Below are 56,540 nucleotides of genomic sequence, written 5' to 3'. Positions count from 1 at the left end.
CGCAGGCACCCGTGAGAAGGTGCGGCTGGCCATCGGGCGGCGCCCCGCCGCGGACGTGCCCCTCGCCGACATCGTCGAGTGCGCGACGCAGCCGGCGGTGATCAAGCTGCTCGACGCCGGTGACATCGACGTCGCCATCCTGGACGGCGAAGCCGTCCCGGCAGGAGGCATGGGGATCAGCAGACAGGCCAAGGACGAGGTCCACAACTGCCCGCCGATCCTGCTGCTCATCGCGCGCCGCGACGACCGCTGGCTCGCCAACTGGTCCCGTGCCGACGCCGTGGTCGCCCAGCCGCTCGACCCGGTCGTCCTCGCCGAGGCGGTCGCCGACCTGATGCGCCGCCGCCTCAGCGTCTCCGGGACCGGTGTCCCAGCCCATGTACCACCCCAGAACCACTGACTCCGACCTCTGTAGCCGACACTCGACTCCACGTCCCTGACACCGCGGAGCCCACCATGGACACGCGCACGACCTGGCCCTCGCTGCTGAACGCACTGCTCTCCGGCGAACACCTGACGTCCGGCGAGGCGTCGTGGGCCATGGGCGAGATCATGTCCGGTGCGGCGACGCCGTCGCAGATCACGGCCTTCGTGGTCGCGCTGCGGGCGAAGGGCGAGACGGTGGCCGAGGTGACCGGCCTGGCCCGGACCATGCTCGACATCGCGACCCCGCTGTCGGTGGAGGGGCCGGTCGTCGACATCGTCGGCACGGGCGGAGACCGGGCGCACACCGTCAACGTGTCCACCATGGCCGCGATCGTCGCGGCGGCCGCCGGGGCCCGGGTGGTCAAGCACGGCAACCGGGCCGCCTCGTCCCTGTGCGGCGCGGCGGACGTGCTGGAGCACCTCGGCGTCGCCCTCGACCTGGCCCCGGAGGCGACGGCCCGGGTCGCGGTGGAGGCGGGCATCGCCTTCTGCTTCGCGCCGGTCTACCACCCCGCCCTGCGGTTCGCCGGCCCGACCCGCAAGGAGATCGGGGTTCCGACGATCTTCAACTTCCTCGGGCCGCTGACCAACCCGGCGCGGCCGTCCGCCCAGGCGATCGGCGTCTACGACGCGCGGATGCTGCCCGTGGTCGCCGGCGTCTTCGCCGAGCGCGGCGTGTCCGCTCTCGTGTTCCGGGGCGAGGACGGCCTCGACGAGCTGTCGACGGTGGCTCCCTCCACGGTTTTCGTCGTCCGCGAGGGCACCGCGACGCAGACGACGTTGGACCCGGCCGATATCGGGATCCCGCGCTCGCGGCCGGACGACCTGCGCGGCGGCGACGTGGTGTTCAACGCGGCAGCCGTACACGACCTGGTGCGGGGGAAGGCGGGCCCGGTGCGCGACGCGGTGCTGCTGAACGCCGCCGCCGCCCTGGTCGCCCTCGACGGCCCCGGCGACGATCTCGTCTCCGAGATCGGTACGGCCTTCGCCCGCGCGGTGGACGCCGTCGACTCCGGCAAGGCGGCCGAGACGCTCGACCGGTGGGTCGAGGTCAGCAGGTCCTACAAGTCATAGAAGGAAGCCGGGGAGAGCTCGGAATAACTGGGAGGACCGGTGAGGGCGGCGTCCGCGCAGCCCGGGGAGGCGGGCGTTCGCGCCCGCTGGGGAGGACATCGGTCCGCCCGTGGACGGATCCGGCGTCCTCCTGCGAGGGGACGCCTCGGGCGCGGCGGGAGACGTACCGTGCCCGCATGACAGCCCGCGTGACGCGCCTCTTGCTGCTCCTGGCCCGTTTTGTGACCGTCCGGCGCGCCCGTGTGCCGGATCGCCCCTCCCACGGTGATCCGGTGGCGACGGAACGGCTGCGCATCGCGTCTGAGCTGCATGACGTCGTGGCCCATGACCTGAGCGTGATGACCCTCGGCGTGGGGGCGGGCCGTGTGATCATGGACAAGGACCCGGAACGGGCCCGGCAGACGTTCCGCGAGGCGGAGGAGTCGGGCCGCCAGGTGCTCACAGACCTGAAGCGGATGGTGGCCCTGCTCCGCGTGGACGGCATGGCACGGGCGCCGCAGCCCCGCCTCGACGAGATGGACCGCCTCCTCGACGGCTTCAGGGCCGGCGGCCTTGTCGTCTCGTTCGCCGAGGAGGGGACCAGGGGCACGGGATCCACGCTTGAGCTGTCGGCCTACCGGATTGTCGAGGAGGCCCTCGGCAACGCCGTCCGGTACGGGAGGGCCCGCGAGGCGTCGGTCACGCTCCGGTGGTTCCCCGCCATCCTGGAGGTCGTCGTGCAGGACGACGGCCTGCCGCGCGACCGGCTGGTCGGCACATGGGAGCGGGCGGCGCTCTTCGGCGGGTCGGTGTCGGCGCACGCGCGGCCGGGAGGGTTCGAGGTGCGCGTCCGGCTCATCCGCCCGAGCTGACCGTGTGACGCCTGTGACGCCGAGCTCTCCTCTGTGACCGCTGTGACGCCGCACGACTGTGATCTCTTGTTTTGGTGCGTGTGACGCCTATGACTCACGTGGCGGCGTCGTTCCGGCCCGACGATGTGACTGGTGCTGGAGGTGTGGCTCCGGCCCGGCCGTACGGCACCCGCTTGCCCGCGCGATCGCCGACCCTCGCGGCCCGCTCAGTCGGACTCGTCGAGGCCGATCGAGAAGGCCGCCTCGAGATCGTGCCGCGAGTACGTCCGGAAGGCGATGTGCGTCTCCGTGTGGTTGACACCGGGCACCTTGTTGAGGCGGCCGGGGACGACCTCGGCGATCTCCTCGTAGCGCTGGACCCGCACCATGGCCAGCAGGTCGAACTCCCCGGTGATCGAGTAGACCTCGCTGACGCCGTCGAGCTCGGCGATCGTCTGCGCGACCTCGGGAATCCGATCGACATCCGCCTTGATGTGCACGATCGCGGTGACCATTCGCGTCCTCTCCTGCCCTGTCGCCACTACGCCTTCCGCCCTCTGACATTAGTGCCCTCCTGTCATTCTCTGTCCCGTCGCGTCGCCCGTCGGCACCTTCAGCGCGCCACCCCGGACACCGCTCCTCGCGGGCGGATCTCGCCGATCGGGGCGCCGTGTCATCGCAGCGGTCTTCCCTCACGGGGCTGGCGGGTCCGCAGGCCCTGGTAGGCCCGGTCGATCCGCTCTCGCAGGCGGCCCGCGCCGTACGCCGGGAGGCTCCACCCGCCGTGGGCCGCGCCCTCGATCTGGACCAGGCGGACGCCGGGGGACTCCAGCCAGCGCAGGACGCACTCGGTCTCCTCCGCGCTGGCGGCCGGGGTGGGGCCCGGGCCCGGCGTGACCGTCTCGGCCGTGGCCACCAGGGCATCCACGTAGGGCGTCGGGTGCGCGCCTCGCGGCATCACCCCGGCGGCGGCGAGCCTGCCGTACCGGATGACGTGGATGTCCCAGCCGCCGTCGAACGCGGGGCTCGCGGCCACCATGTGCGGGATGGCCGTGAGGGATCTCAGCCGCTGCATGCGGGCCGCCGCCCTGACGTAGGCCGCGAGCCGGTCCCGGTCGACGGCGGCCTCCTCGTACCGCTGCTCGGCCGACAGGCGCAGCATGCGCGCCTCCATCGCGGAGAAGACGACCTCGGCGTCGCGCTCCATGGCGTGCCTGGCACTGTGGACGTGCCGCGCGTAGCCCTCCTCGGTCTCCCTGCCCTCGCAGGGGGCCCCGCAGCGGCCCAGCTCGGCCAGCGTGCAGGCGCTCCGCCTGATCCTGGGGGAGAGGCGCTCGGTGCACTGCCGCAGCGGCAGCGCCTCGTGCATGGCCGTCCTGGCGTCGTCGGCCGTGCGGCTGCTGCCGAAAGGGCCGAGATAGGTCGCGCCGTCGTCCTTGACCTCCCGGACGACGCTGAGCCGGGGGAACGGCTCGTCGGTCAGCTTGAGCCAGACGGCCCGCTCGGGGAACCGCGACCGCTTGTTGTAGCGCGGTTTCGCCGAGCCGATCATCCGCAGCTCGCGGATCTCGGCCTCCAGGCCGGTGGCGCACACGATCGTGCGCACCCGCTCGGCGATGCCGACCATCTCGCGGATGCGGGAGCGGGTCTCGCTCGCCGTGAAGTAGCTCCGGACGCGGTTGCGCAGGTTGGAGCTCTTCCCGATGTAGAGCGCCTCGCCCTTGGCGTCCTCGAAGAGGTAGACCCCGGGCGCGCTGGGGACACCCTCGGCGAGGTGGCGCTTGCGCTGCTGCTCGGGCGTCGGCGCCCGGACGAAGCTCCGCAGCTCCTCAAGGGTCTGCACGCCGAGTGAGCCGACCCGTCCGATCAGGCCGTGCAGGACGTCGACGGTGGCCTTGGCGTCGGCCAGCGCCCGGTGGCAGGGCTCCGTGGCGCTGCGGAAGATCCTCGCCAGCGTGCCGAGCTTGCAGTTGGGCGTCTCGTCGCGGGTGAGCACCCGCCGGGCCAGGTCGGCGGTGTCGACCACGGGATTGGCGGGCGGAGGGTAGCCGTTCACCGCGCAGGCCGCCTTGATGAAGGCCAGGTCGAACGGCGCGTTGTGCGCGACCAGGGCCGCCCCCTGGATGAACTCCAGGAAGCTCGGAAGGACCTCGGGGAACCTCGGCGCGGCGACCACCATCGCGTCGGTGATGCCGGTGAGGACGGAGATGAACGGCGGGATCGGGCCGCCCGGATCGACCAAGGTCGCGAACTCGCCCAGGACCTCGCCCCCGCGCACCTTCACCGCGCCGATCTCGGTGATCGCGTGCTCGTGGGCCGATCCCCCCGTCGTCTCCAGGTCGAAGACCACGAACGTCACGTCCCGCAGGGGAGTGCCGAGCTCGTCCAGCGTGCCCTGTACCGCGTCCACGGCCAAGACCATAGAGATCCCGACCGACATTTGCGCCGCCGGGCTCTCCCGGGCCCCGCGCCGGCCGCCCTGACCCGCGCCCTCCGGCCGCCCTGACCCGCGCCGCGGGCGCGAGGCCCGTGCGCAGGCACGGGCGTCGCGCGCCGCCTGATTCATACAGGCCGATTCAGGCCGGGGGATCAGCGGGCGGTGCGGCGGGCGGCGATGGCGTCGAAGCCCGGGATGCGGCTCGAGATCGTGTCGCCCGTGAAGTCGCCCACCCAGCCGTCGTCGTCATGGAAGAAGCGGATGGCGGTGAAGTCCGGCTCGGTGCCCATGTCGAACCAGTGGGTGGTGTTCTTCGGAACGCTGAGCAGGTCTCCGGCCTCGCACAGCACCGCGTGGACCTTGCCCCCGGCGTGCAGGTAGAAGATCCCGGAGCCGTCGACGAAGAAGCGGACCTCGTCGTCGTCGTGCGTGTGCTCGTTCAGGAACTTCTGCCGGGCGGCCGCCGCCTTCTCGGGCCACTCGGGGCTGTCGTCGGGGTGAAGCTGGGCGACGTCGACGAAGGTGTAGCCCTCCTCAGCGACGACGCGGGCGACCTCATCGCGGTAGGCCTCCAGGATGCGCTCCTGGCCGGCTCCGGCCTCCAGGCCCTCCACGACATCCCAGTGCCGCAGCCGTACGTCGATCTCCTTCAGCGCGGCCGCGATCTCGTTCGCGTCCTCGGTCTCCAGGAGGGTCTGGGGAACCTCGCCATCGGTGTAGACGGTCAGAAAAGTCATGTCCTGATTGTGCGCCGTCCGCACTCTTATCGGCAATTCCGATCATACTAGTCTGAAAAGTGGACATTAATCCCTTAGGTGCCTATCATCCCCATGTGATCCACGCAAGACTCTTCGGTGCCGTCCTCGGCGCGCTGGTGCTCGCCGGCTGCTCCCAGGGAAGTCCTACAACCACCACCGGCGCTTCCAGCAGCAACGCCGCCACCACCGCTCCTTCTTCCGCTTCCGCGTCCAGCCCAGCGGCGGCCGTTCCGGCCAAGTTCGCCGGCGGCGGGGTCAAGATATCCCTCGTCAGGCAGCTCTCCTCGGGCGACTACTTCGAGCAGTGGCTCGCCGGGGCCCAGGCTGAGGCCAAGGCGCTGAACGTGACCCTCGACGTCTCCAGCGGCGACGGGAACAACGACAAGCAGGCGCTCAACCTGGAGCAGGCCATCGGCCAGAAGCCCGACGCGATCATCGTCGACCACGGGTTCGCCGAGACCGTGCAGCCCACGATCAAGAAGGCCGTGGCCGCGGGGATCCCGCTCGTCGCCTACGACGTCGACCCCGGCTCGCCGGAGGCCGTGGCGCTGACCCAGGACGACCACCAGATCGCCGGGCAGGCCCTGGACGCGCTCAAGGCCGACACCGGAGGCAAGGCGGACGTCGTCTACGTGTACGTCGCGGGCTTCGCCCCGCTGGACCGCCGCAACGAGACGTGGACGCAGTTCAAGAAGGACAACCCGGGCGTCAAGCAGGTGGCCCAGATCGGCGTCGTCAACAACTCCACCGCCGCCGCCGTGGCCGACCAGGCCAAGGCCGCGCTGACCGCGAACCCCGGCGTGAAGGCGGTCTTCGCGCCGTACGACGAGTTCGCCAAGGGCGCGACACTCGCGATCAAGGAGCTCGGCCTGCAGGACAAGGTCAAGGTCTACGGCGCGGACGTCTCCACCGCCGACATCGGCGTCATGACGGAGCCTCGCAGCCCCTGGGTCGCCACGTCCGCCGCCGACGCGTCGAACGTCGGGCGCATCGCGGTGCGCGCGGCCGCGCTCCTGGTCGCCGGTCAGCCGGTGGACCACGCGCTCAAGGTGCCCCCGGCGCTCATCACGCAGAAGCAGCTCCACGACGGCGGCATCGCCAGCGTCCAGCAGCTCACCCAGGCCGTCCCGGCCCTCCAGACCCCCGACGTGGCACGGGTGCCCTGGGTCGCTCCATGAGCGAGGCCGCCGAGCCGGTGGTGTCGGTCTCGGGGCTGTCCAAGAGGTACGGCGTGACCTGGGCGTTGCACGACGTGACGCTCGACATCCGTCCCGGCGAGATCGTCGGACTGATCGGGACCAACGGCGCGGGCAAGTCCACGCTGATCAAGGTGCTGTCCGGCGCGACCCCGGCCACCTCGGGCACGGTCACACTCGCCGGGCGGGCGTTCCAGCCGGGCGGGCCTCTCGACGCGATCGCGGCGGGCGTGCAGACCGTGCACCAGAACATCGACGACGGAGTGGTCTTCGGGACGACAGTGGCCGAGAACCTCACCCTCGACTCGCTGAGCCGCCGCGGCTCGGGCTGGTTCACCACCCGGGCGCGGACCAGAGCCGAGGCCCGGGAGATCGCCGCCACCGTACGGCTGGCCGCCCCGCTCGACGCCCCGGTGGAGACGCTGTCCGCCAGCGAGCGCCAGCGGATCGTCATCGCCCGCGCGGTGTCGAGGCGGCCCCGGCTGCTCATCCTCGACGAGCCGACCTCGACGCTCTCGTCCGTGGAGGCGGACCTGCTCCTGGACACGGTCAGGGAGATGGCCGCCGCCGGGGTGGCCGTGCTGTACGTCTCGCATCGGCTGGCCGAGATCGAGGACCTCTGCCGGCGGGTGGTCGTCCTCCGCGACGGCCGGGTGCGGCGGACGCTCGCCGCGCCCTTCGACCGCAGGGCCGTCGTCGAGGCGATGCTCGGAGACGCGTGGGAAGCCCTGGACCAAGGCGCGGACCAAGGCGCGGACCAAGCCCGGAACCAAGGCATGGACCAAAGCCTGGACCAAAGCCTGGACCAAGGCATGGACCAAAGCCTGGACCAGGGCCGGGGAGACGCCGCCGCGCCGAAGCGGGACCTGCCGCGGGTCCCCGCGGTTCCGGTGGCCCCCGTGGTTCCAGTAGCCCCGGTGCTCGCGGCGGCCGGGATTCGGACCAGGCCGGACGGCGAGCCGTTCGGCTTCGAGGTCCGCGCGGGCGAGATCGTCGGCGTGACCGGCCTCGTCGGCTCGGGCAAGACCGAGCTGCTCGAACAGCTCTACGGCGCCCGCCCGCTGTCGTCGGGCGAGCTGCGCCTGGGCGGCCTGCCGTACCGGCCGCGTGACCCGCACGCGGCGGTGGCGGCGGGGGTCGCGTTCGCCGCGGAGGAGCGCTCGGCCCAGGCGATCGTGCCCGGCTGGTCGGTCCGCGCGCACGTCACGCTCCCCAGGCTGCGGCACCACAACCGCGCGGGGCTGCTGTCCCGCCGTTCCGAGAGCGGCTCGGCCGCGACCGTGGTCGAGCGGTTCGGCGTGCGCGGGCCCGGCGGCCCGGCCCCGGTCGAGGCCCCGATGGAGACCCTTTCCGGCGGCAACCAGCAGAAGGTCGTCGTGGGCCGATGGCTGGAGGCGTCGCCCGCGCTGCTGCTCCTCGACGAGCCGTTCCGCGGCGTGGACGTGGGGGCGCGGGCCGACATCGGCCGCACACTCGCCGAGCACGCGGCGGAGGTCGCGGTGATCGTCGCGTCGTCGGACCCCCAGGAACTGCTCGGGCTGGCCGACCGGATCCTGGTCCTCCATGAGGGAGACCTGGCAGGGGCGATCCCCGCCGCCGACGCGACCGCCGCACGTCTGGCGGCCCTCATGTCGGGCGCGTCCGGAGCGCCGGGGGCGGCGGCATGACTGCCCGCACGGTAGCCCTCGTCCAGCGTTACGGGCTCGTCGTGGTCCTGGTCGCGATGCTCGCCGTCTTCTCCCTGGTCGCCCCGGCCTTCGGCACGTACGGCAACGCCCTCATCGTGCTCCAGTCGGTCGCCGTCGTCGGCGTGGTGGCGCTCGGCGTGACCGTCTCGATGACCACGGGCGGGTTCGACCTGTCGGCCGGGGCGTGCGTCGGCTTCGTCGTGATGGTGACGGCGCTCACCATGGTCAGGTTCAACCTGACCGGCGGCACGGCGATCGTCGCCGGCCTGATCGCCGGTCTGGTCGTGGCCGGGATCAACGTGCTGCTGACCGTGGTGGCGAAGGTCCCCGACCTGGTGGCCACCCTCGGGACCATGTTCCTGTTCCAGGGGCTCGCGCTCATCGTCACGTCCGGCCAGTCGGTGTCGGCCGGGATGACGATCGGCGGGTCGCCCGCCCCGGGCCGGTACACCGAGGGGTTCGTCTGGCTCGGCGGCGGCACGGTCGGGTCCGTGCCGGTGCCCGTCATCGTGTTCGCCGTGCTGGCCGCGGCCGTGTTCGTGTTCCTCAACCACACCCGCTGGGGCCGCGCGCTCTACGCCATCGGCGGGAACGCCGAGGCGGCCAGGCTGGCGGGCATCCGCGTCGGCCGCTACCGGGCCATGGCGTACGTGATCTCCGGGCTGTGCGCCTCCGTCGGCGGCATCCTGCTGTCCGCCAGGCTGGGCCGGGGCGACGTCGGCGCCGGTGATCCGTACCTGCTGCAGAGCGTCGCGGCGGCCCTCATCGGCTTCGCCGTGCTCGGGGCCAACCGGCCCAACGCGCTGGGCACCGTCGTGGGCGCCCTGTTCATCGGAGTGATGATCAACGGCCTCACGATGCTCAACGCGCCCTACTACACGCAGACCTTCGTCCAGGGAGCGCTGCTCGTGGGCTCCCTCGTGGTGAGCTACACCGGACGACGTGAAAGGAAGACGACGTGACGACCACGGTCGACGCCGGCCAGTCCTATGAGCTTCTCTCGGCCGAGACCGTCCCGGCCTACATCGCCGGACGGGCGGCGCTGCGCCGCCTGATCGACCCGGCCGCGATCACTCAGGTGCGCGAGGTCGGCGACGGGAACATGAACCTCGTGTTCGTCGTGGAGGCCGCGACGGGGCGGGGGCTGGTGCTCAAGCAGGCTCTGCCGTACGTGCGGGTCGATCCGACCTGGCCGATCACGCCCGAGCGGAACGGGTACGAGGCGCGGGCGCTGCGTGCGCACAACTCGGTGGCGCCCGGTCTGGTGCCCGCGTTCTACGACGCCGACGAGGCCCGGCACGTGGTGGCCATGGAGGACCTGTCGGACCATCGGGTGTGGCGCGGCGCGCTCAACGAGGGTCTGCGCCACGAGGGAGTGGCCGCCGGCCTGGGCAGATACGTCGCTCGTGTGGCGTTCGGCACGTCGGTCTTCGGGCTCGGGGCCAAGGCGCACAAGGCCGCGCTCGCCGCGTCGGTCAACCCGGAGCTCTGCGAGATCACCGAGGACCTCGTCTTCACCGAGCCGTACATCCGGCACGAGCACAACCGGATCCTCCCGGCCAACGAGGCCGACGTGGCGGCCTACGCCGGTGACCCCGAGGTCCGCACGGCCATCGGCGCGGCGAAGCTGGCCTTCATGACGCACGCCGAGGCGCTGATCCACGGGGACCTGCACACCGGATCCGTCCTCGTCCGCGCCGAGACGCCGGAGATCCCGGCCTCCACCAGGGCCTTCGACATCGAGTTCGCCTTCTACGGCCCCGTCGGCTTCGACATCGGCGCGCTGTGGGGCAACTACCTGCTCGCCGCCGCCCGTGGATTCGCGCTCGGCGACGAGGCCCACGCCGCATGGGTGCTCGGACGGGCGGAGGAGACCTGGCGGGCCTTCCGAGAGGAGTTCACGGCGCTGTGGCCGGATCGCGCCGACCCCCGCGTCTTCGGCGACGGCGTGCTGGAGGGCTACCTCGCCAAGGTGTACGGCGACGCCGTCGCGGCCGGCGCCGCCAAGGCGGCCCGCAGGGTGATCGGCTTCTCCCGGGTCGCCGACATCGAGACGCTGCCCGAGGAGGAGCGGGTCCGGGCGATCCGGGGCGTGCTCCGGGCCGCCCGGCTGCTCCTGGTTGAGGGGGTCAGCGTGGAGAGGGCCGCCGTCACGGACCCCGCCGCCCTGTTCGACCGCGCCGGCGAGATCCTCAGCGACGCCACCTGAAGAGCCGCGTCGCCGTGATCATGCAGGGTTTCCCGAGAAGCTCGGGGACGTGCTGTCCCGGATCGTGATCATGCACGGATTCCGCCGCATACGGTTTGATCAGCGCTGACACTGTTTTGATCATGCGATGTCCGTCCGGCGGGCGCGTCCTCGTCATGCATGATCACGCTGTGCGAAGCGCCAGGCAGGGCGGCGTGTGCGGGAACACGTGCATGATCACGCTGCGGGAAGCGGCAGGCGGGGGGTGCGTGCGGGAACCTGTGCATGATCACGCCGGGGGGGGGTCAGCCGATGGCGAGGGCGTAGGACAGGAGCCACTCGACGCACTCGGTGACGTGCCGCGCCCGCGTGAGGTCGGCCCCCCAGGCGTACATGCCGTGGGAGGCGACGATCACGGCGGGCGTGCGCGGGTCGTAGGCCGCCTCGAACCAGTCGCCCAGCTCGGCCATGTCCTGGCTGTTGCGGATCACCGGGATGACGACCTCGTCGTCGTGGGCCAGGCGGCCGATGCCCTTCAGCGTCTCGACGTCGCGCAGGCGCACTCCGCCGGGCCAGCGGTGGCCCGCCACCACGGCGCTCAGCGCGTGGACGTGGACGACCCCGCCGGCGCCGGTCAGCGCGGCCACGCGGGCGTGCAGCCCGGCCTCGGCGGAGGGGACCAGTGGGGGGACGCCCTCGACGGCCACCGGATCCCCCGTGGGGCCGACGACGGCGACGTCCGTGGCGGTCAGCTCGCCCTTGTCCAGGCCGCTGGCGGTCACGGCGAGCCGCAGCGGGTCGCGGGAGACCACCTCGGACAGGTTGCCGGACGTGCCGCGCATCCAGCCGAAGCCGGTGAACCGCGCCGACTCGACGGCCAGCCGTCCGCCGGCCTCGTAGACGCGCCCGGCGGTGAGCGCTTCCGTCATGCCGGTCATGAGACCTTGACCTCCTCGAACGACGCGACGACGGGATGGGAGCCGAAGCCGGCGTGCTCGCTCGGCTCCCCGGGGCGGCGCAGCCCCGTCGTGTGCCAGCCCGCCGCCGCGGCGGCGTCCAGCTCGGCGGGCACATCGGACAGGAAGAGCAGCCGGTCGCCCGGCTCGCCCAGGGCCTCCGCGATGCGGGCGTAGGACGCCGCCTCGCGCTTGGGGCCGGCGTTGACCGTGTCGAAGTGCTGCTCCACCAGGGCGGAGAGGTCTCCCGCGCCGGTGTGCCTGAACCAGGGGCGCTGGCTGGCGACCGACCCGGACGAGAACACGGCGAGCCGCCGCCCGGACTCGTGCCACTCCCGCAGGGCGGGCGGGACGTCGGGGAAGAAGTGCGCGGTGAGCTCGCCCGCCGCGAACCCGGCCGCCCAGATCTGGCCCTGCAGGGTCTTCAGTGGCGTCGCCTTGACGTCGCCGTCCATCCACTCGTGCAGGGCCTTCACGACGTCGGCGGTCGTGGCCCCCTCGGGCAGCCCGGCCTGCCGCCGCGTGTCCGCCACCGCGGCGCGGACCTCGGGGTCGTCCGGATGGCCGTCGATCCACGAGCCCAGCCGGGGCCGGGCGTAGGCGTAGAGCCCGACGTGGACCGACTCGGTGGAGCTGGTCGTGCCCTCGATGTCCAGCACGATCCAGGAAATCTGTGTCATCGGGTCAATACCTCCACGAAGTCGGCGACGAAGCGGCTGGCGTCCACGGCCGTGATCACCCGTGTGCCGGGCGCGGGCTCGTACGGGAAGGAGGGCGGCAGGCCGTCCACGGTCCGCATCAGGCGGGCCCGCGACAGGAAGCCGTCGCTGACCACGTTGACCGGCCCGTCCGTCCACGCGGTCGCGAAACCGGGATCGAGGAGGATCCCGGCCGCCAGCGGGTCGTGCAGCGGGATGATCCGGCGGCCCCACTCGTTCTGGTAGAAGTCCAGGTACGCCTCGAGGATCTCGCTCGCGAACCGCGCCCGCGGGGTGCCGGTCGCGCGGAGGGCCGCGATGGCCCGCTCGTCCAGGATCGTCCCGGCGGTGACGTTGACGCCGACCATGACCAGCTCCCGGCGCGGCGCGGAGAAGACGGCCCGCGCGGCCACCGGGTCGTTGTTGATGTTGGCGTCGATCATCAGCAGCGTGCCCGGCTCGGCGTACGGCCCGGAGCCGCCCATCAGCACGACGGAGCGGTATTTGGTGAACAGGTCCGGGTCGATGCGCAGCGCGAGCCCCAGGTTGGTCAGCGGGCCGAGCGCCAGCAGGTCGAGCTCTCCGGGCTGCTCGTTCGCCAGCCGTACGAGCAGCTCCGCCCCCGTCTCGCCGGTCACCTCGGGGAGCGGGCGGTCGTAGCCGCGGTCGCCCAGGCCGTCCTTGCCGTGGACGTAACCGGCGATGTGCGCGGCCCCGGCCAGCGGCTCGGCCGCGCCACGGGCGATCGGGACGTCCAGCTCCAGCAGCCGGGTGACGTAGCCGATGTTGCGCGTGGCGTCCTCCTCCACGCAGTTGCCGAACACCGAGGCGACGGCGACGATCTCGGCGTCGGGACGGCCCGCGAGATACAGCAGGGTGTGGGCGTCGTCGATGCCGGTGTCGGTGTCCACGACGACGCGGCGGACCTGGCTCATGAACTCTCCTCAACGAAATGCTGTGACACGTGCTCCGGCCGGAAGGCGCCGCGCTCGGTGACGATCCGGGTCACCAGCCCCGGTGGGGTGGCGTCGAAGGCGGGGTAGTAGCCGGTGGTTCCCTCGGCCGCGCTGCGGGTCCCGAGGACGTGCAGGACCTCGTCGCCGTCGCGGTGCTCGATCACCACGTCGCCGATGACCGGCGCGAGGGGGTCGGGCGCCTGGACCAGCGCGTAGAAGGGAAGGTCGAAGGCGCGGGCGGCCAGCGCGACGCCGAGCGTGCCCACCTTGTTGACGACGTGGCCGTCCATCGTCACCCGGTCGGCGGCGGTCAGCGCCACGTCGGCGAGCCCGTCGGCCATCGCCGCCGCCACCATGCCGTCGGTGATGACGGTCGGCCGGTAGCCCATCTCCACGAGCGTCGCGGCGGTCAGCCGCGCCCCCTGGAGATAGGGGCGGGTCTCGGTGCAGACGAACTCCAGCCGCTTGCCCGCCTCCTGGGCGGCCTCGACCGTCGCGATCAGGTAGGCGTCCGCCCAGCAGTGGGTGAGCACCTTGGCGCCGTCGTCCAGCAGCGCCGCGGCGTGCCGGCCGAGGGCGGCGCTGCGCGCCCAGTAGGCGGCGTCGTGCTCGGCCCCCGCCGCCGTGACGGCCTCGACCAGCTCGTCCCCGGACGCCTCCGGCAGCGGGCCGTCCACGGTGGCCGCCAGGATGGCCTGTACGGCGTCGCGGATGTGGTTGTTGGTCGGGCGGGTGGCGACCAGCCGCCTGCCGGACGCCCGCAGCCGCTCGGCGGCGCGGCCCGGGGGCTCGTTCCTGGCCTCCCGGGCGGCGAGCGTCATGCCGGCCGTCGTCGCGAACAGCGGGCCCGAGCTCTGGGTGACCATCTGCTCGATCGCCACGGCGACGTCCTCGCTCGTGGCGCAGTGCACCCACCGGCGCTCGAACGGGTAGACCCGCCGGTCGAGGATCTCCACGCCGCCGCCGGAGAGCCGGACGGAGTCGGCCAGCGCCGGGCGCCGGGTTCTCGTGCTCATGTGAACTCCAATCGGGCCGAGCGCCGCCTGCCCGCCGCGCCGGCGAGGACCAGGGCGAGCAGGGTGATCACGTAGGGCGCGGCGTCGGCGAGCTGCTGCGGCAGGCCCACGCCCTGGAGCCGGAAGCCGAGGGCCTCGGCCACGCCGAACAGGAGGCAGGCGCCGAGCACGCGGTACGGCCGGACGCCGCCCAGCATGACCGCCACCACGGCGACCCAGCCGCGGCCCGCGCTCATCCCCTCGCTGAACAATGTCACGTTCCCGAGTGCGAGCTGGGCCCCGGCCAGCCCGCACAGGGCGCCCGCCACGAGCACGACCCCGTGGCGGTACGGCCCGACCTTGAGGCCCAGCGACTCCGCCGCCTCGGGGTGCTGCCCGATCCCGCGCAGCCGCAGCCCGGAGCGGGTGCGCTTCAGCCACCAGGCCGCCGCGACGACCAGGACGAACGCCACCGGCACCAGTGGAGACTGCGGCCCCAGGGCCGGGCCGATGACGGGGATCCTCCCGAGGCCCAGGGCCGCGAGGGTCGGCAGGCCGCGCAGGTCCGGGGAGGTGTAGGTGCCGCCGCTGCCGAGGATCTGGCGCATCAGGAACGACGTCAGGCCGAGCGCCAGCAGGTTGAGGCCGACCGCCACCACGACCGGGTCGGCGCGGAAGGTCACCGCGGAGATCGACAGGACGGCCGAATACAGCGCCGTCGCCGCCACGCCTCCCGCGACGCCCCACCACGCGTTGCCCGTCAGGTGGCTGACGACTACGGCGTTGAAGGCGCCGAACAGGAGCTGGCCCTCCAGCGCCATGTTGAAGACGCCCGACACCGAGCAGAGCAGCCCGCCGAGGGCCGCCAGGACGACGGGCGCCGTGGCGGTCAGGACGGACGCGACGAAGGTCCATTCCAGGATGTTCACGACTCCGCCTCCGTAATCTGGGCCGCCCGCCTCACCTGGCTCATCTGGGCCGGCTCCGTGCCCGGCGCTCCGGCCTCCACCGGCTCCGAGGCGTGCGCCGTGGTCGCGGGCCGCCCCGCGACCCGTCGCCGGCGTTTTCCGGTGCGGTGCCGTACGGTCGCGAGGACCGCGACGATCACGATGATCAGCCCCTGCATGATCTGGGTGAGCTGGCTGGGCACGCCCGCGTCACGTTCCATGCCCTGCCCGCCCACCTGCAGGATCGTCATCAAGGCCACGGTGAACGGGACCACAATCGGCCGCCCGGTCGCCAGCAGCACCGCCGCGATGGCGGTGAAGGTGTATCCGGGGGCGGTCAGCGCGCCGTCGACGAAGCGGAACGGCGGGCCGAGCACGATCAGCCCGCCCACCAGGCCCGCGAACGCGCCGCCGCCCGCCAGCGTGGCGATCGCCAGCCGGTCCACCGGGACGCCGCCGTAGCGGGCGAACTCCCGGTTGGCGCCCGTCGCCCGGATCTCGTAGCCGAGAACCGTCCGTCCGTCGACGTACAGCCAGGCCGCCGTCAGCAGAAGGATCAGCGGCAGGCCGAGGGTGACGTAGCCGCTCTCCCCGGCCGACGGCAGGTGCGCGCCGTCCGGGATGAGGGGAGTCTGCGCGATGCCGGTGCCGGGTTCGGCGAGCGGGAAGCGGACGAGGTAGGACGCGAGCGCCACCGCCGGGGTGCTGATGAGCAGCGTGGTCACGATGGCCGGGAGCCCCAGCCGCGTCCGCAGCGGCGCGGAGACCCCCGCCACCAGCGCCCCGGTGAGCGTCGCGGCGGCGAGCGGCACGATCACCGCGATCCCGGCCGGGAGCGGCACGCGCAGCGCCAGCGCCGCCGCGACCACCCCGCCGAGCGCCATCTGACCGTCGCCGCCCAGGTTGAACTCTCCCGTGCGAAGGGGGATCGCGAACGCCAGCGCCATGCCCAGGGTCGGGACGAAGGAGGCGATCGTGTACTCCAGGTTGCCGTCGGCGACCGCGCCCCTGATCAGGGCCGGGTAAGCCCGCGCCGGATCGACCCCCACGAGCAGCATGACGAGCGTCGTCAGCGCCAGCGCCCCGGCGATCGCGAGCACGGCGGTGCCGCTCCTGTCCACGACGGCGCCCAGAAGGCGGTTTCCCGGGCGGCTCGCGTCCTGGTTCGCGTCCTGGTTCGTGTCCCGGCTCACGACCCGGCTCGTGTTCTGGCTCGTGTTCTGGTTCGTGTCCCGGGTCATGACTCGGCTCCCGTCATGGCGGCCCCGAGTCGCTCGTCGCCGGCCTCGTCGCCCGGGATCTCGGCGACCACCCGGCCCTCGTACATGACCAGGACGCGGTCGGCCAGCGCGCGCAGTTCACTGAGCTCGCTCGACTGGAGCAGCACGGCCTGTCCCCGGTCGCGCGCTTCGAGCAGCAGCGCGTGGATCTGCTCCTGCGCGCCGACGTCCACGCCCTGGGTCGGCTCCTCGACCACGATCACCGGCGTCCGCCGGGACAGCTCGCGGGCGAGCACCGCCTTCTGCGCGTTGCCTCCGGAGAGCGTCGAGATCGGCTCACCCACGGACGCGGCCCGGATGGAGAACCGCTCGACCAGCGCCTTCGCGCGATCCCGGACCGCGCGGCCGGACATGCCGATCCTGCCGCGCAGCTCCGGCGCCCGATGATCGCCCATGGCGAGGTTCTCCGCCAGCGACATCGCAGGAGCGGTTCCCCGGCCGTGCCGGTCTTCGGGGACGTAGGCGATCCCCGGCTCCCTGCCTCGCCGTACGGGCTCGCCGGACAGCAGCACCTCGCCCGAGTCGCCCGGCCCGAGCGGGCGCAGGCCCGTCACGGTGTCGGCGAGCTCCCGCTGGCCGCTGCCCGCGACGCCCGCGAAGCCGACGATCTCGCCGGGCCGCACGCCGAAGGAGACCCCGGAGAGCCGCGCTACGCCGTCACGGTCGCTGACCGTCAGGTCCCGCACCTCCAGCGCGTACGGCTCGGCCGCCGGATCCGAAGCGGGGTGCGACGAGGTTCGCGAAGGGGCGCCCGACGAGGAGCGGGGCGTGCCGAGGGAGCGGCCGATCATGGCGACGACCAGCTCGTCCGCCGTCGTCTCCGCGGTCGTGAACACGCCCGTGACCCGGCCGCGGCGCAGGACCGTCACCCGGTCGCTCGCCGACAGCACCTCGCTGAGCTTGTGCGTCACGAGCACGACCGACACCCCGGTCTCCGTGACCGTGCGGAGCACGTCGAACAGGCGGGCCGCCTCGCCCGGGGTCAGCACCGCCGTGGGCTCGTCGAGGATGAGGACCTCGGCCTCGCGGTAGAGCGCCTTGAGGATCTCCACCCGCTGGCGCACCCCGACGGGCAGCCGCCCGACCTGGGCCGAGGGGTCGGCCCGCAGGCCGTAGAGCTCCCCGAGCCGGTCGACCTCGCGCCGGGCGGCCGCCAGGTCGAGAACGCCGCGGCGGGCCGGCTCGGCGCCGATCACGACGTTCTCGGCCACCGTCAGCTCGGGGAACAGCCGGAAACGCTGGTGGACCATGCCGAGCCCGTGGGCGATGGCGTCGGCGGGGGAGCGCAGGCGGATCCGCGACCCGTTCCTGAGGACGTGACCGGCGTCCGGCCGGTGCATGCCGTACAGGATGGACATGAGCGTGGACTTGCCGGCCCCGTTCTCGCCGACCACCGCGTGGATCTCGCCTCGCGCGATCGCGAGGTCGATCCCGTCGTTCGCCACGACGGGACCGAACCTCTTGGTGACGCCGACGAGCTCGGCCGCCGGGGCGGCATCGCTGCCGGTCGGCATGCCTAGCCCGCCAGCGGGTCGGCGACGGCGACCTTGCCCGCGACGATGTCGTCGCGCACCTGCTTGACCTTGGCGATCACCTCGGGGCTGGAGGCCACGGTGCACTGCGAGGACGCCACGTCGCCGTCCAGCGCGTTGACGCCGACGCCGCCCTCGGCCAGGCCGTACACCTTGGTGCCTCCGGTCTTGCCCGCCGCGATGTCCTTGATCGCGGCCGACTCGGCAACGTCGACGTGCTTGATGACGTTGTCGATGATGTTCCCGGGGCTCTGGGCGCACTGGTTGACGTCGACGCCGAAGGACTTCGCCCCGGCCGCCGCCACGGCCTCGAACACGCCCTGGTTGCCGCCCGACGCGGACGCCGCGACGACGTCCGTGCCTCGCCCGATCAGCGTCTGGGTCTGCGACTTGGCCCGCGCGGGGTCGCTGAAGGGGTTGCTGCCACCCACGTACAGCGGGGTGCCGGCGGTCTTGGGGTTGACCGACTTGGCGCCGGCGAAGAACGGCTCGATCCACCGGTGCATGAAGGGCGTGTCGAGGGGGGCCACCACGCCGATCTGGCCGCTCTTGGAGAGCAGTCCGGCCTCGACCCCGGCGAGGTAGGCCGCCTCGTGCTCCTTGAAGGAGACGCAGGTCAGGTTGGGGGCCTGCGTCTTGGCGCAGGAGTCCACCTGGAGGAACTGCAGGTCAGGGTGCTGCTTCGGGACGGTGCTGAAGACGTCGTCGAACGAGAAGCTGATGCCCACGATGATCGTCGGCTTCGCGCGGACCGCCGCGTCGAGGTTCTGCGCGATGCTGTTCGGGTCCTTGCTCTCGTAGAGCTTGAACGAGGCGCCGATCTCCTTCGCCGCCGCCTCCGCGCCCTTGACGCCGAGTTGCAGGAAGCTGTTCGCGCCGACGGGGTTCGGGCTGATCAGGATGACCGACTTGCTGGGCGCGGACGACCCGGCCTCGGTGCTGGAACTCGTGCCGCATGCGGCGAGCACCAGGGCGAGCGCCGCGCCGGTAGAAGCGAAGAGGCCGGTTTTCAGGGTGGTTCGCATGTTATGTCGTCTTGTTCCTTCAGTGCCACCGTCCGGGGGGATATGCCCGGCTCAACACCGCGCAGCATATAGACATATTTCCTACCCGGACAACGTGGATTAGCCGGACGCCCTCTCCGACCACTCGCGGCGGAGCATCGCGTAGATCAGCTCATCGCCCCATTCGCCCTTGAACAGCTCGTTCTCCACCAGGTGGGCCTCGCGCCGCATGCCGAGGCGCTCCATGAGCCTGGCCGAGGCGGTGTTGCGCGCGTCGCAGCGGCCGAATATCCGGTGCAGCCCCAGGCCGTCGAACCCGAGCCTGAGGATCTCCCGCGCGGCCTCCGTGGCCAGCCCGCGGCCCTGGTGGCCGGGATGGAAGACGAACCCGATCTCCCCTTGGCGGTGCTCCCGGCTCCGCCAGAAAAGGCTCAGGTCCCCGATCAGGGCGCCGCTCTCCCGCAGTTCGGCGGCGACGCTCAGCGCCCGCCCCTCCTGCCGGAGCTCCGAGCCGCCGATCTTCTCCTCCAGCACGGCCCTCGTCTCCTCGCGGCTGTGCGGCTCCCAGTAGAGGTAGCGGGTCACCTCGGGGAGAGAGCGGAAGGAATGCAGGTCATCGAGGTCGCCGGGGGCGAAGGGTCGGAGCAGCAGCCGGGGGGTTTCGATGGGGTAAGGAGGCTTGAGCATCCGGAAAGCGTATGTTCGTGCCCGCGAGGGAGGCCAACGGTTATCGCGGAGCCCGCGGATGGGGAGATCGCGAAGGCGACTTTCCCAGGGGCGCGGCAGCCGTACCCTTAGATGAAGGACAAGTACAAGGAGCGACTGGATGAGTTCAGCCGGAGAGGGCCTGTCTCGTCCGTTGCCCGAGCAGGTCCGGTTACATGTCGTGGAGCTCGCGGCGCAGGTGCTGGGCTCGATGCCCGCGGCCACGGTTCCGCCGCCGCTGCGGGGAATCGCGAGGTTCGACCCGCGCAAGCGCGCCCGCCTCGGCAGCGCGCCGATCGCCGCCCAGCTGGAGAGCGACAAGGAGTTCCGCGAGCTGGTGGCCGAGGCGATCCAGACGGCCTGGCCCGAGCTGGTGGCCGGCCTCGCCGAGGGCACGGTGCCACCGGCGGCCGAGCCGGTGCTGGTCGCCGCCGCCGCCTACCTGACGCGCCCGCCGGGCTGGCCGGACCTGGTGGAGCAGGCGCGGGCGGACCTGGAGCAGGCGGCCTCCATCGGCACCCAGCGGGAGCAGGCGGAGACGCGGCTGCGCGAGCAGCTCGCGGCCCAGCGCGCCGCCGCGAAAGAAGAGGTGGACCGGGTCCGCGAGCAGCTGAGGGCCGCGCGCGCGGAGAACTCGGACCTGCGGCGGAAGCTGCACGACGCCCGCGAGCGGGTCAAGGCCGCCGAGGCGAGGGCGGCCGAGCTGGAGGCGGAGACCGCGGAGACCCGGGCCAAGGTCGCTGGCGCGAACGGCGCGGCCGAGACCGAGGTCCGCAGGCTCAAGGAGCGCCTCGCCGACGCCGAGCGCCAGCTGGAGGCGAGCCGCCGGGCGGCCCGCGAGGGGCGCAGCGTGGAGGACGCCCGCATCCGCGTCCTCATGGACGCCCTCCAGGACTCGGCGGCCGGGCTGCGCAAGGAGCTCGCCCTCCCCACGACGATCAGCAGGCCGGCCGACTACGTGACGGCGGTGACGCCGGGCGCCCCCAGCGTCGGCGCGGTCCCCGCGCGGGCGCTCGCCAACGACGATCCTCAACTGCTCGACCAGCTGCTCGCGATCCCGCATCTCCACTTGATCATCGACGGGTACAACGTCACCAAGACGGGCTATCCGTCGCTCACTCTGGCCGACCAGCGTGCCCGGCTCCTCACGGGCCTCGGCGGCCTCGCCGTACAGGCCCGGGTGGAGGTGACCTGCGTCTTCGACGGCGCCGAGCTGAACGGGCCGGTCCAGGTGTCGGCGCCGCGCGGGGTCCGGGTGATGTTCAGCGCGCCGGGGGAGATCGCCGACGACCTGATCCGGCAACTGGTGCGCGCCGAGCCCGCGGGGAGGCAGATCGCCGTCGTGTCCTCCGATCGGGAGGTCGCCGAGTCCGTGCGGAGGATGGGCGCCCGGCCGGTCCCCTCGACGCTGCTGCTCCGCCGCCTCGGCCGCAGCTGATTACGGTACGACTGATTACGGTACGGCCCGTACCCCTTGCGCTCAGTCATGAATGCCGTGAATACCTGCGAATAGGTTGAAGCTTCATGATCGCCTGAGTAGAGTCGCGCCGCGGGTTTCGGACTATTCCCAGGGGGCCTGAGTGCGAGGGCGTGTACCGGTGGCCGCTGGACTGGCCACCGCGTTTCTGTTGCTGCCGATCGCGGGCGCGCAGGCCGATCCCAAGCCCACAGTCGCACAGGTCAAGGCCAAGCTGCACAAGCTGAACACCCAGGCCGACCAGCTCGTCGACCGCTACAACGCGGCCAACGAGAAGTGGAAGAAGGCCAAGAAGCAGTACGGCGCGCTCAACGACGACTACAAGCAGCGGTACGGCAAGGTCGAAGCGCTCCGGGAGGGCCTCGTCTCGATCGCCGTGAACAGCTACCAGACCGGCGACTTCGGGTCGTGGGGCGGCGTGTTCTACAGCACGACCCCGGAGACGACGCTCAGCGGCCTCGCCGCGCTCGACCAGGTCTCCCTGGCGCGGACGACGCAGCTCCAGGAGTACGAGAACGCCATCAAGGGCCTCAAGCAGCGGCGGGACCAGAAGAAGACGGTGTTCGACCAGGCCGCGAAGGTCAAGGCCGACCTGGCGGAGCAGAAGGACCAGGTCGAGAAGCTCGTCAAGCAGCAGACGCGGCTGCTGCGCGATCTCGGGGTCTTCAACGCCGGCAATCCGAACAGCCCCGGCGTCGTCTACAACGGCCCGGCGTCGGGCAACGCGCGGGCGGCTCTGGAGTTCGCCTACAAGCAGGTCGGCAAGCCGTACCGGTACGGCGGGACCGGTCCGGGCTCGTGGGACTGCTCGGGGCTCGTCCAGGCTTCCTGGAACGCGGGCGGAGTCAGCCTGCCCCGGACGAGCTATGAGCAGTGGGCGTGGGGCGCGAGCCGCCGGGTGTCGCTCGACGAACTGCAGCCCGGTGATCTGCTCTGGCACGCCGGTTACGGACACGTGGGCCTGTACGCGGGTGACGGCAAGGTCGTCCACGCCCCTCAGACGGGGGACGTAGTGAAGATTGTCACACTCTCCGAGTACAACGCCGTGGGCGCCGTCCGCCCCTAAGATCATTAACTGCCGTGACTCATGTGACTAATGTGACGGCCTTCAGGTTGTGTTGCGCGAATTGTGAGCAGCATCACATTTTGGGAAATTCCGTATGGGTATGCTGCGGTTTTCTCTTTACCTCCGACCTCATTCGATCTTCATTCATGGTCCGCGCTTTGCCTGAAGCGGGAATCGCTAGGTAGCTTCTGGCCCGCGGCGAGCACGCCATGCCCGTCGGAAGTTCGGCCACCCGGCCGATTTCCCACCGAAAAATCCACGTGTCGCCGTCGTCGTCAACAGCCATCCCCCCGAGGGATCTCTGTGGCGGCGGTGACCTTGCCGAGTCCGTGCAGTCAGGAGGCACGGAGCCGGGGAACCATTCGACCTTCCATGAAGGTCCGGGGTGAATCGGCGCTCACAGCGCCGTAGGGCGACTTCCCCGCCCGAATCCGTCAGCTAACCCGGTAGGCGCAAGCGGAAGACCATAGGAGAGATCCTGTCTACCACCCCCGCACGTCTGTCCCGTATTGCCCGCCTCTCCCTGGGGGGCGTCGCGCTGACCGCTTCAGTCGGAGCCATCTCCGTACCTCCCGCGTCGGCCGACACGGTGGCAGTCACGGTCACCAAGGTGGCCACGGCGACGTCCGCGAAGACCGTCTCCACCCGGTCGACGTCGAAGAAGGCGTCGGCCAAGAGGTCCAAGAAGAAGATGAAGCTGAGCAAGGCCGCACGCCAGCAGGCCAGGGCTCGGCGGGCCGTCAGGGCCGCCAAAAGGCACATCGGCGACCCGTACCGGTGGGGAGCCACCGGCCCGCGGGCGTTCGACTGCTCGGGCCTCGTCCAGTTCGCCTGGCGCAAGGCCGGCGTCAGGCTGCCCCGTACGACATGGTCCATGCGGAGCGCCGTCCGGAAGAAGATCTCCTGGGGCCACCTCAAGCCTGGTGACCTCATCTTCACAAGCGGCGGTGGCCACGTCGGCATCTACGTGGGGCACGGCAAGATGATCCACTCGCCGCACACCGGCGCGCGGGTACGGATCGACAGGCTGGACTCCTACCGCAGGCGCACCTTCGCCGGAGCCGTTCGCCCCGGCACCTGACGGAGACCGGTTTCCCCCTCGGGGACGCCGGGCTGTGAAAGGGCCGCCCCACGATCGTTGATCGTGGGGCGGCCTCTTTCGTCGTTCCTACCTCCGCAGGCGGTCGGCGACGTGCTCGGCGGGCCTGCCGAGCACCCGCTCCAGGTCGTCGCTCTGACGTTCCAGCGCTCCCATGCGAACCTGCGTGTTGAGCCAGCTCATCGGCCCCGGCCCGGCGTCCGGCACCTCCCGGTAGGTCAGGCCGAGCGTGCGGGCAAGCTCCGGGTAGCTCCACAGCGGTCCGGTGAAGTCGTAGGCGCGGCCCAGGTGCCCGTCGCCGGTCAGCACGTTGGCGGCGGCCTCGGCCAGGTCGGAGCGGAAGGCGGTGTTGAGCCCCCGCCCGCCGGTGCTGCTGGTCAGCTCTCCGCCGGAGACACGCGGGAGGAACGCCTCGCTGTAGTAAGGGTGGCGCAGCATCGTGTACGGCAGGCCGCTGTCGAGGATGGCCTTCTCAGTGGCGTGGTGGGCCTCGGTGACGCCCGTCGGAGTGGTGTCGGCGCCCAGGAAGCTGGTGTAGGCGATGGCCCCGACCCGTACGTCCTTGGCGGCGGCGACGGCGGCCAGGTGCTGGGAGATCCTGCGCGCCGGGTCGAGCTCCGGGGAGGAGATGAGCAGGAGCCGGGCGGCCCCGTCGAACGCCTCCCGCAGGCTCGCCGGGTCGTCGTAGTCGCCCCGCCTCACCTGGACTCCTTCGGGGGCGCGGGCGGGGTCGCGGACGGCGGCGACCACGTCGCCCCTGGTGCGCAGGCGGTCGACGACCAGGCGGCCGAGCGCGCCGGACGCGGCCGAGATAACGATCATTAAGGCTCCTTTGAAGATCGCTCCTAGTCAACTCCCGGCGGAACGGCCGCCGCCACTGATTTTCCGCCGGGAGCCGAGCGGTGACGCGCGACCCGAGCCCCGCCTTCCGGCGGAGGCGGATGTCAATACGATGCTCGGCATGCGTGCTCTCGGCCGGGGGGCGGCGGCTGCGCCGCTGTGCGGGTTGTTGTGCGGGCTGCTGTGCGCGCTCACCGGGGCCGGGCCGCCCGATCGGCTGCTGCCGGAGGCGCGGGCGATCATCCGGGAGCACCCCGGGATGTGGGCCCAGGCGTCCGTCGCCAGGGGAGAGCACACGATCGTCGTGGGAGGACCCCGTCGCCTGGTCGCCGATCTGTCCGTGCTGGCCGACCGCGCGAGCCGTACGGTCGCCCGGGTCTGGGGCCCGGTGGACGCGGTGGTCCTCGTGCCCGGGACGGCGGAGCAGGCGGCGGCGCTGGCCGCGCCCGCGCGAGTGGAGGGCCTGGCGGCGCTCGCCGGGGTGGGCCGGGTCATCATCGAGCCGGACGGGTTCGCCCGGCTGACCCGGACCGGCCGCCAGGTCGTGCTCACCCACGAGCTGGTCCACGTCGCCACCGGAGCGGCGCTCACCGGCGACTTGCCCGCGTGGCTCGTGGAGGGCTTCGCCGACTACGTGGGCTACCTCGGCAGCGGGCTTCCGGCGCGGACCGTCGCCGCCGAGCTCGCCGCCGAGGTGCGGGCCGGCTCCGCGCCGCGCGAGCTGCCGGAGCGCGCGGATTTCCGGGCCGGGTCGGCACGGCTGGCACAGGCGTACGAGGAGGCGTGGCTGGCCTGCCGGTACATCGCCGGGCGCTTCGGCGAGCGGAAGCTGGTGGAGCTCTACCGCGCCGCCCTGCGCTACCAAGACACCCTGCGCTACCAAGACACCCTGCGCCACCACGACACGGGCCGGCAGGAAGACCGGGCGGGGATCGCCCCAGCCCTGCGGGAGACGCTGGGCATGACCCAGGCGGAGCTGACCCGGGACTGGCTGGCATCCCTTCCCGAGCAGCTGGGCATCCCCACCGCCCCCCTTCCCCGTGATCATGCACGGATTCCCGCATCCGGTCCGTGACCAGCCGATCCTTCATGCGTGATCATGCACGGACTCCCCGCTATCCCGCGAAAGCGGAACGGCCACCGCGTGGAGCTGCCACCATGCGGATTGCGACCTTGTCTTCGCATGATCACGCGAGCGAATGGCCCTGGTGGTGCGGGACGCCGGGGAATCCGTGCATGATCACGCGCGGGGGATGGGCCGGTCGCGGACCGGAAACGGGAATGCGTGCATGATCACGGGGAAGGGGTGCGGGGATGGGGAGGACGCTGATCGTCACCAATGACTTTCCGCCTCGGGCCGGGGGGATCCAGGCGTTCGTCCATGGGCTGGCCTCGCGGCGGCCGCCGGAGTCCGTGACGGTCTACGCCCCCCGGTGGGCGGGGTGCGACGCCTTCGACGCGCGGCAGCCGTACGAGGTGGTCAGGCATCCCGGCACGCTCATGCTGCCCACACGGCGGGTCGCCCGGACGGCGGCGGCGCTGGCGGGAAACTGCGACACCGTGGTCTTCGGCGCGGCGGCCCCGCTGGGCCTGCTCGCGCCGGCCGTACGGGCCGCCGGCCCCAGCCGCGTCGTGATGCTGACCCACGGGCACGAGGCGTCCTGGGCGCGGCTCCCGCTCGCCCGCGACCTGCTCCGCCGCATCGGCGAGGGGGCCGACGTGGTGACCTACCTCGGCGGCTACACGCGCCGCAGGCTCGCGCCGGTGATCCCCGAGTCCAAGCTCGTACGGCTGGCGCCCGGCGTGGACACCTCGGTCTTCCACCCGGGGGCGGGCGGTGACGGCATCCGCAAGTCGCTGGGCCTGGAGGGGCGGCCGGTCGTCGTCTGCGTCTCCCGGCTGGTGCCCCGCAAGGGCCAGGACATGCTGGTCCGCGCCTGGCCGGCGGTGCTCCGGCACGTCCCCGGCGCGGCGCTGCTGCTGGTCGGCGGCGGCCCGTCCCGCCAGGCGCTCGAACGGGCGGCCGCACGGCACGGCGTGAGGGAGTCGGTCGTGTTCACCGGCTCGGTGCCGTGGACCGCCCTGCCCGCCTACTACGACGCGGGGGACGTGTTCGCGATGCCGTGCCGCACCAGGCTGGCCGGGCTGGACGTCGAGGGGCTCGGCATCGTCTATCTGGAGGCGTCGGCCACCGGCCTGCCTGTCGTGGCGGGCTCCTCCGGGGGCGCCCCCGACGCCGTACGGCACGGGGAGACGGGCCTGGTGGTTGGCGGCACGTCGCCCGCCGAGATCGCCCGCGCGCTGGCCGAGTTGCTGGCCGATCCGGCCCGCGCCCGCGCGATGGGGGAGCGGGGCCGGGCCTGGATCGAGGAGGAGTGGGGCTGGGACCGGGTCGCCGCCCGGTTCGCCCGCCTCCTCACGGCAACGGGAACGACTGGGACTACGGGAACGACTGGGGCTACGGACACAACTGGGACTACGGGAACGGGGTCGGCGGCGGAACGTCGCTGAGCAGCCGTCGCGTGGTCTCCATGCCCCAGTCGTCGAGGGAGGCGATCCGGTCGGACGAGACCCGCAGGCCGCCGTAGCGCTCGATCACGTCGGCCCAGTCCTCCCGGCGCTCGACCTCCGGGCGCACGATCAGGCAGTCCGGGTCGTTGACCCAGAACCGGCCGTGCTGCCAGGCCCGGCCGATGGTGGACAGCGCCGCGCCGAGCTGGCCCGGCAGGGCGGGGTCGCCGTACCACGGCTCGTACTTCGGGGCGGTGTCGGCGGAGACCCGCATCGCGTCGAACAGGCCGACGCTGGGCAGGATGGGCGCGCCGCATCCCAGCAGGTACGACTCCGGCCCGATGGCCTCCCTGATCACCCGCAGCCCCTCGCGGTACGCGTCGAGCGGGCCGGCTCCCGAGTGCCGCGGCCCGTCAAGCGCCCCCGCGTAGAGAAAGTCGATCTTGAAGTAGTCGAAACCGGCCTCACGGAGCATGCCGAACGTGTCGCGCAGGTAGGCCGCGGCCCCCGGGTGGGTGGCGTCGAGTGCGGAGAGGTCCTGGTCCCAGTTGTGCCCCGCGTCGGCGGGCTCCCCGGCGGTGTGGCCGATCAGCCATTCGGGGTGGTCGCGGACGAGGGCGCTGTGCGACCCGGCGAGGAACGGCGCGACCCAGATCCCGGCGCGCAGGCCCGCCTCCTTGATCCGCTTGGTCAGCGCCTCCAGTGAGGCGAACCGGTCGGACAGGTCGAGCCAGTCGCCGATCTCGGCCTCCCAGCCGTCGTCGATCTGCAGCACGTCGACGGGCAGCTCCGCGTCGGTGATCGCCCGCAGGTTCTCGTCGATGTCGGCTTCGGTGACGTTCTCGAAGTAGTGGTACCAGGAGCACCACGCCGTGGGCCCGGGCCGGATCGGCCCGTTCCCCGCCCGTACGGCGAAGCCGTCCGCCCAGGCGGCCAGGGCCTGGTACATCGGCCCGGCGTGAGTCTGGACGTCCACCGGCCCGTCGGCGCTGACGGTCAGCCGGTCGCCGGACAGCTCCGCCCGGATGGAGGCGACGCTCGTGATGCCGTCGGCGCAGCCGTACACCACCGTGGAGCCGTCGCCGAGTTCGACGGCGAGCAGGCCCTCGCCCTGGAAGCCTCGCTCCGGGCCGGGCTTGCCGGGCCGGTAGCTCATGGTCTGCGTCACCGGCTTGACCGGGCGCAGGCCGGAGCCGGTCACGGGGTAGTCCGTCGAGGGGCCCCACGACTGCCAGCCGTGCTCGTAGACCCGAGCCCTGGCCGGGTCGACGGTGCGGACCTCGATCTGTTCGTACACGATCCCTCCTCAGGGAATCAGGCGCGGGTGATCAGGTGGGAAGGCCGACGGCGCGCTCTCCGCTCCGCCGCTGCTGGATGACGACCGCGATGACGAGCAGCGCCCCCTGGGCGACGTTCTGCCAGAAGGTGCTGATGTTGTTCAGGGTCAGGCCGTTCTCCAGGGCGCCGAGCAGGACCATCGCGAGCAGCGTGCCGCCGACGCCGCCCTTGCCTCCGGCGAGCGCGCAGCCGCCCAGCGCGGCGGCGGTGATGGCCTTCAGCTCCAGGCCCGAGCTGCCCGAGGTGGGGTGGCCGAAGCCGGTCCGCGCCGTGAGGATGATGCCCGCGATCGCGGACACGACCCCGGCCAGCGCGTAGACCGCGATGAGGTACTTGTTGATGTTGATTCCGGCGAGGCGGGCGGCGGTGTCGTTGCCGCCGATGGCGTAGATGTTCCGGCCGATGTCGGTGTACTTCAGCAGGAGGTGGATGGCGAGCGCCACGGCTGCGAGGATCCACATCAGCGTCGGCAGGCCGAGCAGGGAGCCTCGGGAGATGAAGATCCACAGGTCGTCGCCGAGTACGAAGCCCATGGCCGCCCCGTTGGACAGGAGCTGGGCGAACCCGCGGTAGGCCGCCAGCGTCGCCAGGGTCGCGATGACCGGGTTGACGCGGCCGTAGACGATGATGACGCCGTTGACGAGCCCGAGGACGAGCCCCACGACGATCGCCAGGCCCATGCTGGCCAGCGCGTTCTGCGTCGCGGTGAACGCCATCGCGCTCACGACCGACGCGACGCCGGTGGCCGAGCCGACCGAGATGTCCAGCGCCCCGCAGATGATGACCACGGTCTGGACGACGGCCAGCAGCCCGGCGATGGTGACGGCGTCGGCGATCACCCGGATGTTGGCCCAGGCCAGGTAGCCGGGGTTGATCACGCCGAAGACCACCACGACCAGCACGATCGCCAGCACGAGGATCAGGTTCTGCGCCCCGACGGCGCCGATCACGTCGCCCCAGCGGCGGCGGGCCTCCGGGGTCTGCTCGTCGGATCCCGCTTGCACGGAGGTGGTGGTCACTGCGCTCCTCCAGAATTCGTCAAACCTGTAGTCGTCCCAGTTGGAGAAATTGCCGCTTCGGGAACCGTCGCGAGGTCGTCGACCATGGCGAGGGCGAGGACCGCCTCCTCCGAGGCCGTCTCCCGCGTCAGCTCTCCGGTGACCCGCCCGTTCTGCATCACCACGATCCGGTCCGCGAGGCCCAGCACCTCGGGCAGCTCGGACGAGATGACGAGGATCGCCACGCCCGTGCGGGCCAGGTCGGCGATGATGTGGTAGATCTCGGCCTTGGCGCCGACGTCGATGCCGCGGGTCGGCTCGTCGAGGATCAGCACCTTGGGCCGCCGCGCCAGCCACCGGGCCAGCACGACCTTCTGCTGGTTTCCGCCCGACAGCTTGCGGACCTCGTGCTCGATGGACGGCGTGCGCACGCGGAGCCGCTCGACGTACTCCTGGGCGACGCGGCGCTCCTCGCTTCGCCGTACGAACCGGAAGCGGCGGAGCCGGTCGAGCACGGCCAGCGTCGTGTTGTCACGCACGCTCCGGGACAGGAAGAGGGCCTGCGCCTTGCGCTCCTCCGGCGCGTAGCCGATGCCGGCCCGGACCGCGTCCTGCGGCTGGCGGAGGCGGAGCTGCCTGCCCTCGACGAGCACCTGGCCGTCGCGGATCGGCAGGTCGCCCACCAGGGCGCCCGCCAGCTCGGACCGCCCGGCGCCGACCAGCCCGGCGAGCGCGACGACCTCGCCCGCCCGCACCTGGAGGCTGATGTCGCGGACGTCGTCGGTGGTCACGCCGCGCACGTCGAGCACGACCTCGTCGGTCGCGGCCTGCTCGCGGGCGAACATGGCCGACAGGTCGCGGCCGACCATCATCCGGACCAGCTCGCCCTCGTCGGTCTCCGCCACGGGCCGCACGCCCACCAGCGCGCCGTCGCGGAGGACGGCGATGCGGTCGGCGAGCCGGAAGATCTCCTGGAGCCGGTGGGAGACGTAGACGATGGCGAGCCCCTGCTCGCGCAGCCGCCTGATCAGCCCGAACAGCGCGTCCACCTCGTGCTCGCCGAGGGAGGAGGTCGGCTCGTCGAAGGCGATGACCTTGGCGTCGGTCGTCATGGCCCGGAGGATCTCCACGAGCTGCCGCTGGGCTGCCGTCAGCGACGACCCCAGCGCGTCCGGGTCCAGCGCGCGCTCGAAGCCGAGCCGCACGAGGTCGTCGCGCATCCGCTCGCGCAGGGCCGTACGGTCGAGGACCCGCCGGGTGAGCAGGCCGGAACGGTGGGGCAGCGACCCGGCGTAGACGTTCTCCGCGACCGACACGTGCGGGATGATCTCCGGCTCCTGGGCGATCACCCGGATGCCGAGGCGGCGGGCGTCGGCGGGCGTGTGGAGATTCACGGGCTCGCCGTCGAGGGTGATCCGGCCCTCGTCGGGGATGTAGTCACCATTGATGATCTTGATGAGCGTGGACTTCCCCGCGCCGTTCTCGCCCATCAGGGCGGTCACCTGGCCGGCGGGGAAGTCGAGCGTCACGTCGCGGAGCGCCCGGACCCCGGCGAAGCGCTTGGAGATCCCCTCGGCCCGTAACCCGGCGTCCGGTCGTGCCCCCGGCTCGGCATCCGGGCGATGGTCCCTTTCGCCGGCCATCGGGTCGGCCCCCTGTTCCTTCCCGGCCGCGGCGTCGGCTGGCTCTGTCATCGGCCCCTTCTCACATTGGTGTACGGCTTGCGCGAGGGGTTCTCCCCGCGCAAGCCGTACGGCTTTCCCTCACCACCACAGGGTCAGGTCAGGCGCTGCACTTCACGCCCTCGGCCTGCCAGTTCGAGGCGTCGACCATCTTGGTGGGGGCGAACGCCTCGGGGGGCATCGCGGTGCCGTTCTTGATGTTGTCGTACATCGTCTGCACGGCCAGCTTGCCGACCTCGTAGCCGTTGATGAACAGGGCGGCCTTCATGCCGGTCGGCTTGCCGCTGTTCCAGTCCTTGCAGGCGAGGTAGGCGCCGAGACCGACTCCGATGATGTTGTCGGGCTTGATGCCGGCGTTCTGCATCGCGGTCACGCCGCCGCTGACGTTCTCGTCGTTGCAGCCGACGATCACCCAGTGCTTGACACCGCTGTTGCCCTGGACGGTCGCCGCGACCTTGTCCTGCGCGCCCGACGGCGTGTTGTCGGTGCCGACCTCGATGACCTTGACGCCCGAGACGCCGGCGGCCTGCTCGAACGCCGGGACGGCGGCCTTGACGCGGTCGGTGCAGACCGTCACGTCCTGCTGCCAGGCGGTGATGATCGCCGTGTCCTCGGGCTTCCAGCCGGCCTTCTTGAACTCCTCGCCGGCTCGCTGGCCGACCTGCTCGCCCATCTGCGTCCCGCTGAAGCCGACGCGCGGCACGAGCTTGTCCTTGGTGCACTTCGACGGGTCGGGGCCGTCGACGCAGACCTGGTCGTCGGAGGTGAGCAGCGGGGTGCTCGCCTCCTTGGCCAGCTGCACGATCTGCGGGCCCACCGCCGGCGCCGGGACCACGATGATGATGCCGCCGACCTTCTGGCCGAGCGCCGCCTGGGTCTCGCTGACCGCCTTGTTGGTGTCCTCGCCCAGGTTCACGACCTTGAGGTCGACGCCGAGCTCCTTGGCCTTGTCGGCGGCGCCCTGGGCCTCGCCGACGAAGTATTCCTGGTCTCCCTGCTTCTGCAGGTAGGCGATGGATATCTTGCCCTGCGCCGCGGGCTTGCTCTGCGTCGCCTGGGTCTCCTCCTTGCCCGACGAGCAGGCAGCGAGACCGAGGGTGAGCAGAACCGCCATCGCAGCGAGCCTTCCAGGTGCCAGGTTCATGGCAACCCGCTCCTCTCAGCGACCCCGAATGTAAAGAACGTTTCCTAATGCAGAAGGGACCATATTCCGCCACATTCCCGCAAGACCGCTCATGGTCACAACTCCATTTCGACGGTTTTCAACACAAGAGGGCTGGGATCCCGATGGGTGCTGTGTCATCATGCGTGCGAACGTGTTGGATGCGACCTTGATGCGACTTCCTGCGACTTCCAAGGAGGCGGGATGCTGGCCCCTCAGCGGCAGCAGGCGATCCTGGACCTGGTTCGCGCCAACGGCGCGGTGCGGGTGGGCGACCTCGTCCGCGAGTTCGGCGTCTCCGACATGACGATCCGGCGTGACCTGGAAGTCCTGGCGGAGCGCGGTCTCGTCGCCAAGGTGCACGGCGGGGCGACGGCCATGAGCTCGGGGTCCACAGAGGAGCCCGGATTCGCGGCGAAGTCGGTCCAGCAGCGCGCCGAGAAGGAGGCCATCGCCCGGTGCGCGGCCGCCATGGTCGGTCCCGGTACGGCCGTCGCCCTGTCGGCGGGCACCACCACCTGGACCCTGGCCCACCACCTCATCGACACGCCGGGCCTCACGGTGGTGACCAACTCGGTGCGGGTGGCCGAGGTCTTCTACCGCTCGGGGCGGAAGGACCAGACCGTCGTGCTGACCGGCGGCATCCGCACGCCGTCCGACGCACTGGTCGGCCCGGTGGCCGTGGCCGCGATCCGGCTGCTCAACGTCGACATCCTGCTGCTCGGGGTGCACGGCATGAGCACGCACGCGGGGTTCACCACGCCGAACCTCATGGAGGCCGAGACCGACAGGGCCCTCGTCGGGGCCGCCAGGCGGCTCGTGGTGCTCGCCGACCATACCAAGTGGGGAACTATCGGGATCAGCACGATCGCGCACCTGGACGAGGCCGACGTCCTCATCACGGACGCGGGGCTCGACGAGCCGGCCCAGCGGGCACTGGGAGAGCAGGTCGGCGAGCTCATCACCGTCGAGGGCGAGTAGCGAAGCACCCCACCCCCCACCCCCCGGCGTGATCATGCACACCTTCCGGCGCACCACTCCTGACGTCCGCCAACCCCACACGCGATCATGCACGGCTTCCTCCGCGTGGCTCGTGACGTCGATAAACCGCGCGCGTGATCATGCACGGCCTCCGAGGCGGGTCGTGCATGATCACGCGTGTGATCCGTACAGGTCAGGGGCTGTGTGTGGGAACCTGTGCATGATCACGCGCAGGGTGGGCAGGGTCAGCCCTTGGTGGCTCCACCGGTGAGGCCCTTGACGAAGTGCTTCTGCAGGAACAGGTAGAAGGCGAGCACGGGGATCGTGCCCATGAACATGAGCGAGAAGATCGTGCCGTAGTCGGTGCGCCAGACTCCCACCGACCGGAAGATGCCCGTCGTGATCGTGGTGCCCTGGCTCGGCCCCAGGATGATCAGCGGGTCGATGAAGTCGTTCCAGATCCACACGCCGAGGAAGATGAGCACGCTCGCGGTGGCGGGGCGGAGCAACGGGAACACGATGCGCCAGAAGATCTGCCCGCGGCTCGCGCCGTCGATCGCGGCGGCCTCCTCCAGGTCCACGGGCACCGACCGCATGAACCCCGTGAAGACGAAGACGCCGAACGGCACGTAGTAGCCGACGTTGAACAGCACCAGGCCGGGCAGCGTGCTCATCAACCCGACGGCCCGCAGGACGTAGGTCACCGGCGCGAGGATCACCTGGGGAGGGATCATCAGGCCGCACAGCAGGAGCAGCATCAGCAGGCGGCCCCACAGGCTCGACGTCCGGGCGAGGTAGTGGCCCAGCGTCGCGGACAGGATCGTGAGGACGATGATCGACAGCCCGGTGACCAGGATGCTGTTGGTCACGCTCGCCCAGTAGAGGTTGTCCGGGCGCGACAGCAGCGTGGTGATGTTGCGCAGCGTGAACGGCTCGGGAAGCGCGAGAGGCCGCGTGCGGATCTGGTCCGGTTCCTTGAACGTGTTGATGATGCCCAGATAGAGCGGCACGAAGAAGAACGCCCCGACGGCCAGGCCGACGAGGGGCCGCAGCCACGGGAGATTGCCGGTCCTCACAGGTTGACCTCCCTTCTGCGCAGCACCGCGAGCGAGATGGTCGTGAGCAGAGCGATCACCACGAGCATCGCGATCGCCTCGGCGGAGGCGTATCCCTGGTGGTTGTCCACGAACGCGGTCTGGATCGCGAGGAACGCGATGGTCGCCGTCGAGCCGGTGCCCGGGCCGCCCTGGGTGATGACCTGGACATGGTCGAAGATCTTGAACGCGGAGATCAGCAGGACGACCGTGTTGACGGTCAGCGCGGGAGCCAGCATGGGCCACGTGACCTGCCAGAACCGCCGGACCGGCCCCGCGCCGTCGATGGCGGCCGCCTCCATCAGCTCCTTCGGCACGCCGGACAGGCCGGCCAGGTAGATGACCACGCAGAAGCCGAGCATCTGCCAGCACAGCACCGTGGCCAGCGAGTAGAGGGCGATGTCCGGGTCCGACAGCCAGCCGGGCGGATCGTGCACCCCGATCGCCCGCAGCGCGTCGTTGATGGGGCCGTCGTCCTGCAGCATGCGCGTCCAGATCACGCTGATCACCACGGAGCTGAGCACCATGGGGGTGAAGAAGACGCTGCGCAGCGCGTTGTACAGCCAGCCGTTCCGGTCGAGCAGCACGGCGATTCCCAGGCCGACGACGTTGGGCACGATGACCACGATGGCGGTCAGAATCGTGGTGATCTTCAATGACGTCAGGAACGTGTCGTCCTGGAGCATCAGCTGGTAGTTGCGCAGGCCGACGAACTTGGTCGGCGGGTTGAACGGGTTGTAGTTGGTCAGGCTGTAGCCGAAGCTCACCACGATGGGGACGAGCACGAAACAGACGTAGATGAGCACCCCGGGTGCGCCGAAGCTCAGGAAGTGCCAGACGCGAGGCCAGATTCGGCGGGTTGGCCGATGGCGCGTCCGGCTGCCGACCGGGGGCTTCCGAGGCCGTGCGGCGACGTCGGAGACCATGAGGATTCAGTCCCTTGCGTTAGGAGCGGGAGGGCCGTCCTGGCCGGGGGGATCGCCCCCGGACCTGCCAAGGCCGCTGGCCGAGGCGGCATCGCGCGCCTCGGCCAGCGGCTCGGGGGATCAGGAGGACTTGTCCCACTCGGTGTCGAGATACTTGAGGACCTCTTCGGGCGTCTTCTTTCCGGTGATGATGTCCTGGGCGGACAGGTTCCACTTGTCGGGCATACCGGCGATCATGCCGTCGTCACCCTGCTCCCATCCGAAGGAGGGGACGGTCGCGTTCTGGTCCACGGCCTGGCGGTACAGGTCGTACACCGCCTTGAAGACGGTGCCGTCCTTGGCCGGGAGCGTGTAGCCCTTGATCGCGGGGAACAGGGCGTCGGCCACGGCCGAGGTGTCCAGGTAGTCCTTGTCCGTCTGCCAGGCCACGGCGAACTTCTTGGCGATGTCCGCGTTCGGCGACTTGGCGTTGACCGTCAGCCCGCCGCCCGTGAACGAGGGCAGGTGGAAGGAGCCGTCGTCGGCAGGCCAGGCGAAGATGCCGATGTCGTCCTTCACCTTGGAGGCGTCGCTCGCGGCGGCGAACCAGCTTCCCATCGGGTACATCGCGCCCTTGCCGTCCAGGAAGGCGGCCTGCGACGCGTCGTAGCTCTGGCCGATGTCCTTCTTGTTCAGGTAGCCCTTGGCGGCGAGGTCGGCGAACTTCTTCGTGGCCTTGAGGAACTCGGGCGAGTCGAACTTGGTCTTGCCGTCACGGCGCTGGTGCATCCAGTCCGGGTTGGCGGCGTAGAGGTCGGTGGTCAGCTCGCCGGTCCAGGGGAGCGAGGAGCCCCACGACGGGTTGCCGCCGATGACGAACGGCTGGACGCCCTTGCCCTTGAGCTTCTCGGCGTCGGCCAGCAGCTCGGCGTAGGTCTTCGGCGGCGCGGTGATGCCGGCCTTCTCGAACAGGCTCTTGCGGTAGAAGACCTGCCATGTCTGCGTGTTCGCCGGTAGCTGGACCGTCCTGCCCTTGATGGCGCTGCACTTGGGGCAGAGGAAGTCCTTCAGGTCCTCGTCGGAGAACTCCGCGAGGTTGCCGCTCCCGTCGAAGGAGGGGAGGTCCTGCAGGCCGATCTGCACGTCGGGGAACTGACCGGAGGCGAGCAGCTGCTTCGCGTAGGCCGTGCGGTCACCCGGGGCCACGATCTTCTTGACCGTCACCCCGACCTTCTCGCTCACCCTTTTGATGTTGTCGTCCCAGAACTGGGGGGTGAGGTTATCCGTCTCGAAGACGAGGAAGGTGATCTCCTTCTTCGCCGCCGCTGCTGAGCCACTGGGCTGGCTGGTGCTTCCGCCGTTGTTATCCCCGACCGAGCAGGCGCTCAAGCCGGCGGCGAGCGTGAGGGCCGCACCTAGCGTAAGGATCTTCTTCATACTGCCACCTTCCTCGCCGGTCCTGACCGTGCCGACGAGTTGACGACCCCTACTCATCAGACCACTTCGGGTGTTGTAACCGCTTACCCCCGGAGTGTGCTGCGTGTTGGAGCTAATTGGTTTGACCACTGCTTACCTATGAGCTGCGTCACATGTCAAGATGGGCGGGCGCTCTTCACGGCAGCCGATATCGAGGTGTGACTTAGGGCATTCCCTCGCCTCCGACCTCTCGACAGGTGTCCTCTCCCGTTGTACCTTCGGTCCGCAGTCCGGGACAACGTTCTGCTACATAGAACATGGCTGCACGGCCTGTCGGATCAGGGGCGCAGGCCGGGCGAGCCTTCCTATGCCGCTTTCGCGCTGGAGGCACGGTGTTTCAACAGAACTTCAATCCGACGGGATCACTCCTCCTGTCCGCCCTGCTGGCCGCCCTGCCCCTGGCGACGGTGCTGGTGCTCCTCGGGGTCCTCAAGTGGAAGGCGCACTGGGCCGGCCTCGCCGCGCTCGCGGTGGGCCTGGTGGTCGCGGTGGCGGCCTACAAGATGCCGGTGGGGCAGGCCCTCGACGCGGGGCTGTTCGGCGCGGCCCGCTCGGTCCTGCTGATCCTGTGGATCACCTTCAACGCGATCTGGATCTACAACCTCACCGTCAAGAGCGGCCACTTCGCCGTCCTCCAGCGGGCCTTTTCCGGGATCAGCGACGACCAGCGGATCCAGGCGATCGTCATCGCCTTCTGCTTCGGTGCGCTGATCGAGGCCCTCGCGGGCGGCGGGTCGCCCATCGCGATTTGCGCGATCATGCTCATCGCGGTGGGCTTCGACCCGCTCAAGGCGGCCGCTCTCGCGCTCGTCGCCAACACGGCCCCCGTCGCCTTCGGCGGCATGGGCAACCCGATCACGATCCTCGGGGCGGTCACCGAGTCGGCTCCCGACCCGTTCGGCGCCATGGCGGGCCGCCAGACCGCGTTCATCGCGATCTTCGTGCCCTTCATCCTGCTCTTCATCGCGGACGGCCGCCGCGGCCTGCGCCAGGCGTGGCCCGCCGCCCTGGTCGCCGGCCTGAGCTTCGGCGCCACCCAGATCTTCGTCTCCAGCGCCTTCGACTACCGGCTGACCGACATCGCCGCCTCGCTCGTGTCGGCCGTCGTGCTCATCATCTTCGGCAAGCTTTGGCGGCCGAGCGAGCGGGTGCTGCCCGTCCCGACCATCGCCGGCGGTTCCGTCGACGACCCCGCCTTCGTGCGCAAGCACGGCAGCCCGGCCGGTGACACCACGGCGGACCGGATCCTGGCCTTCGCGCCGTACGCCATCATCATCGTCCTGTTCGCCCTCTCCGTGATCGAGCCGCTCAAGACCTGGCTGGGCGAGGGCTGGCGGACCTACAAGTTCCTGTGGCCCGGGGCGGACATCGCGAACCCGGCCGGCAAGCCCGTCAAGGTGGAGTACGTGCTCAACTGGGCGTCCGCCCCCGGCACGCTGCTCTTCCTCTCCGGCATCCTCACCTTCCTGGTCCTGCGCATCGGCGTCGGCACGGCGATCAAGACGTACGGCGAGACGCTGCGCCAGTTCGGCTGGGCCATCGTGACGATCCTGGCCGTGTTCGCCCTGGCCTTCGTCATGCAGTACTCCGGCCAGATCCAGACGCTGGGCCTGTTCCTCGCCGGGGCCGGCGCGTTCTTCGCCTTCCTGTCCCCGGTTGTGGGCTGGTTCGGCGTGGCGATCACCGGCACGGACGCGGGATCGAACGCGCTGTTCGGCGTGCTGCAGACCACGGCGGCGGGCAAGCTGGGCGAGTCACCCGTCCTGTTCGGCGCGGCCAACAGTTCCGGTGGCGTCATGGCGAAGATGATCTCTCCGCAGAGCCTGGCCATCGGCGCGGCCGCCGTGGGCATCGTCGGTAAGGAAGGGGAGATGTTCCGCCGGGTGGTCGGCTGGAGCGCGCTGCTCCTGCTCGGGCTGTGCGTCATCGTCTACCTGGAGTCGACGCCTGTCCTCGGCTGGCTCGTCCCCTGAGTAATGAATGAGTAACGGACGCGAAGCTCCTCCGACCAATTCTCGATAGGATCCAGTAGTGGTGTCTGCCTTTTCCGATACTGGCAGAATTGGTAGGACCACTAGCGAGCCAAGGGAAGAACGCGGCGTGAAGCGGCCACTCAGGGAGGAGCCCGAGTCCTCGGGCGCGCGGACCACGGTCACCGAGCGGGCGATGCAGCGCATCAAGGACATGATCTCCGACGGCCTGCTGGTCCCCGGCCAGCGGTTGCCGACGGAACGGGAGTTCGCCGCCGACCTCGGGCTGTCGCGGAGCTCCATGCGAGAGGCCATCAGGGCGCTGACCGTGCTCGGCGTCCTGGAGGCCAGGCACGGCGCGGGGGTCTACGTGACCTCATTGGAGCCCCGCGACCTGCTGGACACGTTCGGGGTCGTCGCGGAGATCTCCCGCGGCGACACCCTGCTCCACCTGGTGCAGGTCCGTAAGATCCTGGAGCCCGCCGCGACGGCCACCGCCGCGGCGCGGATCGACGACGAGATCCTCGCCCTGCTCCGCGCCGAGATGACGGCGATGGAGCAGGGCGGCTCCGCCGAGGAGATCGTCGGCCACGACCTGGAGTTCCACCGGCTCATCGTCGAGGCCGCGGCCAACCCGGTGCTGTCCGCGATCCTCGACGGCCTGTCCAGCCGCACCTTCCGGGCGAGGGTGTGGCGCGGCTACCGGGTGGAGGGCGTCTTCGAGCGCACCTTCCAGGAGCACGACCGCATCTACCGGGCGCTGGCCGAGCGCGACCCGGAGAGCGCCAGGACCGCCGCGGCCATCCACGTCACGGCGGTCGAGGACTGGCTCCGCACCCAGGCGGAGATGGACGAGGTCTAATCCCCCGCCCCCGTGATCATGCAGGATCTCCCGGGCAGCTCGGGGACGTCCCGTTTCCCGAGGCGGGCTGGTCGCCGGGCGGTTCTCTACGAGCCGTACAGCTCGTCGATCTGCTCGGCGAAGTCGCGTATCACGAGGTTGCGCTTGACCTTGAGCGACGGCGTGAGGTGGCCGGTCTCCTCGGTCAGGTCGGTGTCGAGGATCACGAACTTCTTGATCTGCTCGGCGTGGGAGACCATCCGGTTGGCGACGTCGACGGCGCTCTGCACCTCGGCGACGATCGCCGGGTCGGTCACGGAGACCTCCGGCTTGCCGTTGGCCGCCTTCCACTGCTCCAGCGCCTCGGGGTCGAGCGTGATGAGCGCCCCGATGAACGGCCGGTCGTCGCCGACCACCATGACCTGGCTGATCAGGCGGTGCGCGCGGATGGCGTCCTCCAGCGGCGCCGGCGCGACGTTCTTGCCGCCCGCCGTAACGAGGATCTCCTTCTTGCGGCCGGTGATGCGCAGGTAGCCGTCGTCGTCGAGCGTGCCGACGTCGCCCGTGTGGAACCAGCCCTCCGGGTCGATGGCCTCCTTGGTGGCGCGCTCGTTGTTCCAGTAGCCGTCGAAGATGTGACGGCCCCGGACCAGGATCTCGCCGTCCTCGGCGATCCGGATGCCGACCCCGGGGAACGGCTTGCCGACCGTGCCGATCTTGTTGGCTCCCGGAATGTTGACCGTCGAGGGCGCGCTCGTCTCGGTGAGCCCCCAGCCCTCGAAGACCTCGATGCCGACGCCGCGGAAGAAGTGGCCGAGCCGTTCGCCCAGGGCCGAGCCTCCCGACACGGCCGCGCTCAGCGCGCCGCCCGTCGCCGCGCGCAGCTTGCCGTACACGAGCTTGTCGAACAGCGCGTGCCTGAGCCGGACCTTGAGCCCCGCGCCGCCGTTGCTCTCGGCCTTGCTCCACTCGATGGCCGCGTCGGCGGCGGCGTGGAAGATCTTGCCCTTGCCGTCGGCTGTCGCCTTCTGCTCGGCGGCGTTGTAGACCTTCTCGAACACGCGCGGCACGCCGAGCAGGAACGTCGGCTTGAACGCCTGCAAATCGGGGGCGACGTTCTTCATGTTCGGGGTGTGCGCCAGGACCGTGCCCGTCTCGATGAGGACGATCTCGATGAGCCTGGCGAAGCTGTGCGCGAGCGGCAGGAACAGCAGCGCCGCCCGGCCGTCCACGTCGAACAGCAGCTCGAGCGGGCCGTGGGCGACGTTGCGGGCGGTGAACAGCAGGTTGTCGTGGGTGAGCCGGCAGCCCTTGGGCATGCCCGTGGTCCCCGACGTGTAGATGATCGTGGCGAGGTCGCGGCCGCCCCTGGCCGACCTGCGCTCGGCCAGCGTGTCGTTGCTCACGTCCGCCCCGAGAGCGGCCAACTCGTCGAGCCCGCCGCCCTCGATGCGCCACACCAGCGTGAGGTCCGGCATGGCGTCGCGGACCGTCTTCTCATGGGACTCCAGCTCGACGAACACGCCCTTGGCGCCGCTGTCGGACAGGATCCACTTCACCTGATCGGCGGAGGAGGTCTCGTAGATCGGCACGCCGACGCCGCCCGCGGCCCAGATGGCGTAGTCGATGACGGTCCACTCGTAACGCGTGCGCGACATCAGCGCCACCCGGTCGCCGGGCTCGACTCCGGCGGCGATGAGGCCCTTGGCCACGGCCGCCACCCGGTCGCGGAACTCGGCGGCGGTGATCGGCGTCCACGGCGCGCCGGGCGCGTCGCCCTCCTTGCGGCGGATCACCACGGCGGCCGGCTCGTCCACACCGCGCTGGAACACCACGTCGGTGCAGTTGGCGGACGGCGGAACGTCCACCAGCACGGGAACGCTGAACTCGCGCACGGTCACTCCTTTGTGCACGCTTCTACGGTCTCCACGAGCACCGGGCGAGCCTTACTGGCCCGCGTGACTCGGAGCCGCATTCGCGAACGTCACTCTGCAGGTCTCACAGGACGCTACCGCGCGAAGTTACGCGTGGGTAGGGTCCGTCACCCAGGCGTTATCCGGGCCCTTCGCACGCTACCAGTCTCCCCGCCCGGTCCCGCTCCGAACCGCTTTGTCGCGCAAGCGCTTGGTTGTTGTCCGACTGGCCGGTATTACGATGTCCGCCATGCGGATCCATGTCGTCAGCGATGTCCACGGCCGGGTGGACGCCCTCGCCCGGGCCGGCGACGGCGCCGACGCGCTGGTGTGCCTCGGCGACCTGATCCTCTTCGTCGACTACGCCGACCACTCCCAGGGGATCTTCGCCGAACTCTTCGGCGCCGAGAAGGCCGGCGCGTTCATCGGCCTGCGCACGGCCGGCCGCTTCGACGAGGCCCGCGCGATGTCGGCCGAGCTGTGGGCCACGCTCGGCGGCGACCCCCGCGCGCACATCGAGACCGCCGTCCGCCGGCAGTACGAGCAGATCTTCGCGGCCATGCCGACCCCCGCCTACCTCACCTACGGCAACGTGGACCTGCCGCACTTCTGGAAGGACTACGCCCGGCCCGGCCACCAGGTCCTCGACGGGACCACGGCCGAGATCGGCGGCCTGACCTTCGGCTTCGTGGGCGGCGGCCTGCGCACGCCGTACCGCACGCCGTACGAGATCGACGAAGAGGAGTACGCGCGGAAGGTCGAGGCGGTCGGCGAGGTGGACGTGTTGTGCTGTCACATCCCGCCCGCGATCCCCGAGTTGCTGTACGACGTGGTGGCGCGGCGCTTCGAACGGGGGAGCGAGGCGACGCTGGAGGCCATCAGAAGGACGCAGCCGCGTTATGCCCTGTTCGGCCACGTCCACCAGCCCCTGGCCGGCAGAACCCGCATCGGCCGTACCGAGTGCATCAATGTCGGCCACTTCCGCGGCCGTGGCACGCCTTTCGCCCTGGAATGGTGAAGTACGGTTAGCCCATGGCTGATCGCACCACGTCGAGCATCACGATCGGCGCAGACCGGTCGACAATCATGGCCGTGATCGCCGACTTCCCCGCCTACCCCGAATGGGCCGGCCAGGTGAAGGCGGTAGAGGTCCAGGAGACCGGCGAGGACGGCCGGGCGTCCCGCGTCCGCTTCGTGCTCGACGCGGGCGTGATCAGCGACGACTACGTCCTGGCATACGACTGGGACGACGACGCGGCGGTCGGCTGGCACATCGCCGAGACCGGGAAGATGGTGTCCGGCCTGACCGGAAGTTACCGGCTGACCGATGTGGGCAGTGGCACCGAGGTGACATACGAGCTGGCCGTGGACCTCAAGGTCCCCATGATCGGCATGATCAAGCGCAAGGCGGAGAAGGTCATCATCGACACCGCGCTCAAGGGGCTCAAGCGCCGCGTCGAGGGACGATGAGAATCCTCCTTTTCACGGGAAAGGGGGGAGTCGGCAAGACGACCGTGGCCGCCGCGACCGCCACGCTCGCCGCGAAGCGGTGCCTCAAGACGCTCGTCGTCTCGACTGACACGGCGCACTCGCTGGCCGACGCCCTCGGCGTGCGGCCCTCCGAGGTGCCCGTCGAGGCGGCGCCCGGCCTCTACCTCCAGCAGGTCGACACCCAGCGGTCCCTCGAACGGCACTGGGGCGAGCTGCAGAAATACGCGAGGAACGTCTTCAGCGAGCTGGGCCTCGACGAGATCACCTCCGAGGAGATCACGGTCCTCCCCGGGGCCGAGGAGATCATCGCCCTGCTGGAGCTGCGCGAGCAGGCGCGCACCGGCAGGTGGGACGTCATCGTGGTCGACTGCGCGCCCACCGCCGAGACTCTGAGGCTCCTCGCCCTCCCCGAAGCGCTCGACTGGCACGTCAACCGGCTGCTCCCGATCGGGCGCCGGGTGCTCAAGGCGGTCTCGCCCGTGATCCGGCACGTCGCCAAGGTCACCGTCCCCGAAGGGGAGGTCATCTCGGCGGGGGAGCGGCTGCACCAGGGCCTGCTGGAGATCCGCGAGCTCCTCACCGGCGACGACGCCTCGGTCCGCCTCGTGCTGACCCCGGAGGCGGTCGTCGTGGCCGAGGCCCGCCGCACGCTCACCTCCCTCAGTCTGTACGGCTACCGCGTCGACGCGGTGATCGCCAACCGGGTGTTCCCGGCCGAGGGCGCCGACGAGTGGCGGCGGGCGTGGGTCGAGGCCCAGGCGAAGCACCTGACCGAGGTCCACGAGTCGTTCGCGCCCCTGCCGGTCCTCACCGTGCCCTACCTGCCCGCCGAGCCCGTCGGCCCAGCGGCCCTCGCCGAGGTCGCCGAGGAGCTGTACGGCACGACCGACCCCTTCGCCCGTCCCTCCGTCGAGCCTCCGATGCGGATCACGGCCGACGAGCTGTCGCTGGCCCTGCCGCTCGCCGACCGGGACGACGTCGACCTGGCCCGCAAGGGCGACGAGCTGATCGTGACCGCCGCCCCCTACCGCCGGGTGATCGCCCTGCCCTCGTCCCTCGCCCGGAGGACGATCTCCTCCGCGGCGCTCCGCGACGGCCGCCTCCGGGTACGGTTCGAAGCAGGAGGGGCGAAATGACAGATAGTAACGACACGGGCAACGACACGGGCAACAGCACCACCAGCGGGACCACCCGGGCAGGCGGGTCAGGGGGTTCCGGCAGGAGGCAGGACCAGCTCGGCTCGGCGGCGGAAGAGGCGCTGAAGCTGCTCGACGCGCTGCAGCAGCGCGTGGGCCGCGAGTTCGGCAAGGGCCTGGTCAAGGGCGGCGTGAGCGGGCTCGGCACTGCCGTGGGCGGCAGGATCGGCGGCGCCTTCGGCGGAGGCGGCGGCGCGAGCCGTACCGACGACGTCTGGAGTGACGCGGTGGCCGGCGGCCACGACGACGAGTACATCTGCCGCGCCTGCCCGGTCTGCCGGGCCATCGCCGCGCGCAAGGAGGCCGGGGGCGACATCGCCGACCACCTCGTGGCCGCCGGTGGCGAGCTGTTCGCCGCGATGCGGCAGGCGTTCGACGCCCTGCAGCGCGTGTCGACGGGATCGGCCACGTCCCGGCCGCCGCGGGAGCCCCGAGTGGAGCACATCGATCTCGGCTGATTTGACCTACCTTTGATCTGCTTTGATCGGCTTTTCCTGATCGGCTTTTGAATCGGCTTTCCGATCGGGCTCGCGGCCCGCGGACCCGGGGCGGGAGGAAGACACCATGGCGCTGACCATCGGCGTGGACGTAGGCGGCACGAAGATCGCTTCGGGAGTCGTGGACGACGACGGGCGGGTCATCGAGCGGAGCCTGCGCCACACTCCCGCGGACAACCCCGAGAAGGTGGCCGAGACCGTCGCCGACGCGGTGACTGAGCTGGCCGCCCGGCACCAGGTGGAGGCGGTCGGCGTGGGCGCCGCCGGGTTCGTGGACGAGACCAGGTCGATCATCCGGTTCGCGCCCAACCTGGCCTGGCGTGAGGAGCCGCTGCGCAAGAAGGTCAGCGAGCTCGTCAGCCTGCCCGTAGTGGTCGAGAACGACGCCAACGCCATGGCCTGGGGGGAGTACCGCTTCGGCGCCGGGCGGGGCGAGAGCCACGTGGTGTGCGTGACCGTCGGCACCGGCATCGGCGGCGGCATCGTGCTCGGCGGCGAGCTCTACCGGGGCCGGTGGGGGATGGGCGCCGAGCTCGGCCACGTGCAGGCCGTGCCGGACGGCCGTCCCTGCGGCTGCGGCAACCGCGGCTGCTGGGAGAAGTACGCCAGCGGAAGCGCGCTGCTCCTCGAGACCAGGAAGAACGCCGAGGCCGACCCGTCGTCCGCCACCCACATGCTGAGGCTCGCCGGGTCCGTCGATGAGATCAAGGGCGAGCACGTGACGGAGGCGGCCAGGCACGGCGACGCCGCCGCCCTGGAAGCGTTCGACGCGATCGCCGGCTGGCTCGCCCAGGGGCTCGCCGACCTCGCCGCGATCCTCGACCCCGGCCGGTTCATCATCGGCGGGGGCGTCTCCGGTGCCGCAGACCTGTTCGTGGACAAGGTGAGGGAGGGCTACGCCGAACGGCTGACCGGCCGCGGCCACCGTCCCCTCGCCGAGATCCGGGTGGCCGAGCTCGGCCCCTCGGCCGGCCTGGTCGGGGCCGCCGACCTGGCCCGCCTCCGCTGACCCGCCCCGTCCCCGGTGACCGGCCTCACCTGTCCGGAGGGTCCCGACGCCGAGGTGATGGACTTGATGGCGGCGGCCAGAGAGGGCGGCGTGCCGGTTTCGCGGACCGCGGTACCGGCGGACTGAGGTGCGGGGCTGAGGACCGAATGCTGAGGGTCGCGACGTACAACGTACGGGGGCTGCGGGACGATCGCGCGGCGCTCGTCCGCGTCATCCGCTCGATGCGGCCGGACGTGCTCTGCCTCCAGGAGGTCCCCCGCTTCTCGGGCTGGCGGGCGAAGCGGCGACGGCTCGCCCGCGACACCGGGATGACGGTCGCGGCGGGCGGCCGGGTCGGCGGCGTGGCCGTCTTCGCCGGTCCGGGCGTCCGCGTGCTGCACGGCCGCGGCGTCCGGCTGCGATGGTTTCCCGGGCTGGAGTGGCGGGCGGTCGCCCTGGCCGTCGTGGAGAAGGACGGCGTGCGGTACGCCGTGTGCTCCGCGCACCTCGATCTGCTCCCCGGCGCGCGGCTGCGGCACGCCACCCAGATCGTGCCGATTCTCGAGCGGACGGCGCGGACGTTCGGGGCGAGAGCCGTACTGGCCGGAGACGTCAACGAGCAGCCCGGCGACCCGACCTGGCGCTACCTGGCCGGCCGGTTCACCGACTGCTTCAGCTGCCACGCCGCGTCATCCGCGTCATCCGCGTCATCCGGGGCGTCCGGGGCGTCCGGGGCGTCCGGGGCGTCCCCGGCGGACCCGGCGGACCCGCGTGAGGGCGGCACGTTCACGGCCGCCGACCCCGCCAGGCGGATCGACGCCATCTTCGCGGAGGCGGGGCTCGCCGTGCTGACGTGCGGCGGCGCGCAGGCCGCCGCCGAGGACCTCCGGAGGGCCAGCGACCATCTGCCCGTGGTCGCCGACATCGGTCCCGGCCACCTCGTCCGGTCGCGCCCGCGCATCGCTTCGGGTTCGGAATCGTGACCTCTCGCCCGAAGCGCCCGCCCGCCCCCGTACGATCAGTTCCATGACCCGCCGCTCGACATGGCGTGCGGTCCCGTTGTGTGTGCTGCTCGCCGGCCTGCTGGCCGGCCACTTCCTGCGCGTCACATCGGTGGCGCACGCGCACGCAGCAGTTCCGGGGCCCGTCCCTAAAGCAGTCCCGGAAGCAGTTCAGGAAGCAGTTCGGGGAGCAGTCCCGGAAGCCGGCCTGAGATCGCCGGCGAACGCCGACCCCGGCCGTCCGAAGGCGGAACGCACGGTGGCCGCCCAGGAGGTCCCCCAGGGGGCCTCGTCCGCCAAGCTTCAGGCGGACGCCTCGCTCTCCGACGTCGCCGGGCTCTCGGCCAAGGACATCTGGGCGGTCGGGCAGCAGAACGTCTGGGACTTCTGGCAGAACCGCGGGGTGATCACCCACTGGGACGGCACGTCGTGGACCGAGGTGAGCATCCGCGGCGACACCACCGGAGCGGGCCATCTGCGCTCCGTCGCCGCCTCCTCCGCCCAGGAGATCTGGGTCGTCGGCGACGGCCACGACGGCCTGCCGTACGTCGCGAAGGGCTCGGAAGACGGGTTCGACAGGGTCAGCGTGCCGCAGTTCCGCTCGGGCGACTGGCTCGGCGGCGTGGCGGCGTCCACCGGCAGAGTGGTCGCCGTGGGGAGCCGCGACGGCCGGGCGTTCATGGTGGCGAGCAGTGGCGCCACCAAGGGCACCACCTGGACCACCTCCCGGGGACCCGACGGCGCGCTGTACGGCGTGGCGGTCACCGGCAAGTCCGACGGATGGGCGGTCGGCGACTCCGGCACCGAGCCGGTGATCATGCGGCTGACCAGGGGTGGATGGAAGTCCGCACACATCCCGGACATCAAGGACGGCTTTCTCCGGGACGTCTACGTGGAGAGTCGCAAGCGCGCGATCGCCGTCGGCGGCGTCTACGAGAGCGGCGGCGGGAACGGCAAGGACGACAGGATCGTGCCGCTCGTGCTGTCGTGGGACGGCAAGCGCTGGACCAGGGAGGACCCGCCGGAGCACCAGGCCGAGCTGTACGGCGTGACCGGCGACGGGGACGGCACCTTCTGGGTGTCGGGATTCGACCCTCAGCGGCCGGCCGAGGGCTTCCTGCTCCGGTACGACGGATCCCGGTGGACCACGCTGCGCGGGCAGGCGTCCTTGGAGGACAGGACAGTCCGGCTGCAGGCCGTCACCCACGTCTCGGGCCTCACCGTCGCGGTGGGCCACGCGATCGACGCGGCCGACCACTACGGCGACCTGGTCGAGCGTTTCGGACCGCCGTCCTCGCCCCAGTGAGCGCGGCAGGCGTCAGATGACCGCGCCGTCGTCCCAGCCGGAGTCGGCGGGCGGGCCGTCGCCCATGCGGACGACCAGCGCCACGAATCCGCCGATGAACGCGGCCACGGCGGCGAAGACGATCCAGCCGTCCATCGGCCACCTCAGCAGGGCCGCGAGTAACAGGTAGGCGGGGCCGCCGAACAGGGCCAGCCAGGAGGCTCTGCTGACCGCGTCGCCCCGGGGGAGCGGCGGGGGAGGCGGCGGCACGTAGTGGCCCTCGTCCTGCCCGTCGTCGCCGTCCTCGCGATGGAGGTCCTGATCCTCGCCTGTCCCGTCTCCGTCCTCCTCGCTGTCCTCGCCCCGCTCGTCCGGCACGTTCTCCCGGTCAGGCCATGGCTGATCGGCCGAGGAGTCCTCGGCTTTCTCGTTGAAGGAGGCGACGATCTGACGCCAGACCTCGTCCTCGTCACTTTGCGGCGTCACTTCGATCCCAGGTCACAAGTCCTTCGTCAAGGGTACAGAGGCATGGGAGCGGATGAACTCGAGGCTCCCATCGAAGATCAGGGGCGCGTCGTTGTCGAGGGTCGCGACGTGGTAGCTGTCCAGCAGTTCCCTGACTTCGAGGTTGTCGCCCATCCGCGCTCTGAGGAAGGCCACGCTGGCCGGCTTGACGACGTGGTCGTCGCGGCTGTGGAAGGCCAGCACGGGCTGGGTGATCTTGCCGATGTCGTCCTGCACCAGCTTCCAGAGCTTGGGCAGGGTGGCGGCCGCCCGGACCGGGGTCCGCGAATAGCCGAGCTCGTGCTCGCCCCCCTTCTTGATGTCGTCCGCCACGCCGGGAACCGAGGGCAGCACCCATTTCAGCACCGGCGCGAGCCGCAGCAGGGGCGCGTCGTTCACCACGGACGGGTTGACCACGACGACCCCCCGCACACCCTCGCCGTGGATCTCGGCGATGCGCAGGGCCATGCAGCCGCCCATGGAAAGGCCCATGACGAAGACGTCCGAGCATCGCCCGCGCAGGTCCGCGAAGGCCTTGTCCAGCTCGGCGTACCAGTCCTCCCACCGGGTCCGGTTCATCTCCTGCCACGTCGTGCCGTGGCCAGGTAGCCGGGGGAGCGAAACCGTGAGCCCGGCCCGCGCCAGGTGCTCGCCCCACGGGCGAATCGACTGCGGCGACCCGGTGAACCCGTGGCACAGCAGGACGCCGACCTCGCCGCCGTCATGATGGTACGGCTCCGCGCCGGGCAGCAATGGCATGGGAAACCTCCGCGTCACGAGGCCGAAGTCCGCAATTATTTCGCCCGATAGTCCCACGTAAGTCGTCGTTAGTGCGAGAGGGCGGCGCGTGCGAAGATGACTGCACGTCCGACGGAGGGGGTGCCTGAGTGTTCTACTGGGTGGTTAAGGCGGTCCTTTGGCCGTTCCTCCACTTCGTGTTCCGCCCGTGGGCCGAGGGCGTGGACAACGTGCCGAAGGAGGGACCGGTCATCCTGGCCGGCAACCACCTGTCGTTCGCCGACCACTTCTTCGGAGCGCTGTTCCTGCCCCGCAAGGTGATCTCGCTCGGCAAGGCGGAGTACTTCACCGGCCGCGGCCTCAAGGGCATGTTCAGCCGGGCGTTCTTCTCCGGGGTCGGGACCGTTCCGATCGACCGCTCCGGAGGCAAGGCCAGCGAGGCGGCCCTCCGCACCGGCCTGCGCATCCTGCGGGACGACCAGGTCCTCGGCATCTACCCGGAGGGCACCCGCTCTCCTGACGGCCGGCTGTACAAGGGCAAGACGGGTGTGGCCCGGCTCGCCCTGGAGTCCCGCGCTCCCGTCGTCCCCTGGGCGATGATCGACACGTTCGAGATGATGCCCCCCGGCCGGCCGTTCCCCCGCTTCGGCATCCGGCCCGGAGTGAAGTACGGCAAGCCCCTCGACTTCTCCCGCTACTACGGCATGGAGAACGACCGGCTCGTTCTCCGTGCGGTCACCGACGAGATCATGTACGCCCTGATGGAGCTGTCCGGCCAGGAATACGTGGACAAGTATGCCGCGAGCGCGAAGGTCGAGATGGTCCGGGCCGCCCGCGAAGCCTCCTGAGGCGGCGGAGAGGCCCGGAAACGTCGGTCGTGGGGAGTAGCGTGGCCTTGATCCCGCTCGCACTCAGAACGGAGCGCACATGAGCGTCCGCGAGGAGCCGGAAGTCACCTCCGGATACCTTCCCCACCGCCAGATCCTCATCGTGCTTTCGGGAGTCGCGGCCGGCATGCTGCTCGCCGCCCTCGACCAGAGCATCGTCGGCACCGCGCTCCCGCGCATCGTGAGTGAGCTGGGCGGCCTCGACAAGCTGTCGTGGGTCGTGACGGCCTATCTGCTGACCTCGACCGCGGCCACCCCGCTCTGGGGGAAGATCTCCGACCTGTACGGCAGGCGGATCATCTTCCAGGCGGCCATCGGGATCTTCCTCGTGGGCTCCTGTCTGGCCGGGCTGAGCCAGGACATCGGCCAGCTCATCGCGTTCCGGGCCGTCCAAGGTCTGGGCGGCGGCGGGCTCATGGCCCTCGCCTTCAGCATCATCGGCGACGTCATCCCGCCCCGGGAGCGGGGCCGCTACCAGGGATACTTCGGCGCGGTGTGGGGTGTGTCCAGCGTCGCCGGGCCGCTGCTCGGCGGCTTCTTCACCGACGGCCCCGGCTGGCGGTGGATCTTCTGGATCAACCTCCCGATCGGCCTGATCTCGCTCGTCGTGACGTCGGTCGCGCTGAGGATCCCGGTGGTCCGGCGGCCCCACCGGATCGACTACCTGGGCGCCGCGCTGATCGTGGCCGGGGTGTCCTGCCTCCTGCTCTACCTCGACTGGGCGGGCAACGAGCTCGGCTGGACGGCGCCGGGCGCCCTCGCGCTGCTCGCCGGGTTCGTATCGCTGGCGGCGCTCTTCGTGCTGGTCGAGCTGCGGGCCCCGGAGCCGATCCTGCCCATGCGGCTGTTCCGCAACGCCATCTTCAGCGTCGGAAACGGCTTCACCTTCCTCGCCGGCCTGGCGATGTTCGGCGGCATGATCTTCCTGCCGGTCTACCTCCAGGCGGTCCAGGGCATGTCGCCGACGCAGTCGGGGCTCGCTCTCCTGCCCGCCGTCGCCGGCATCTTCTCCACGGCGGTCAGCTCCGGGCAGCTCATCTCCCGGACCGGCCGCTACAAGATCTTCCCGATCGTCGGCGCGGCCATCCTCCTGGTCGCCCTCTGGCTGCTGTCGACCATCAAGGTGGACACTCCGTACTGGCAGGTCGCGATCTACGCCTACCTGTTCGGCGCGGGCCTCGGCTTCACCATGCAGACCGTCGTGACCGCCGTCCAGAACGCCGTGGACCGGGCCGACATGGGCACGGCCACCAGCTCGACGTCGTTCTTCCGCATGATGGGCGCCGCCATCGGCACCGCGATCATGGGCGCCGTGCTGACGAGCCGGCTCCATCATTACCTCGCCGTGGAGTTCGGCGGGCGGCCGCCCTCCGGAAGGGTCAACCCCAACAACGTCCAGGCGATCCAGCAGTTGCCGCCCCCGGTCAAGGAGCACGTGCTGGTCGCCTTCACCAACGCGATCGACGACGTGTTCCTCGCGAGCCTTCCCTTCGTGGCCCTCGCGTTCGTGGTGGCGTTCTTCCTCAAGGAGATCCCCCTGGGCACCCGAGCCGACGAGCCCGTGCCCGTCGCCGGCTGAGCGCGGCGCGAGCCTGTGGCGCGGCTGGGGCTGTCCGCGCGGGAAGCCGTCCACCGGGCCGACGCCTTCCGGGCCACCCGCAGCCGGAAACGCGCGGTGGGGCGAGGCGGCACGGGGAGCGCGGTCGCTTGGTCGTTTCGGCAGGGGGCTACTTCGGGTTCTCGCCGAGGTGGGAACGGATCTCGCGGATGTGGTCGGGGGTGGTGCGGCAGCATCCGCCGATGTGCTCGGCGCCCATGGCCCGCCACCGCGCGGCGGCCTCGCCGTACTCGACGGGGTCGGTCAGGCCGAGCCAGCGCTGGTTGGCCGCGTCCCAGGTCTCGCCCGAGTTGGGATAGACGATGGTCGCGCCGTTGCCGATGAGGCCGGGGACGAACGTCGGCGCCGTGCAGTTCACGCCCACGGCGATCACCTGGGGGAGGTCCGCGAAGACGGCGGCGCACTCCTTGAACGGCGTCCCGTCGCTGACGTGCTCGCCGTCGCGGCAGGAGAACGTGACCCACGCCCGCGCCGACGGCGTCTCCCGCAGCAGCGTCGCGAGGGCCCGCGCCTCGTCGAGTGACGGGATGGTCTCGCAGGCCAGCAGGTCGGCCCCGGCCGAGGCCAGGAGCTCGAAACGGTCTCGATGCCAGTCGACCAGGCCGTCTTCGTCCAGGTCGTAGTCGCCCGTGTACTCGGCGCCGTTGGCCAGGTACGCGCCGTACGGTCCGACGCTGGCGGCGACCAGGCCGTGACCCGCGGCGTCCCTGGCCTGCCTGGCCAGCGTCACCGACAACTGGATGAGGTCGCGGGCCTCGCCGGGCGTGAGGCCCCGCCGTACGAACCCCGGGATGCTGGCCTGGTAGCTCGCGGTGGTCGCGACGTCCGCGCCGGCGGCGAAGTAGTCGTGATGAGCCTGGCGGATGACGCCGGGATCCTCCACCAGCAGCTTCGCGGACCACAGCTCATCACTGAGGTCGCAGCCGAGCGCTTCCAGATGCGTCGCCAGACCGCCGTCCAGAACCAGGGAACTCATCCAACAACCTTATGCGTTCTTCGCACATGGGGCTTAAAGGGCTCATCAACCGTATGCTGCGCCGCCGTTCTCGTGTCCTCGCAGGAGGACGTGACGATCGGCCCGACACGGGAGGGGTGAGGGAGCCGCGGCGTCCCAAACCCACACCCCCGTCCGATGTCATCCGCCTCCCCGAACCCAAGTGATCGACGGACTCACTGATCGAACACCCCAATGAACGACCCGAGGGCCGGGCGCTGCCACGCCGGGCACTCGGGTCGTTGGTTGTAACGCCGCGGTCGTCAGGCGCGCTTCCAGAAGGCCCGGCGGCTCTTTGGCTTCGATTCGGAGCTCTCTTCGGAGCTCTCTTCGGAGCTCGCTTCGGAGCCGCTGATGAGTGCTGTCAGCGCGTCGATGGCACGTCGCCACAGGGCGTCGAGGCCCGTGGCGGCCCTCTCGGCCGTCTCCAGCTCGACCGCGAGCGCGGTGAGCTCGGCGTGGCCGCCGATCATCTGGTCGATCACCCGGAGACGGCTGGCAAGGTCGGCCAGGTAGCGCCGCCTGCCGAGCTCCGGCAGCGACTCGGCCTCCCGCAGCCGGACCAGCTCCTCCGACAGCAGCGGGCGGACACCGTCGAGGTCCGTCGCCGGAGCCCTGTCGCGCCCGGGGTGCGGCATGCGCGCTCCCACGGAGAAGCCGCGCCCGCCCGTCACCCGTCCCATGGAGCCGGGCGCGGCAGCTGGGGCCGCCGCGTACGGCACCCGCGCCTGGCCGGGCGCCATGGGCGCCGGGGGAGCGGACGGTGAGGCGCCGCCCATCGCGACGGCCTCGTCCGTCGTCCACTCGGCACTGGTCGTGGTGGTGAACGCCGCCATCTTGGCCATGGGTGCCGCAGCCATCATCGGCATGGCCACCGGCATCTCCCAGCCGCCCGGCATCTCGACGGGCTGGATGACGTGATGCCCGGGGCCGCCGTCGGCGACCACGCGGGAGTCGACGGCCACGAACGCGGTGAACCGGCACAGCACGCCGAACTTGAGCGACGTGACGACGATCTCCTGCTCCAGCGAACGGTCGCCGATGGCGTACCGATCCTCCAGCCGCCGCAGGTGTGCCCGCGCCCATACGGCCCGCGCCGCGGTGCCGGTAACCTCCTGGCCGCTCACCCGTGTCTCCCACGGCCGGCCGTCGGGGGTCAGACCTCGTACGGTCATCGCTCCCGATGGACGGCCCCGGTAGCGTCCGGAGACGGTCAGCGGGACGCCTGGATAGAGCGAACCGACGTGGGTCACGGTGTCGGCGACGATGTCGAGGCCCTCGGCCTTCAACGCGATGTCGGTGACGAGAGGCGAACCGATCCTCCGGTGGATGTGCTCCATCGCCACATCGAGACGGTCCTCCGACTCGACCAGCTCGCACCGGCCTGAGCCGAGAAGGGCCAGCCTGCCGAGGAACCCCGCGTTGACGGCCTGGTCGATGCCGACCGTGTGCACCCGGATGCCGCCGAGTCGAGCCCCGGTCCGCTCCAGGATCTGGTCCTCGTTGCCCACCTGCCCGTCCGTGACGAGCACGAGGACGCGGTCTGTCGGAGAGTCACCCGCCGGCCTGCCGTCCGAGCCGGTCGAGCCGGCCGTGGTGGCCACCGGTGGAGTGGTGCCCGTGCCGGCGCCGTGGTTCCGTGGCGCGGCTTCGCCCAGCAGACGGAGCCCTTCCTCCATCGGGGCGAGGATCTCCGTGCCGCCACGGGCCTCCAGCCGGGCCAGGTGCTCCACCGCCCTGTAGCGGTTGCGGTCGGTGGCCTCCACCAGCCCGCCGGGGAAGGCCCGCTCGATGACCGAGTCGAACGACAGGACCGCGAACCGGTCGCGCTCGGTCAGAGTGTCGACGATCCGGGCCGCCGCCCGCCTGGCGGCCACCATCTTCCATCCGGTCATGCTGCCCGAGCGGTCGAGGAGCAGCACCACGTCACGCGGGTGGACGTCGGCCGCCGCGTCGGAAGGCGGCACCACGGTCAGTGTGAAGGTCCCCTCAGGGTCATCTTGGGAGCCCTCCCCTGAGCCGCCTGCTGGCCGCTGGGACGACTGCCGCGACGGCGCCTTGGAGCGTTCGCGGCTTCCGCTCTCCTGGGTTTGTGCCTGGCGGCTGTCGCTCACGCCGACGCCGGGCGTCCCGCTCCCTTGAGTCTGCTTTCCGGGAGTCTCGGCGTCGGGGAGCAGGGCCAGCGCGGTGGAGGCGTCGAAGGCCAACCGGAGGATGAAGTCGCGATCGAGGCGCTCGCCGGGCCGGACGCTGATCGTGTCCCCCTCGCGGGAGACCTCGTGGAGGCTGGAGCGGATCTCGCGGAGGTCGAGCCCCGCCGGGTCGATCGTCGTCGCCAGCGAGAGCCGTACCGGATTGGGGAATCCGGGAAGCAGCACCGGCGGGGTGATCCGGGAGGCGTCGGGCACCGCGTCGGTGTCCGGCGCCACGCCGTCACCCGCCGGGGAGTCGGGGAGCGGTGCGCCCGGGATGTAGCGCGGTGCCACCACCAGCGGGAACCGGAACTCGGCCGCGCCGTCCTCGTACGGGAGCGGCTGGCTCAGCGTGAGCCGTACCTTGACGTGCTCGCCGGGCACGATGTTGCCGACGCGGATGGTGAAGACGTCGGGCCGGTCCTCCTCTGCGATCGCGGCTCGCCTGCCCTCCGCGAGGGCACGGTCGTAGTCGGCGCGCGCCTGCCCGCGCTCCTTGAGCACCCCCTCGATGACCCGATCGTCGGCCTCCATCCGGAAGGCGGTGACCGCTGCTCTGGGCGGGAGCGGAAAGACGTACGTGGCCTCCAGCGACACGTCGAACGGGTTCCGGAAGCCCTGGACCACCTCGACTCCGGCCACGAGCCCGGTCACGCGCGCCGTGACATCGACGCTTTCCAGTGGCAGGTTGCCCTTCTCGGTCTCGAGTGCCCCCAGGCCGGCGTCCGGCAGGGGCCGGCACTCCTCCGGCCGCAAAGGCGTGATGGGAACGGTCATGGCGTCATCCCTTCAGCGTGGTCGGAGCGTGTGTTGCCCCGGGTCCGGGGAGTCTTGCTGTCTCGCGTGAGGTGGAGCCCGGCCAGCGTGGCGAGGAGCGGTTCAGAAGCTCGCCGGAGCGCGGCTATGTCATCGGCGGTCGGCGTACGGCCGGCGAGATCGAGCATTACCGTCACCCCCGGCGCCAGCCGGACCCCGTACACGACGTCAGTAGGCAGCCCAGTGTCGGCTGCCGCCACGGTCGCCACGGGCAGCGGCTCTCCCGTGGCTGTACCCACGGACGCGGCTTCTCTCGTGGTCGCGAAGGCGCCCTCCGCCATGGATTCCGGTGCGGGCACCGGCGCGGCTGGGGGAGCGGGCCGTGTCCAGAAGCGCTGACGACTGGCTGGGGCCACGCCGTCGGCCTGAGTGGTGTGGCCGTCGGGCATGACGGCCCTGCCCCGCGCGACTTCGGCCTTCCGCGTGGCGGTGCCTTCCTGCTCGGAAGGGCTGTCCGGTGTGACCGTCCCGAAAGGGGTGCTCCCGACGGGCGTGTTTTTCGGCATGTCGGCATCGGCCGGCACGGCCGCGTCGGGGGCCATGGCTGAAAGGCCGGCCGCCCGTTGGAGCATGCTGTCGGTGGCTCCGGCGAGCTCGGTCTGGATGGCGGCGATCGAGAGTCCGTCCGCCTGGCGACGCTTGATCGCCAGGAGCTGGAGCAGATGACGACGCCCGTAGAGAGCCACCCTTCCGCGCCGGGTCAGCGGCGGGTCAACCAGGCCGATCGTCGTATACCACCTGATCAGCCGCTCATTGGGGACCTCTCGAACCCGGCCGTTCACGCGCGGCTCGGAGCCGAGCAGGGCCGCCGCCCGCTCCGCCAGCTCGCCGATGGTCCAGGTCTCGCTCATGCCCACATAGTGACACTGTCACAATGACACTGTCAACATGCGCCGAGGCGCCGTACGGTCAGCGGCCGGTGTCATGACCGGCCATGCTTCGTGGAAAGTTTGGCCGCAGGAAAGACGTGGCTCGCCTGCCTGTTCATCTCGTTCCGATCGACTGGGCCGGGGTTCCGGCGGCGGGTGGATGTCTCAGTCGACGTCCCACGGGCGCGGTAGCGAACGGTGAGCCGGGGAACGGGACACCGGTGAACGAGGGCGTTCAGCAGGCAAGTAAGCGCGGGTCCATAACGCAGGTCCATAACGCAGGTCCATAACGCATGTCCATAGGCGTAGGTCGAGGAGGCGGTCATGGTGGGCCGTACGTCCGTCCGGTCCGGAGCTCTCGCCCCACTGTCGGGCTCGCTCTGGCGGTTGGCCCGCGTGGTGCCGCCGCAGGCGGAGTCCGCGACCCGGACGCAGCCCGCG

General features: G+C 71.0%; 51 protein-coding genes and 1 riboswitch (2 of these 52 only partly in view). Of the genes, 25 read left to right on the top strand and 26 right to left on the bottom strand.

What is annotated here, in order from left to right:
* The 3 genes from ABH927_RS06670 to ABH927_RS06660 form a co-directional block, all read left to right on the top strand.
* Window positions 1-400, top strand: the 3' portion of a protein-coding gene (locus ABH927_RS06670; protein ID WP_370019023.1) for a hypothetical protein. Its footprint begins 26 nt before the window's first position; the window shows 400 of its 426 coding nt (coding positions 27-426); its start codon lies beyond the left edge, outside the window; its stop codon occupies window positions 398-400.
* A gap of 56 nt (window positions 401-456) precedes the next feature.
* Window positions 457-1,500 carry an anthranilate phosphoribosyltransferase gene (gene trpD, locus ABH927_RS06665; protein ID WP_370019021.1) on the top strand — a complete coding sequence of 348 codons (1,044 nt, stop codon included), beginning with the start codon at window positions 457-459 and terminating at the stop codon, window positions 1,498-1,500.
* A gap of 176 nt (window positions 1,501-1,676) precedes the next feature.
* Window positions 1,677-2,351, top strand: a complete 675-nt coding sequence (locus ABH927_RS06660; protein WP_370019019.1) for a sensor histidine kinase — start codon at window positions 1,677-1,679, stop codon at window positions 2,349-2,351.
* Between the two features lie 206 nt (window positions 2,352-2,557).
* On the opposite strand, the gene ABH927_RS06655 is transcribed toward ABH927_RS06660, so the two are convergent.
* The 3 genes from ABH927_RS06655 to ABH927_RS06645 all read right to left on the bottom strand — a co-directional run bounded on the left by ABH927_RS06655 (window position 2,558) and on the right by ABH927_RS06645 (window position 5,504).
* The gene (locus tag ABH927_RS06655) at window positions 2,558-2,845 is read right to left on the bottom strand and encodes an Lrp/AsnC family transcriptional regulator (protein ID WP_370019017.1); all 288 of its coding nucleotides are present in this window, start codon (window positions 2,843-2,845) and stop codon (window positions 2,558-2,560) included.
* Between the two features lie 158 nt (window positions 2,846-3,003).
* Window positions 3,004-4,752 (bottom strand): DEDD exonuclease domain-containing protein, encoded by a 1,749-nt coding sequence (locus ABH927_RS06650; protein ID WP_370019015.1) that lies wholly within the window; start codon window positions 4,750-4,752, stop codon window positions 3,004-3,006.
* Window positions 4,753-4,919: 167 nt separating this feature from the next.
* Window positions 4,920-5,504 carry an acireductone dioxygenase gene (locus ABH927_RS06645; RefSeq protein ID WP_370019013.1) on the bottom strand — a complete coding sequence of 195 codons (585 nt, stop codon included), beginning with the start codon at window positions 5,502-5,504 and terminating at the stop codon, window positions 4,920-4,922.
* A gap of 95 nt (window positions 5,505-5,599) precedes the next feature.
* On the opposite strand from ABH927_RS06645, the gene ABH927_RS06640 reads away from it, so the two are divergent.
* The 4 genes from ABH927_RS06640 to mtnK are packed head-to-tail and all read left to right on the top strand — an operon-like array spanning window position 5,600 to window position 10,618.
* Window positions 5,600-6,703: a substrate-binding domain-containing protein gene (locus tag ABH927_RS06640; protein ID WP_370019011.1), complete on the top strand. Its 1,104-nt coding sequence runs from the start codon at window positions 5,600-5,602 to the stop codon at window positions 6,701-6,703.
* Window positions 6,700-8,388, top strand: a complete 1,689-nt coding sequence (locus ABH927_RS06635) for a sugar ABC transporter ATP-binding protein (protein ID WP_370019010.1) — start codon at window positions 6,700-6,702, stop codon at window positions 8,386-8,388. Before ABH927_RS06640 ends, ABH927_RS06635 begins: the two co-directional genes overlap by 4 nt.
* Window positions 8,385-9,371 carry an ABC transporter permease gene (locus tag ABH927_RS06630; RefSeq protein ID WP_370019009.1) on the top strand — a complete coding sequence of 329 codons (987 nt, stop codon included), beginning with the start codon at window positions 8,385-8,387 and terminating at the stop codon, window positions 9,369-9,371. Before ABH927_RS06635 ends, ABH927_RS06630 begins: the two co-directional genes overlap by 4 nt.
* Window positions 9,368-10,618 (top strand): S-methyl-5-thioribose kinase, encoded by a 1,251-nt coding sequence (mtnK, locus tag ABH927_RS06625; protein ID WP_370019007.1) that lies wholly within the window; start codon window positions 9,368-9,370, stop codon window positions 10,616-10,618. The genes ABH927_RS06630 and mtnK overlap by 4 nt, the downstream gene beginning before the upstream one ends.
* Window positions 10,619-10,902: 284 nt before the next feature.
* Here mtnK and mtnB read toward each other — a convergent pair whose 3' ends face one another.
* The 9 genes from mtnB to ABH927_RS06580 form a co-directional block, all read right to left on the bottom strand.
* On the bottom strand, window positions 10,903-11,535 hold the full coding sequence (mtnB, locus tag ABH927_RS06620) for a methylthioribulose 1-phosphate dehydratase (protein ID WP_370019005.1): 633 nt from the start codon (window positions 11,533-11,535) through the stop codon (window positions 10,903-10,905).
* On the bottom strand, window positions 11,532-12,233 hold the full coding sequence (mtnC, locus tag ABH927_RS06615) for an acireductone synthase (RefSeq protein WP_370019003.1): 702 nt from the start codon (window positions 12,231-12,233) through the stop codon (window positions 11,532-11,534). Before mtnC ends, mtnB begins: the two co-directional genes overlap by 4 nt.
* Entirely contained in the window at window positions 12,230-13,186 is a 957-nt protein-coding gene (locus ABH927_RS06610) for a nucleoside hydrolase (protein ID WP_370019001.1), read from the bottom strand. The genes mtnC and ABH927_RS06610 overlap by 4 nt, the downstream gene beginning before the upstream one ends.
* The gene (locus ABH927_RS06605) at window positions 13,183-14,223 is read right to left on the bottom strand and encodes a hypothetical protein (protein ID WP_370018999.1); all 1,041 of its coding nucleotides are present in this window, start codon (window positions 14,221-14,223) and stop codon (window positions 13,183-13,185) included. The genes ABH927_RS06610 and ABH927_RS06605 overlap by 4 nt, the downstream gene beginning before the upstream one ends.
* On the bottom strand, window positions 14,220-15,131 hold the full coding sequence (locus tag ABH927_RS06600; protein WP_370018998.1) for an ABC transporter permease: 912 nt from the start codon (window positions 15,129-15,131) through the stop codon (window positions 14,220-14,222). The genes ABH927_RS06605 and ABH927_RS06600 overlap by 4 nt, the downstream gene beginning before the upstream one ends.
* Window positions 15,128-16,390: an ABC transporter permease gene (locus ABH927_RS06595; RefSeq protein WP_370018996.1), complete on the bottom strand. Its 1,263-nt coding sequence runs from the start codon at window positions 16,388-16,390 to the stop codon at window positions 15,128-15,130. Before ABH927_RS06595 ends, ABH927_RS06600 begins: the two co-directional genes overlap by 4 nt.
* Window positions 16,387-17,943 carry an ABC transporter ATP-binding protein gene (locus ABH927_RS06590; RefSeq protein ID WP_370018994.1) on the bottom strand — a complete coding sequence of 519 codons (1,557 nt, stop codon included), beginning with the start codon at window positions 17,941-17,943 and terminating at the stop codon, window positions 16,387-16,389. Before ABH927_RS06590 ends, ABH927_RS06595 begins: the two co-directional genes overlap by 4 nt.
* A gap of 2 nt (window positions 17,944-17,945) precedes the next feature.
* Window positions 17,946-18,986, bottom strand: a complete 1,041-nt coding sequence (locus tag ABH927_RS06585) for a BMP family ABC transporter substrate-binding protein (protein WP_370018993.1) — start codon at window positions 18,984-18,986, stop codon at window positions 17,946-17,948.
* A gap of 99 nt (window positions 18,987-19,085) precedes the next feature.
* A complete protein-coding gene (locus tag ABH927_RS06580) occupies window positions 19,086-19,652 on the bottom strand; it encodes a GNAT family N-acetyltransferase (RefSeq protein ID WP_370018991.1) in 567 nt (188 codons plus the stop codon).
* Window positions 19,653-19,791: 139 nt separating this feature from the next.
* Between ABH927_RS06580 and ABH927_RS06575 the strand changes: the two genes are divergently transcribed.
* From ABH927_RS06575 to ABH927_RS06565, 3 genes are all read left to right on the top strand, one after another.
* A complete protein-coding gene (locus ABH927_RS06575; protein ID WP_370018990.1) occupies window positions 19,792-21,108 on the top strand; it encodes an NYN domain-containing protein in 1,317 nt (438 codons plus the stop codon).
* 160 nt (window positions 21,109-21,268) lie between these two features.
* The gene (locus ABH927_RS06570; RefSeq protein ID WP_370018989.1) at window positions 21,269-22,213 is read left to right on the top strand and encodes an NlpC/P60 family protein; all 945 of its coding nucleotides are present in this window, start codon (window positions 21,269-21,271) and stop codon (window positions 22,211-22,213) included.
* A gap of 309 nt (window positions 22,214-22,522) precedes the next feature.
* A riboswitch (cyclic di-AMP (ydaO/yuaA leader) is annotated at window positions 22,523-22,681 on the top strand.
* A gap of 121 nt (window positions 22,682-22,802) precedes the next feature.
* Window positions 22,803-23,294, top strand: coding sequence for a C40 family peptidase (locus tag ABH927_RS06565; RefSeq protein WP_370018988.1), 492 nt, complete (start codon window positions 22,803-22,805; stop codon window positions 23,292-23,294).
* An 87-nt stretch (window positions 23,295-23,381) separates the two neighbouring features.
* On the opposite strand, the gene ABH927_RS06560 is transcribed toward ABH927_RS06565, so the two are convergent.
* Entirely contained in the window at window positions 23,382-24,134 is a 753-nt protein-coding gene (locus ABH927_RS06560) for an NAD(P)H-binding protein (protein WP_370018986.1), read from the bottom strand.
* Between the two features lie 139 nt (window positions 24,135-24,273).
* Between ABH927_RS06560 and ABH927_RS06555 the strand changes: the two genes are divergently transcribed.
* A complete protein-coding gene (locus ABH927_RS06555) occupies window positions 24,274-25,227 on the top strand; it encodes a hypothetical protein (RefSeq protein WP_370018984.1) in 954 nt (317 codons plus the stop codon).
* A gap of 239 nt (window positions 25,228-25,466) precedes the next feature.
* Window positions 25,467-26,663: a glycosyltransferase family 4 protein gene (locus ABH927_RS06550; RefSeq protein ID WP_370018983.1), complete on the top strand. Its 1,197-nt coding sequence runs from the start codon at window positions 25,467-25,469 to the stop codon at window positions 26,661-26,663.
* Here ABH927_RS06550 and ABH927_RS06545 read toward each other — a convergent pair.
* From ABH927_RS06545 to ABH927_RS06530, 4 genes are all read right to left on the bottom strand, one after another.
* The gene (locus tag ABH927_RS06545) at window positions 26,629-27,960 is read right to left on the bottom strand and encodes a glycoside hydrolase family 36 protein (RefSeq protein ID WP_370018981.1); all 1,332 of its coding nucleotides are present in this window, start codon (window positions 27,958-27,960) and stop codon (window positions 26,629-26,631) included. The two genes, ABH927_RS06550 and ABH927_RS06545, sit on opposite strands and share 35 nt — an antisense overlap.
* A gap of 31 nt (window positions 27,961-27,991) precedes the next feature.
* Window positions 27,992-29,020 (bottom strand): ABC transporter permease, encoded by a 1,029-nt coding sequence (locus tag ABH927_RS06540; RefSeq protein ID WP_370018979.1) that lies wholly within the window; start codon window positions 29,018-29,020, stop codon window positions 27,992-27,994.
* Complete coding sequence (locus tag ABH927_RS06535) at window positions 29,017-30,693, bottom strand: sugar ABC transporter ATP-binding protein (protein ID WP_370018977.1); 1,677 nt, start codon at window positions 30,691-30,693, stop codon at window positions 29,017-29,019. The genes ABH927_RS06540 and ABH927_RS06535 overlap by 4 nt, the downstream gene beginning before the upstream one ends.
* Window positions 30,694-30,781: 88 nt before the next feature.
* The gene (locus ABH927_RS06530) at window positions 30,782-31,825 is read right to left on the bottom strand and encodes a substrate-binding domain-containing protein (RefSeq protein WP_370018975.1); all 1,044 of its coding nucleotides are present in this window, start codon (window positions 31,823-31,825) and stop codon (window positions 30,782-30,784) included.
* 222 nt (window positions 31,826-32,047) lie between these two features.
* Here ABH927_RS06530 and ABH927_RS06525 point away from each other — a divergent pair, with 222 nt between their 5' ends.
* A complete protein-coding gene (locus ABH927_RS06525) occupies window positions 32,048-32,824 on the top strand; it encodes a DeoR/GlpR family DNA-binding transcription regulator (protein WP_370018973.1) in 777 nt (258 codons plus the stop codon).
* 245 nt (window positions 32,825-33,069) lie between these two features.
* Here the strand turns inward: ABH927_RS06525 and ABH927_RS06520 are convergent, their stop codons facing one another.
* From ABH927_RS06520 to ABH927_RS06510, 3 genes are all read right to left on the bottom strand, one after another.
* Window positions 33,070-33,900 (bottom strand): carbohydrate ABC transporter permease, encoded by an 831-nt coding sequence (locus ABH927_RS06520; protein ID WP_370018972.1) that lies wholly within the window; start codon window positions 33,898-33,900, stop codon window positions 33,070-33,072.
* Window positions 33,897-34,703: a carbohydrate ABC transporter permease gene (locus ABH927_RS06515; RefSeq protein WP_370018970.1), complete on the bottom strand. Its 807-nt coding sequence runs from the start codon at window positions 34,701-34,703 to the stop codon at window positions 33,897-33,899. Before ABH927_RS06515 ends, ABH927_RS06520 begins: the two co-directional genes overlap by 4 nt.
* 261 nt (window positions 34,704-34,964) lie before the next feature.
* Window positions 34,965-36,260, bottom strand: a complete 1,296-nt coding sequence (locus tag ABH927_RS06510; protein ID WP_370018969.1) for an ABC transporter substrate-binding protein — start codon at window positions 36,258-36,260, stop codon at window positions 34,965-34,967.
* A 371-nt stretch (window positions 36,261-36,631) separates the two neighbouring features.
* On the opposite strand from ABH927_RS06510, the gene ABH927_RS06505 reads away from it, so the two are divergent.
* Both ABH927_RS06505 and ABH927_RS06500 read left to right on the top strand, forming a co-directional pair.
* Complete coding sequence (locus ABH927_RS06505) at window positions 36,632-38,272, top strand: L-lactate permease (RefSeq protein ID WP_370018967.1); 1,641 nt, start codon at window positions 36,632-36,634, stop codon at window positions 38,270-38,272.
* A 127-nt stretch (window positions 38,273-38,399) separates the two neighbouring features.
* Window positions 38,400-39,131, top strand: a complete 732-nt coding sequence (locus ABH927_RS06500) for a FadR/GntR family transcriptional regulator (RefSeq protein ID WP_370018965.1) — start codon at window positions 38,400-38,402, stop codon at window positions 39,129-39,131.
* Between the two features lie 86 nt (window positions 39,132-39,217).
* Here the strand turns inward: ABH927_RS06500 and ABH927_RS06495 are convergent, their stop codons facing one another.
* Window positions 39,218-41,005 carry a long-chain fatty acid--CoA ligase gene (locus tag ABH927_RS06495; RefSeq protein ID WP_370018963.1) on the bottom strand — a complete coding sequence of 596 codons (1,788 nt, stop codon included), beginning with the start codon at window positions 41,003-41,005 and terminating at the stop codon, window positions 39,218-39,220.
* Window positions 41,006-41,273: 268 nt separating this feature from the next.
* On the opposite strand from ABH927_RS06495, the gene ABH927_RS06490 reads away from it, so the two are divergent.
* From ABH927_RS06490 to ABH927_RS06460, 7 genes are all read left to right on the top strand, one after another.
* Entirely contained in the window at window positions 41,274-42,041 is a 768-nt protein-coding gene (locus ABH927_RS06490) for a metallophosphoesterase (RefSeq protein WP_370018961.1), read from the top strand.
* 14 nt (window positions 42,042-42,055) lie between these two features.
* On the top strand, window positions 42,056-42,493 hold the full coding sequence (locus ABH927_RS06485; protein ID WP_370018959.1) for an SRPBCC family protein: 438 nt from the start codon (window positions 42,056-42,058) through the stop codon (window positions 42,491-42,493).
* Window positions 42,490-43,650 (top strand): ArsA family ATPase, encoded by a 1,161-nt coding sequence (locus ABH927_RS06480; RefSeq protein ID WP_370018957.1) that lies wholly within the window; start codon window positions 42,490-42,492, stop codon window positions 43,648-43,650. The genes ABH927_RS06485 and ABH927_RS06480 overlap by 4 nt, the downstream gene beginning before the upstream one ends.
* Window positions 43,647-44,168 (top strand): hypothetical protein, encoded by a 522-nt coding sequence (locus ABH927_RS06475; protein ID WP_370018955.1) that lies wholly within the window; start codon window positions 43,647-43,649, stop codon window positions 44,166-44,168. The genes ABH927_RS06480 and ABH927_RS06475 overlap by 4 nt, the downstream gene beginning before the upstream one ends.
* Window positions 44,169-44,274: 106 nt before the next feature.
* A complete protein-coding gene (locus tag ABH927_RS06470; protein ID WP_370018954.1) occupies window positions 44,275-45,216 on the top strand; it encodes an ROK family glucokinase in 942 nt (313 codons plus the stop codon).
* Between the two features lie 146 nt (window positions 45,217-45,362).
* On the top strand, window positions 45,363-46,178 hold the full coding sequence (locus tag ABH927_RS06465) for an endonuclease/exonuclease/phosphatase family protein (protein ID WP_370018952.1): 816 nt from the start codon (window positions 45,363-45,365) through the stop codon (window positions 46,176-46,178).
* A gap of 277 nt (window positions 46,179-46,455) precedes the next feature.
* Complete coding sequence (locus tag ABH927_RS06460) at window positions 46,456-47,502, top strand: hypothetical protein (RefSeq protein WP_370018951.1); 1,047 nt, start codon at window positions 46,456-46,458, stop codon at window positions 47,500-47,502.
* A gap of 12 nt (window positions 47,503-47,514) precedes the next feature.
* Here the strand turns inward: ABH927_RS06460 and ABH927_RS06455 are convergent, their stop codons facing one another.
* Entirely contained in the window at window positions 47,515-47,967 is a 453-nt protein-coding gene (locus tag ABH927_RS06455; RefSeq protein WP_370018950.1) for a hypothetical protein, read from the bottom strand.
* A 12-nt stretch (window positions 47,968-47,979) separates the two neighbouring features.
* The gene (locus tag ABH927_RS06450) at window positions 47,980-48,744 is read right to left on the bottom strand and encodes an alpha/beta hydrolase (RefSeq protein ID WP_370018948.1); all 765 of its coding nucleotides are present in this window, start codon (window positions 48,742-48,744) and stop codon (window positions 47,980-47,982) included.
* 128 nt (window positions 48,745-48,872) lie between these two features.
* On the opposite strand from ABH927_RS06450, the gene ABH927_RS06445 reads away from it, so the two are divergent.
* On the top strand, window positions 48,873-49,571 hold the full coding sequence (locus tag ABH927_RS06445) for a lysophospholipid acyltransferase family protein (protein WP_370018946.1): 699 nt from the start codon (window positions 48,873-48,875) through the stop codon (window positions 49,569-49,571).
* Window positions 49,572-49,650: 79 nt separating this feature from the next.
* A complete protein-coding gene (locus ABH927_RS06440) occupies window positions 49,651-51,189 on the top strand; it encodes an MDR family MFS transporter (protein WP_370018945.1) in 1,539 nt (512 codons plus the stop codon).
* Window positions 51,190-51,337: 148 nt separating this feature from the next.
* Here the strand turns inward: ABH927_RS06440 and mmuM are convergent, their stop codons facing one another.
* The 3 genes from mmuM to ABH927_RS06425 form a co-directional block, all read right to left on the bottom strand.
* On the bottom strand, window positions 51,338-52,204 hold the full coding sequence (gene mmuM / locus ABH927_RS06435; protein ID WP_370018943.1) for a homocysteine S-methyltransferase: 867 nt from the start codon (window positions 52,202-52,204) through the stop codon (window positions 51,338-51,340).
* Window positions 52,205-52,485: 281 nt separating this feature from the next.
* Window positions 52,486-55,191, bottom strand: a complete 2,706-nt coding sequence (locus tag ABH927_RS06430) for a VIT domain-containing protein (RefSeq protein ID WP_370018941.1) — start codon at window positions 55,189-55,191, stop codon at window positions 52,486-52,488.
* Window positions 55,188-56,081, bottom strand: coding sequence for a helix-turn-helix domain-containing protein (locus ABH927_RS06425; RefSeq protein ID WP_370018939.1), 894 nt, complete (start codon window positions 56,079-56,081; stop codon window positions 55,188-55,190). The genes ABH927_RS06430 and ABH927_RS06425 overlap by 4 nt, the downstream gene beginning before the upstream one ends.
* Window positions 56,082-56,423: 342 nt before the next feature.
* Between ABH927_RS06425 and ABH927_RS06420 the strand changes: the two genes are divergently transcribed.
* Window positions 56,424-56,540: the start of an alkaline phosphatase PhoX gene (locus tag ABH927_RS06420; protein ID WP_370018937.1), read on the top strand. The gene runs 1,125 nt beyond the window's last position; the window shows 117 of its 1,242 coding nt (coding positions 1-117); it begins with the start codon at window positions 56,424-56,426; the stop codon falls past the right edge of the window.

Source organism: Planotetraspora sp. GP83 (assembly GCF_041262585.1).
Lineage (GTDB): Bacteria > Actinomycetota > Actinomycetes > Streptosporangiales > Streptosporangiaceae > JAOEGB01.
Note: the sequence above shows the minus strand (reverse complement) of the source record. Positions and strands in the feature narration are given on the sequence as shown.

Coding starts and splice junctions, on each gene's coding strand:
- ABH927_RS06660 (WP_370019019.1), top strand. CDS start 1,677: ATGACAGCCCGCGTGACGCGCCTCTTGCTGCTCCTGGCCCGTTTTGTG.
- ABH927_RS06575 (WP_370018990.1), top strand. CDS start 19,792: ATGAGTTCAGCCGGAGAGGGCCTGTCTCGTCCGTTGCCCGAGCAGGTC.
- ABH927_RS06655 (WP_370019017.1), bottom strand. CDS start 2,845: ATGGTCACCGCGATCGTGCACATCAAGGCGGATGTCGATCGGATTCCC.
- ABH927_RS06425 (WP_370018939.1), bottom strand. CDS start 56,081: ATGAGCGAGACCTGGACCATCGGCGAGCTGGCGGAGCGGGCGGCGGCC.
- ABH927_RS06610 (WP_370019001.1), bottom strand. CDS start 13,186: ATGAGCCAGGTCCGCCGCGTCGTCGTGGACACCGACACCGGCATCGAC.
- ABH927_RS06430 (WP_370018941.1), bottom strand. CDS start 55,191: ATGACCGTTCCCATCACGCCTTTGCGGCCGGAGGAGTGCCGGCCCCTG.
- ABH927_RS06560 (WP_370018986.1), bottom strand. CDS start 24,134: ATGATCGTTATCTCGGCCGCGTCCGGCGCGCTCGGCCGCCTGGTCGTC.
- ABH927_RS06530 (WP_370018975.1), bottom strand. CDS start 31,825: ATGAACCTGGCACCTGGAAGGCTCGCTGCGATGGCGGTTCTGCTCACC.
- ABH927_RS06590 (WP_370018994.1), bottom strand. CDS start 17,943: ATGCCGACCGGCAGCGATGCCGCCCCGGCGGCCGAGCTCGTCGGCGTC.
- ABH927_RS06475 (WP_370018955.1), top strand. CDS start 43,647: ATGACAGATAGTAACGACACGGGCAACGACACGGGCAACAGCACCACC.
- ABH927_RS06450 (WP_370018948.1), bottom strand. CDS start 48,744: ATGCCATTGCTGCCCGGCGCGGAGCCGTACCATCATGACGGCGGCGAG.
- ABH927_RS06440 (WP_370018945.1), top strand. CDS start 49,651: ATGAGCGTCCGCGAGGAGCCGGAAGTCACCTCCGGATACCTTCCCCAC.
- ABH927_RS06580 (WP_370018991.1), bottom strand. CDS start 19,652: ATGCTCAAGCCTCCTTACCCCATCGAAACCCCCCGGCTGCTGCTCCGA.
- trpD (WP_370019021.1), top strand. CDS start 457: ATGGACACGCGCACGACCTGGCCCTCGCTGCTGAACGCACTGCTCTCC.
- ABH927_RS06630 (WP_370019009.1), top strand. CDS start 8,385: ATGACTGCCCGCACGGTAGCCCTCGTCCAGCGTTACGGGCTCGTCGTG.
- ABH927_RS06555 (WP_370018984.1), top strand. CDS start 24,274: ATGCGTGCTCTCGGCCGGGGGGCGGCGGCTGCGCCGCTGTGCGGGTTG.
- mtnB (WP_370019005.1), bottom strand. CDS start 11,535: ATGACCGGCATGACGGAAGCGCTCACCGCCGGGCGCGTCTACGAGGCC.
- ABH927_RS06535 (WP_370018977.1), bottom strand. CDS start 30,693: ATGACAGAGCCAGCCGACGCCGCGGCCGGGAAGGAACAGGGGGCCGAC.
- ABH927_RS06650 (WP_370019015.1), bottom strand. CDS start 4,752: ATGGTCTTGGCCGTGGACGCGGTACAGGGCACGCTGGACGAGCTCGGC.
- ABH927_RS06635 (WP_370019010.1), top strand. CDS start 6,700: ATGAGCGAGGCCGCCGAGCCGGTGGTGTCGGTCTCGGGGCTGTCCAAG.
- ABH927_RS06525 (WP_370018973.1), top strand. CDS start 32,048: ATGCTGGCCCCTCAGCGGCAGCAGGCGATCCTGGACCTGGTTCGCGCC.
- ABH927_RS06485 (WP_370018959.1), top strand. CDS start 42,056: ATGGCTGATCGCACCACGTCGAGCATCACGATCGGCGCAGACCGGTCG.
- ABH927_RS06585 (WP_370018993.1), bottom strand. CDS start 18,986: ATGCGAACCACCCTGAAAACCGGCCTCTTCGCTTCTACCGGCGCGGCG.
- ABH927_RS06490 (WP_370018961.1), top strand. CDS start 41,274: ATGCGGATCCATGTCGTCAGCGATGTCCACGGCCGGGTGGACGCCCTC.
- ABH927_RS06510 (WP_370018969.1), bottom strand. CDS start 36,260: ATGAAGAAGATCCTTACGCTAGGTGCGGCCCTCACGCTCGCCGCCGGC.
- mtnC (WP_370019003.1), bottom strand. CDS start 12,233: ATGACACAGATTTCCTGGATCGTGCTGGACATCGAGGGCACGACCAGC.
- ABH927_RS06595 (WP_370018996.1), bottom strand. CDS start 16,390: ATGACCCGGGACACGAACCAGAACACGAGCCAGAACACGAGCCGGGTC.
- ABH927_RS06645 (WP_370019013.1), bottom strand. CDS start 5,504: ATGACTTTTCTGACCGTCTACACCGATGGCGAGGTTCCCCAGACCCTC.
- ABH927_RS06465 (WP_370018952.1), top strand. CDS start 45,363: ATGCTGAGGGTCGCGACGTACAACGTACGGGGGCTGCGGGACGATCGC.
- ABH927_RS06480 (WP_370018957.1), top strand. CDS start 42,490: ATGAGAATCCTCCTTTTCACGGGAAAGGGGGGAGTCGGCAAGACGACC.
- ABH927_RS06550 (WP_370018983.1), top strand. CDS start 25,467: ATGGGGAGGACGCTGATCGTCACCAATGACTTTCCGCCTCGGGCCGGG.
- ABH927_RS06470 (WP_370018954.1), top strand. CDS start 44,275: ATGGCGCTGACCATCGGCGTGGACGTAGGCGGCACGAAGATCGCTTCG.
- mmuM (WP_370018943.1), bottom strand. CDS start 52,204: ATGAGTTCCCTGGTTCTGGACGGCGGTCTGGCGACGCATCTGGAAGCG.
- ABH927_RS06605 (WP_370018999.1), bottom strand. CDS start 14,223: ATGAGCACGAGAACCCGGCGCCCGGCGCTGGCCGACTCCGTCCGGCTC.